Origin of the sequence: Bacteroides muris (ex Afrizal et al. 2022), assembly GCF_004793475.1 — a bacterium.
Lineage (GTDB): Bacteria > Bacteroidota > Bacteroidia > Bacteroidales > Bacteroidaceae > Bacteroides > Bacteroides muris.
On the sequence record NZ_SRYZ01000022.1, the window covers coordinates 1 to 57671 of the forward strand.

Annotated in this window: 51 protein-coding genes, 2 tRNA genes and 2 pseudogenes (1 of these 55 running past the window's edge); 36 read left to right on the plus strand and 19 right to left on the minus strand. The window is 47.2% G+C overall.

The window, feature by feature from the left end; all coding sequences use genetic code 11:
• Positions 1-73: transfer RNA gene (locus E5355_RS10655), tRNA-Gly, on the plus strand.
• An 88-nt stretch (positions 74-161) separates the two neighbouring features.
• On the opposite strand, the gene E5355_RS10660 is transcribed toward E5355_RS10655, so the two are convergent.
• Entirely contained in the window at positions 162-758 is a 597-nt protein-coding gene (locus E5355_RS10660) for a DUF4923 family protein (RefSeq protein WP_136010357.1), read from the minus strand.
• A gap of 14 nt (positions 759-772) precedes the next feature.
• A complete protein-coding gene (gene yihA, locus E5355_RS10665) occupies positions 773-1378 on the minus strand; it encodes a ribosome biogenesis GTP-binding protein YihA/YsxC (RefSeq protein WP_217994168.1) in 606 nt (201 codons plus the stop codon).
• 92 nt (positions 1379-1470) lie between these two features.
• On the opposite strand from yihA, the gene recR reads away from it, so the two are divergent.
• The 3 genes from recR to E5355_RS10680 are packed head-to-tail and all read left to right on the plus strand — an operon-like array spanning position 1471 to position 3143.
• Positions 1471-2088 carry a recombination mediator RecR gene (recR, locus tag E5355_RS10670; protein WP_035448317.1) on the plus strand — a complete coding sequence of 206 codons (618 nt, stop codon included), beginning with the start codon at positions 1471-1473 and terminating at the stop codon, positions 2086-2088.
• Between the two features lie 49 nt (positions 2089-2137).
• A complete protein-coding gene (locus tag E5355_RS10675) occupies positions 2138-2587 on the plus strand; it encodes a hypothetical protein (RefSeq protein WP_136010359.1) in 450 nt (149 codons plus the stop codon).
• Between the two features lie 19 nt (positions 2588-2606).
• Positions 2607-3143, plus strand: coding sequence for a GNAT family N-acetyltransferase (locus E5355_RS10680; RefSeq protein WP_136010360.1), 537 nt, complete (start codon positions 2607-2609; stop codon positions 3141-3143).
• On the opposite strand, the gene E5355_RS10685 is transcribed toward E5355_RS10680, so the two are convergent.
• From E5355_RS10685 to E5355_RS10690, 3 genes are all read right to left on the minus strand, one after another.
• Positions 3136-3744, minus strand: coding sequence for a YqgE/AlgH family protein (locus tag E5355_RS10685; RefSeq protein ID WP_136010361.1), 609 nt, complete (start codon positions 3742-3744; stop codon positions 3136-3138). The two genes, E5355_RS10680 and E5355_RS10685, sit on opposite strands and share 8 nt — an antisense overlap.
• A gap of 169 nt (positions 3745-3913) precedes the next feature.
• The gene (locus tag E5355_RS20240; RefSeq protein WP_328515066.1) at positions 3914-4108 is read right to left on the minus strand and encodes a hypothetical protein; all 195 of its coding nucleotides are present in this window, start codon (positions 4106-4108) and stop codon (positions 3914-3916) included.
• Positions 4109-4121: 13 nt separating this feature from the next.
• Positions 4122-5438, minus strand: coding sequence for an aminotransferase class I/II-fold pyridoxal phosphate-dependent enzyme (locus tag E5355_RS10690; RefSeq protein WP_136010362.1), 1317 nt, complete (start codon positions 5436-5438; stop codon positions 4122-4124).
• Positions 5439-5603: 165 nt separating this feature from the next.
• Here E5355_RS10690 and E5355_RS10695 point away from each other — a divergent pair.
• Positions 5604-5677: transfer RNA gene (locus E5355_RS10695), tRNA-Asp, on the plus strand.
• 158 nt (positions 5678-5835) lie between these two features.
• Here the strand turns inward: E5355_RS10695 and E5355_RS10700 are convergent.
• The 8 genes from E5355_RS10700 to E5355_RS10735 all read right to left on the minus strand — a co-directional run bounded on the left by E5355_RS10700 (position 5836) and on the right by E5355_RS10735 (position 15424).
• On the minus strand, positions 5836-6378 hold the full coding sequence (locus tag E5355_RS10700) for a L,D-transpeptidase (RefSeq protein ID WP_227186940.1): 543 nt from the start codon (positions 6376-6378) through the stop codon (positions 5836-5838).
• Positions 6375-8450, minus strand: coding sequence for a TonB family protein (locus E5355_RS20345; protein ID WP_370649244.1), 2076 nt, complete (start codon positions 8448-8450; stop codon positions 6375-6377). The genes E5355_RS10700 and E5355_RS20345 overlap by 4 nt, the downstream gene beginning before the upstream one ends.
• A 331-nt stretch (positions 8451-8781) precedes the next feature.
• Positions 8782-10128 (minus strand): MobV family relaxase, encoded by a 1347-nt coding sequence (mobV, locus tag E5355_RS10710; protein ID WP_136010363.1) that lies wholly within the window; start codon positions 10126-10128, stop codon positions 8782-8784.
• A 182-nt stretch (positions 10129-10310) separates the two neighbouring features.
• Positions 10311-11273, minus strand: coding sequence for a toprim domain-containing protein (locus E5355_RS10715; protein WP_136010364.1), 963 nt, complete (start codon positions 11271-11273; stop codon positions 10311-10313).
• 207 nt (positions 11274-11480) lie between these two features.
• Positions 11481-12551: an AAA family ATPase gene (locus E5355_RS10720; protein WP_136010365.1), complete on the minus strand. Its 1071-nt coding sequence runs from the start codon at positions 12549-12551 to the stop codon at positions 11481-11483.
• Positions 12552-12562: 11 nt separating this feature from the next.
• Positions 12563-12871 (minus strand): DUF3853 family protein, encoded by a 309-nt coding sequence (locus tag E5355_RS10725; RefSeq protein ID WP_007759946.1) that lies wholly within the window; start codon positions 12869-12871, stop codon positions 12563-12565.
• Positions 12872-13092: 221 nt separating this feature from the next.
• Positions 13093-14127 (minus strand): hypothetical protein, encoded by a 1035-nt coding sequence (locus tag E5355_RS10730; RefSeq protein WP_136010366.1) that lies wholly within the window; start codon positions 14125-14127, stop codon positions 13093-13095.
• Positions 14128-14137: 10 nt separating this feature from the next.
• Entirely contained in the window at positions 14138-15424 is a 1287-nt protein-coding gene (locus E5355_RS10735) for a site-specific integrase (RefSeq protein ID WP_136010367.1), read from the minus strand.
• 442 nt (positions 15425-15866) lie between these two features.
• Here E5355_RS10735 and E5355_RS10740 point away from each other — a divergent pair, with 442 nt between their 5' ends.
• The 8 genes and pseudogenes from E5355_RS10740 to E5355_RS20350 all read left to right on the plus strand — a co-directional run.
• Positions 15867-16862 carry a flavin reductase gene (locus tag E5355_RS10740; protein ID WP_136010368.1) on the plus strand — a complete coding sequence of 332 codons (996 nt, stop codon included), beginning with the start codon at positions 15867-15869 and terminating at the stop codon, positions 16860-16862.
• A gap of 11 nt (positions 16863-16873) precedes the next feature.
• Positions 16874-17689 (plus strand): carboxymuconolactone decarboxylase family protein, encoded by an 816-nt coding sequence (locus E5355_RS10745; RefSeq protein ID WP_136010369.1) that lies wholly within the window; start codon positions 16874-16876, stop codon positions 17687-17689.
• Between the two features lie 225 nt (positions 17690-17914).
• Positions 17915-18091, plus strand: a pseudogene (locus E5355_RS20245) (AAA family ATPase); the annotation flags it as partial.
• A gap of 319 nt (positions 18092-18410) precedes the next feature.
• A complete protein-coding gene (locus tag E5355_RS10755; RefSeq protein WP_136010371.1) occupies positions 18411-19628 on the plus strand; it encodes a sugar MFS transporter in 1218 nt (405 codons plus the stop codon).
• 355 nt (positions 19629-19983) lie between these two features.
• Positions 19984-20379 carry a hypothetical protein gene (locus tag E5355_RS10765; protein ID WP_136010372.1) on the plus strand — a complete coding sequence of 132 codons (396 nt, stop codon included), beginning with the start codon at positions 19984-19986 and terminating at the stop codon, positions 20377-20379.
• A 2-nt stretch (positions 20380-20381) separates the two neighbouring features.
• Positions 20382-21671 carry a DUF3440 domain-containing protein gene (locus E5355_RS10770; RefSeq protein WP_136010373.1) on the plus strand — a complete coding sequence of 430 codons (1290 nt, stop codon included), beginning with the start codon at positions 20382-20384 and terminating at the stop codon, positions 21669-21671.
• A complete protein-coding gene (locus E5355_RS10775) occupies positions 21668-22204 on the plus strand; it encodes an IbrB-like domain-containing protein (protein ID WP_136010374.1) in 537 nt (178 codons plus the stop codon). The genes E5355_RS10770 and E5355_RS10775 overlap by 4 nt, the downstream gene beginning before the upstream one ends.
• Positions 22205-22305: 101 nt before the next feature.
• A pseudogene (locus E5355_RS20350) lies at positions 22306-22398 on the plus strand (SDR family NAD-dependent epimerase/dehydratase); the annotation flags it as partial.
• 2 nt (positions 22399-22400) lie between these two features.
• Here the strand turns inward: E5355_RS20350 and E5355_RS10780 are convergent.
• The 3 genes from E5355_RS10780 to uvrB form a co-directional block, all read right to left on the minus strand.
• A complete protein-coding gene (locus E5355_RS10780) occupies positions 22401-25310 on the minus strand; it encodes a PD-(D/E)XK nuclease family protein (RefSeq protein WP_136010375.1) in 2910 nt (969 codons plus the stop codon).
• Between the two features lie 37 nt (positions 25311-25347).
• Complete coding sequence (locus E5355_RS10785) at positions 25348-28647, minus strand: UvrD-helicase domain-containing protein (RefSeq protein ID WP_136010376.1); 3300 nt, start codon at positions 28645-28647, stop codon at positions 25348-25350.
• 75 nt (positions 28648-28722) lie between these two features.
• Positions 28723-30783, minus strand: a complete 2061-nt coding sequence (gene uvrB / locus E5355_RS10790; RefSeq protein ID WP_136010377.1) for an excinuclease ABC subunit UvrB — start codon at positions 30781-30783, stop codon at positions 28723-28725.
• A 116-nt stretch (positions 30784-30899) separates the two neighbouring features.
• Here uvrB and E5355_RS10800 point away from each other — a divergent pair, with 116 nt between their 5' ends.
• The 5 genes from E5355_RS10800 to E5355_RS10820 all read left to right on the plus strand — a co-directional run bounded on the left by E5355_RS10800 (position 30900) and on the right by E5355_RS10820 (position 34540).
• Complete coding sequence (locus tag E5355_RS10800; RefSeq protein ID WP_136010379.1) at positions 30900-32198, plus strand: phenylacetate--CoA ligase family protein; 1299 nt, start codon at positions 30900-30902, stop codon at positions 32196-32198.
• A gap of 27 nt (positions 32199-32225) precedes the next feature.
• Positions 32226-32651 carry an amino acid-binding protein gene (locus tag E5355_RS10805; RefSeq protein WP_117588771.1) on the plus strand — a complete coding sequence of 142 codons (426 nt, stop codon included), beginning with the start codon at positions 32226-32228 and terminating at the stop codon, positions 32649-32651.
• 143 nt (positions 32652-32794) lie between these two features.
• Positions 32795-33610, plus strand: coding sequence for an outer membrane protein assembly factor BamD (locus tag E5355_RS10810; RefSeq protein WP_136010380.1), 816 nt, complete (start codon positions 32795-32797; stop codon positions 33608-33610).
• A 133-nt stretch (positions 33611-33743) separates the two neighbouring features.
• Positions 33744-34079 (plus strand): DNA-directed RNA polymerase subunit omega, encoded by a 336-nt coding sequence (locus E5355_RS10815; RefSeq protein ID WP_136010381.1) that lies wholly within the window; start codon positions 33744-33746, stop codon positions 34077-34079.
• Positions 34079-34540: a DUF4293 domain-containing protein gene (locus tag E5355_RS10820; RefSeq protein WP_136010382.1), complete on the plus strand. Its 462-nt coding sequence runs from the start codon at positions 34079-34081 to the stop codon at positions 34538-34540. Before E5355_RS10815 ends, E5355_RS10820 begins: the two co-directional genes overlap by 1 nt.
• Positions 34541-34826: 286 nt before the next feature.
• On the opposite strand, the gene E5355_RS10825 is transcribed toward E5355_RS10820, so the two are convergent.
• Both E5355_RS10825 and E5355_RS10830 read right to left on the minus strand, forming a co-directional pair.
• Entirely contained in the window at positions 34827-35528 is a 702-nt protein-coding gene (locus E5355_RS10825) for a porin family protein (protein ID WP_136010383.1), read from the minus strand.
• Positions 35529-35559: 31 nt separating this feature from the next.
• Positions 35560-37347, minus strand: coding sequence for a LysM peptidoglycan-binding domain-containing protein (locus E5355_RS10830; protein WP_136010384.1), 1788 nt, complete (start codon positions 37345-37347; stop codon positions 35560-35562).
• Positions 37348-37536: 189 nt separating this feature from the next.
• Between E5355_RS10830 and uvrA the strand changes: the two genes are divergently transcribed.
• The 3 genes from uvrA (at position 37537) to E5355_RS10850 (ending at position 42509) form a co-directional block, all read left to right on the plus strand.
• Positions 37537-40404: an excinuclease ABC subunit UvrA gene (gene uvrA, locus E5355_RS10840; protein ID WP_136010386.1), complete on the plus strand. Its 2868-nt coding sequence runs from the start codon at positions 37537-37539 to the stop codon at positions 40402-40404.
• Positions 40391-40870 carry a Cys-tRNA(Pro) deacylase gene (gene ybaK / locus E5355_RS10845; protein WP_136010408.1) on the plus strand — a complete coding sequence of 160 codons (480 nt, stop codon included), beginning with the start codon at positions 40391-40393 and terminating at the stop codon, positions 40868-40870. The genes uvrA and ybaK overlap by 14 nt, the downstream gene beginning before the upstream one ends.
• 118 nt (positions 40871-40988) lie before the next feature.
• Positions 40989-42509, plus strand: coding sequence for a peptide MFS transporter (locus tag E5355_RS10850; protein WP_136010387.1), 1521 nt, complete (start codon positions 40989-40991; stop codon positions 42507-42509).
• Positions 42510-42598: 89 nt separating this feature from the next.
• Here E5355_RS10850 and E5355_RS10855 read toward each other — a convergent pair whose 3' ends face one another.
• Positions 42599-43096, minus strand: a complete 498-nt coding sequence (locus tag E5355_RS10855; RefSeq protein WP_136010388.1) for a GNAT family N-acetyltransferase — start codon at positions 43094-43096, stop codon at positions 42599-42601.
• A gap of 107 nt (positions 43097-43203) precedes the next feature.
• On the opposite strand from E5355_RS10855, the gene E5355_RS10860 reads away from it, so the two are divergent.
• The 15 genes from E5355_RS10860 to E5355_RS10930 form a co-directional block, all read left to right on the plus strand.
• Positions 43204-44664: a monomeric [FeFe] hydrogenase gene (locus E5355_RS10860; RefSeq protein ID WP_136010389.1), complete on the plus strand. Its 1461-nt coding sequence runs from the start codon at positions 43204-43206 to the stop codon at positions 44662-44664.
• Between the two features lie 16 nt (positions 44665-44680).
• Positions 44681-45721: a [FeFe] hydrogenase H-cluster radical SAM maturase HydE gene (hydE, locus tag E5355_RS10865; protein ID WP_136010390.1), complete on the plus strand. Its 1041-nt coding sequence runs from the start codon at positions 44681-44683 to the stop codon at positions 45719-45721.
• A gap of 50 nt (positions 45722-45771) precedes the next feature.
• The gene (gene hydG, locus E5355_RS10870; protein ID WP_136010391.1) at positions 45772-47190 is read left to right on the plus strand and encodes a [FeFe] hydrogenase H-cluster radical SAM maturase HydG; all 1419 of its coding nucleotides are present in this window, start codon (positions 45772-45774) and stop codon (positions 47188-47190) included.
• A 27-nt stretch (positions 47191-47217) separates the two neighbouring features.
• Positions 47218-48408, plus strand: a complete 1191-nt coding sequence (gene hydF, locus E5355_RS10875) for a [FeFe] hydrogenase H-cluster maturation GTPase HydF (protein ID WP_136010392.1) — start codon at positions 47218-47220, stop codon at positions 48406-48408.
• Between the two features lie 281 nt (positions 48409-48689).
• A complete protein-coding gene (locus tag E5355_RS10880) occupies positions 48690-49016 on the plus strand; it encodes a PadR family transcriptional regulator (RefSeq protein WP_005825341.1) in 327 nt (108 codons plus the stop codon).
• A gap of 82 nt (positions 49017-49098) precedes the next feature.
• Positions 49099-50208 (plus strand): PspC domain-containing protein, encoded by a 1110-nt coding sequence (locus E5355_RS10885; protein WP_136010393.1) that lies wholly within the window; start codon positions 49099-49101, stop codon positions 50206-50208.
• A gap of 542 nt (positions 50209-50750) precedes the next feature.
• Complete coding sequence (locus tag E5355_RS10890) at positions 50751-51287, plus strand: UpxY family transcription antiterminator (RefSeq protein ID WP_136010394.1); 537 nt, start codon at positions 50751-50753, stop codon at positions 51285-51287.
• Positions 51288-51322: 35 nt separating this feature from the next.
• Positions 51323-51811 (plus strand): UpxZ family transcription anti-terminator antagonist, encoded by a 489-nt coding sequence (locus E5355_RS10895; protein WP_136010395.1) that lies wholly within the window; start codon positions 51323-51325, stop codon positions 51809-51811.
• Positions 51812-51825: 14 nt separating this feature from the next.
• Positions 51826-52848, plus strand: a complete 1023-nt coding sequence (gene pseB / locus E5355_RS10900; RefSeq protein ID WP_136010396.1) for a UDP-N-acetylglucosamine 4,6-dehydratase (inverting) — start codon at positions 51826-51828, stop codon at positions 52846-52848.
• Positions 52845-54008 carry a UDP-4-amino-4,6-dideoxy-N-acetyl-beta-L-altrosamine transaminase gene (gene pseC / locus E5355_RS10905; RefSeq protein ID WP_136010397.1) on the plus strand — a complete coding sequence of 388 codons (1164 nt, stop codon included), beginning with the start codon at positions 52845-52847 and terminating at the stop codon, positions 54006-54008. Before pseB ends, pseC begins: the two co-directional genes overlap by 4 nt.
• Positions 54009-54294: 286 nt before the next feature.
• Positions 54295-54630 carry a DapH/DapD/GlmU-related protein gene (locus E5355_RS19875; protein ID WP_246866930.1) on the plus strand — a complete coding sequence of 112 codons (336 nt, stop codon included), beginning with the start codon at positions 54295-54297 and terminating at the stop codon, positions 54628-54630.
• Positions 54627-55310 carry a pseudaminic acid cytidylyltransferase gene (gene pseF / locus E5355_RS10915; RefSeq protein ID WP_136010398.1) on the plus strand — a complete coding sequence of 228 codons (684 nt, stop codon included), beginning with the start codon at positions 54627-54629 and terminating at the stop codon, positions 55308-55310. The genes E5355_RS19875 and pseF overlap by 4 nt, the downstream gene beginning before the upstream one ends.
• Positions 55311-55423: 113 nt before the next feature.
• Positions 55424-56356 carry an Rpn family recombination-promoting nuclease/putative transposase gene (locus tag E5355_RS10920; RefSeq protein ID WP_136010399.1) on the plus strand — a complete coding sequence of 311 codons (933 nt, stop codon included), beginning with the start codon at positions 55424-55426 and terminating at the stop codon, positions 56354-56356.
• Positions 56357-56379: 23 nt separating this feature from the next.
• A complete protein-coding gene (gene pseG / locus E5355_RS10925) occupies positions 56380-57342 on the plus strand; it encodes a UDP-2,4-diacetamido-2,4,6-trideoxy-beta-L-altropyranose hydrolase (RefSeq protein ID WP_136010400.1) in 963 nt (320 codons plus the stop codon).
• On the plus strand, positions 57339-57671 hold the 5' portion of the coding sequence (locus tag E5355_RS10930; protein ID WP_136010401.1) for a GNAT family N-acetyltransferase. The gene runs 291 nt beyond the window's last position; 333 of the gene's 624 nt are visible here — the first part of the coding sequence; the start codon lies at positions 57339-57341; its stop codon lies beyond the right edge, outside the window. Before pseG ends, E5355_RS10930 begins: the two co-directional genes overlap by 4 nt.

Below are 57671 nucleotides of genomic sequence, written 5' to 3' on the forward strand. Positions count from 1 at the left end.
GCGGAAATAGCTCAGTTGGTAGAGCATAACCTTGCCAAGGTTAGGGTCGCGAGTTCGAGTCTCGTTTTCCGCTCTTTTTCAGATAGAAAATCCCGCAAGCATTATTCAGTGCTTGCGGGATTTTTTCATTGTATAGAACTGGAACGAGTCCGAAGTTGTTGTTACTGTTTCTGTAATGACAATCCGAGCATCATTCCGTCGTAGCTGTTGGCCAGCGATCCGATACTCTTCAGGGTGGAGTTGCTGCTTTTGCTGGAGAGGAAGGTTATCAGTTTTAATAGTTTGTCTGATTCGAACAGCAAGTCCATAGTTTTGGAGGTAGCGTTGACCTTGGCATTCATACCTATCAGCTTGGCGAATTTCAAGTTGACCTTTTGGGTGGATGCATTGTAGGAGTAGCTTCCCTTCATACTCTTTTGTCCTACTTTGGCACTGAATGTGCTATCGGCATTGAATGTGAATGACATTTGTCCGGCTTTGATACCTGCTTTTGCAAGTTGTTCGTCCAGTTTCTTTTCTGCGGCTGTGGCGGCAACGGTACCGCCGGCTTTCTGCAACAGGTTGTCCGATTCAAATTCAATGGCAGAGCCGGTGTACGACCAAGTGCCGGTCATATTCGCTGTTGACTTGCCGGTTACAACATTTACCGCCTTCTCTATATTTTCTTTGTTGAACAAATCCTTGATGGATTGTGCGTGACTATTGCTAGTCAGCAACAGTGCGGCAACAAAAAGCTGCCAAAAAACTAATCTTTTCATTTTACTTGTTTCTATTATTTGCTATTTAGGCTTTTGTTGATACTTTCGATATAGTCCAGCAGCTCTTTCCGTCCCATGCGGTTCTCGGAAGAGGTGATGAAGTAGGGGGGCAGCTCTTCCCATTGTTCCTTCAACTGTTTCAGGTATTCGTTGATGTTGGTGTTCAGTCTGCCGCCTTTCAGTTTGTCGGCCTTTGTGAATACGATGGCAAAAGGTACAGCGTTTTCGCCCAACCATTCCGTAAACTCGAGGTCGATGGCTTGGGGAGCCAGCCTGCTATCTATAAGAACAAACAGACAGGTCATCTGTTCGCGTTGCAGTATGTAACTTTCAATAATGCGCTTGATTTGTTCCTGCCCTTTCTGTCCCCGTTTGGCGTAGCCATACCCCGGAAGGTCTACAATGTACCAGCTCTTGTTGATGAGGAAATGGTTGATGAGCATGGTCTTTCCCGGTGTGGCAGAGGTCATGGCAAGTCCTTTCCTTCCGGTCAGCATATTGATGAGACTGGATTTTCCTACGTTGGAGCGCCCGATGAAAGCATATTCGGGAAATGTACCTGCGGGGCATTTCTGCACGTCTGTGTTACTGATGACGAATTCAGCGTTTGTAATATTCATTTTGTTGCCTTTTTGGGGTTTTACGTGTGGCAAAGGTAGCACTAATTTCATAAGTTTGCACTATCTTTGTGGCCAATAGGAAAATTTTAAGTATGAATGGACAGTTTCCCTCGACATTATTGGAGAAGGCAGTAAATGAGTTTGCCAAGTTGCCCGGAGTGGGACGTAAGACGGCTATGAGGCTGGTTCTTCATCTGCTCCGTCAGGATACGGCAGTAGTGGAAGCGTTCGGCAATGCCATTGTGACGCTGAAGCATGAAGTGAAATATTGCAAGGTATGCCATAACATATCAGATACGGAGACGTGCCGCATCTGTTCCAGTCCGCAACGAGACGCTTCGGTGGTTTGTGTGGTGGAGAATATTCGTGATGTGATGGCTGTGGAAGCTACACAACAGTTCCGTGGCCTGTATCACGTGCTGGGTGGCGTTATCTCGCCGATGGATGGCATTGGTCCCGGAGACTTGCAGATAGAAAGCCTTGTACAGCGGGTGGCCGCTGGTGGTATCAATGAGGTAATTCTTGCGCTGAGCACTACGATGGAGGGAGACACGACAAACTTTTATATCTACCGTAAGCTGGAAAAGTTGGGGGTGAAGCTCTCAGTCATAGCTCGTGGCATTTCCATCGGAGACGAACTGGAGTATACGGATGAAGTGACTCTGGGACGCAGTATCGTGAACCGCACCCCATTTTCGGGAACAGCCTGATTGTGTTGGGGTATTATCAATTATTCATTATCTACTATCAATTAACTGAATGGAAGAACAAATAAAGAAGACCGCGGCGCGTGTTCGAATTGCTTTTGCCTGTTTCTGGATACTCCCCATCTTGCTCATACTGTTTGGAGAAGCCGGAGGCGGATGGGTAGGTATGTATGCCGGAGATGTACGTGCCACTTATATGGCCGAGACGATAACCATTCTGCTGGCTGCCTCTTGCGTACCCGTGTCTCTGAAACTTTTTTCTTGGGTATTGATTCGGAAAATAGATGTAGTGACACTTCCCGAAGCCCTCCGGTTCTATGCAATGTGGAGTGGCGTGAGGCTGGCATTGCTTGCTATACCGGTGCTTGCGGGCTTTTTCACCTATTATATAGTGTTGAGCAGTACGGGTATACTGTGCGCACTGATAGGACTGACGGCTTCTCTGTTCTGCCTGCCGGGTGAGGAACGATTGCGTAAGGAACTGCATATCAATAAAGAATAACTATAACGGACTGAAAAATATGAATAAATCTTATTTCTGCAGTGAAAGGGTGCGTCTTCGTGCTATGGAGCCGGAAGACCTGGAAGTGATGTATTCCATGGAGAATGATTCCCGGACTTGGGATGTGACGAACTTCACCGTGCCTTATTCCAGATTTGTATTGAAACAATATATAGAGAATTCCGAGTGCGATATGTTTGCCGACCGCCAACTGCGTATGATGATTGTACGTGTAGAGGATGATGCGGTGATAGGTACTATTGACATTACAGAGTTTTCTCCCATGCATGCCCGTGGAGAGGTGGGCATTGCCATACGGAAGGAGTATCAGGGCAATGGTTATGCCAAGGAAGCGTTGTGCTTGCTGTGCGACTATGTTTTCGGTTTCTTGTATCTGAAACAGCTGATAGTTCATATTTCGTTGGATAATGAGGCAAGTATCTGCCTTTTTGAATCCTGCGGTTTTGTGCGTTGCGGGCTTTTGAAGGAGTGGTGGCGCGTAGGAGGGCGTTATAAGGATGTCGTACTGTTGCAGCTTCTCCGCAGCGCTAATTGAGTGCGGGAATCTGGGGGAAGCGCGACCATATTTCATATTTTGCTCCAAGCTTGCACAGGGCTTTCTTCCAGAGTGTACCGCTGGCCGCCTCGTCCATTAGCGAACTGATGTTTTCTTTGCCTACCAGCCAGGTGTTTTCTTCAATTTCCCGGCCCAGCTGTTCGTACTCCCAGCCGGAGTATCCCAAGAAGAATCTGATTTTGCCTTTAACGGGATTTCCCTGCATGATGTAGTTTTTGATGTATTCAAAGTCACCGTTCAGGTAGAAGCCTTTACCGATGGATAATGCTCCGGTAATGCCTTTGAGAGTGTGCAGATAGAACAACGTATCTGTACTGAGCGGTCCTCCTTTATAGATAGGTATGTTTTCCGGGCAGTTGAAGTCCTTCAGCACATCATTCAAGAATAGAGGGAGAGGTTTGTTCAGAACCAGCCCCATTGTGCCGTCATGTGTATGATCCACCAGCAGAATGACGGACCGTCCAAACATATGGTCACACAAAAAGGGTTCGGAAATCAAGACCTTTCCCCGGGCAGGAACCACATGGTTTGTTTCTATCTTGAATAGATTTATATTGCTATACATGCCACTAATATACATAATATTCCACAATAAACAAAAAAACCTAGCTGTTTTTCATTTTAAAAGTTTCTTTTCTCGGACTTCATGGCCTTTTTATTCGGAGAGAATACTTAAGCTTGCAGATAATGGGCAATTTAATACAATGAAATATACTACACTATTTATACGTTAACTTTAGGGCTGTTTTCTATAGGACGGATTGCTTGGAGGAATTTATAGAGCGTATGCAGCGTCCGGGACATTCGTTCGCCATCTGAACTTTTCTGGCAGACTGAAGACGGAGAATGCCGAACGGTATGCCGCTGTGGTAGAGGCGCTGGGTAGAGATGGCAATGCCGGCACCCGATTGTGGTGGGATACCGGCATCAATTGATAGGGGCATATAGGACTGTCTTTTATTGGACGGGGTGATTTTCGGCAAAAATTGCCATACGTTCGTCCAGTTGGTCGTACTGATGGTCTTGGATAAAGGAAGTGCAGGCACGCAATCCTTCTTGATGGCTTCCGGTAGTTACCAGCGAAATGGCGCTTACGCCGTAGTACATCAATTCCCGTGCAAGTTCTCCGCTACTCATACCCGGATAGCCGATGGTGAAGTAGAAACCGTCGGCAACGGAATCACCCAAATCATTGTCGTATACCAAATGGAAACCGTGGCGCAAGAAGATTTCCTTCAGGCGGTGAGCACGTTCGCCGTACACTTTCACTTCATCAAGGAAGTTGTATTGACCTTCATTGGCTGCTTTAAGCATGGCGGCAAGAGCATACTGCGCAGAGTGGCTGGTGCCGGAGGAGAGTGCATAGAGTACGCGGTGGATGAATACTGTGCCGAAGGTTCCGCCTCCGTAGCGTTGTGTCAGCCCGGGATAGACGCGGTCATACAGTTTGTCTGATATGCAGCTTACACCGATGCGTTGGCCGGCATAGCTGAACGCTTTGGAACCGGAAATGAGCAGCACGTAATTGTCTGTATAGTGTGCCACGGAAGGTTGGTAAGGCGCTTGAAACGGTTTGCTCAGGTCTTGGCGGAAGTCCATGGCAAAGTAGGCGAGGTCTTCCAGAACAATGACGTCATATTGGGTTGCCAGTTCGCCAATGATGCGCAACTCTTCTTCTTTCAGGCAAATCCAGCTGGGATTGTTAGGGTTGGAATAGACGATGGCAGAGATATTACCCTTGCTGAGGTAACTTTCCAGTTTCGCTTTCAGCTTGCTGCCACGGTAGTCGTATACGTCAAAGGTTTCATATTTCTGTCCCATTACGACCAACTGCTGCTTCTGTACCGGGAAACCGGGGTCGATGAAGAGAATGGTATCCTTTTTCTCATCGCACTGGCTGCACGTGAGGAATGAAGCAAAAGTTCCTTGCATGGAGCCGGTAACTGGTACGCAACCTTCGGGGGCCACATCTGCATTGATAAAGGCTTTGATAAAACGTGATGCTTCCTGCTTCAAGGCGGGAAGTCCGTTTATATCCGGATAGAGGCTGGCGATGCCATTCTGCAAAGCTTCCACTTCGGCCTTTACGCCCACGGCAGAGGGGGGGAGTCCGGGTACACCCATTTCCATTTTTATGAATTCCACACCTGATGCTGTTTCGGCATTGGCGGCAATGGCTTTTACTTCACGGATGGTTGCTTTGGCAAAGTCTGTGATATGAAAATCTGCGATAGTTTCATCTATCAACTTACGTTCAATAGGAGTATTTCTCATGATTTCAATATTAATTTGGTTTTGCAAAGGTAACATAAATCTCTTATAATCAAGTTGTGTTGAAAAAAAGATGTTTTTTTTTCTTTCAAGCTATTGCAGATATAAAAAAAATGTCTACCTTTGCAACCGCAATCGAGAGAGATAGCAACTAAGAAATGAAATAATGGTGCGTTAGTTCAGTTGGTTAGAATACATGCCTGTCACGCATGGGGTCACGGGTTCGAGTCCCGTACGCACCGCAATAAATATTGAAAATCAACAAGTTATAAAGAAAACACCCGATTTTACACCCAGCAATGTAAAATCGGGTGCTTTGATTTAATAGCAAAGTGGGAAATACAAATAGAAAGGACAACTTACTTGTAAGGTAAATAATCCTTTCTACTATTGAAATATTTTATTTCTTCAAATTTTGGCTTTCGTCCATTGCGGACGGAGTGATAACAACTGTTAGTGGGGGATATATTAAGGTTACCAACCGTTCCAAATCGTCATTATTTAACCGGATACATCCTTCTGTCGCTCTACTTCCGATACTTTTAGGGGCATGTGTTCCGTGAATGCCTATTCCCTTATGTCCGGGTACTTTCAAGCGTATGAAGTGTTTTCCGTATGCCCCCTTTATTTCTCCTTTGCCGTCGTGAAAATCATGTGTCCATTCAGACGCATTTTGAATATCAACAACTTGGAATACCCCTTCCGGAGTACGCATATCTCCCTGCTTCTGTTTGTTTCCGTATGCCTTCCCTACCGCAATAGGAGCGCAAAACAATGTATCTCCTTTGTAGTCGATTAGGTTTAGCTGCATATCTTGTTTGGATATGACTATAATGTTGGCGTTCTCAATTTTAGAGATAATCCTCTGATGATGAAAACTGCATACCAACCATGTACATACACAACTTACTAACAGTAAAAATACTCCTAATGTAGTTCTCATGAGAGTTTAAAATTGATAGGTACGGTGTACTTAACCCTCACGGGTACGCCTTTCTGTTTACCGGGTTTCCATTTGGGCATATTACTTAAAACCCGCAGTGCTTCTTTATCTAAATATTTATTCGCACTCCATAAAACTTTAAAATCGCTTGTGCTACCGTCTTTGTTTACCACAAATGCCACAATAACCTTGCCCTGTATGCCTTCCTCTTGGCAATAAGTGGGGTATCTTAAGTTCTTGCCGATAAAATTCATCAGACCAGCCGTTCCGCCATTGGGGAATTCAGGCATTTGTTCGGCAACCTCATATATGCTGTTATCATCCGCATTAGCAACAGCCACATCATTCACGCCTGCGCCAGTCGGTGCGTCGTCTTCCGCTATCACAAGTTTTTCTGCCTCTGCTTCAACTACCGGTACGTATGGGATTTCTTTTACGGTGTTTTGGTTTTGCTGTTGCGTGTATGTTTCCTTAGATTGAGCAACGGCATTATTTCCGGTATAGGTCACGCTATATTCATTCCTTCCATTGTTATATTTTACATTCTTTATTTGCCCGTCTTCCGGTGCATTCTCTTCATATAGGAAGATAGGCTGCTCTGTTTCTTCATCAAAAGAATATATGGCAAACCGCCGTTCTTGCGTGGCGTTGTTTTTGAGGATAAAGGCGAATTCTGTAAATTTCTCATAGCCATTATTCAAACGGGGGAATAAAACATTATTAGGCTTTACATTTTTCTGCAACGTGTAAAGCTGCCAACCGTCATTCCCGGTAGTAAGTTGATTGCGTTTGCAGTAATCAAGTATTGCAAGGCGGCACTTGGAAGATTCGATGTATTCCTTTGTGTCTGCGCTGCCCCATACATCATTAAGCAATTTGAAATCGTTCCATTCAAGCAAATATGGAGAGGCAACAAACCCTTCCACACCATTTACCTTGATTTCTGCCCATTCCGTATCTTTGGAATAGGTAATCAGTTCGGAGCCATAAGGCACTTTGGATAAAATATTGTACTCTACCCCTGCTACTTTTGATGAACGCAAAAATACATTGTTGGCAACTACATAAGTGCGCAGCGCATCCCTATCTTTGGCATAAGGAACATACCATATGAAATATCCTGCTATAAGTCCGACAAGTGCTATCGCACCAATGGCAATGCCAATAATCAGGGTGTTGTTCCGTTTTGTTGATGTCGGTACTTGATAAGACGGTGCAACCGGGGGAGTTTGAAAAGTCTGGGCGGGTTGCGAATGTATCGCATCAGTAGATGTTTGATTAGGATTGACTTGTTGTGACGGAATTTCAGGTTGAGCCGGAGCATAGGCAGAAGTCTGACTTGTCATTTGTGGTTCTTGCTCGATATAGGGGGCAAGTTCTTCATTAGGGTGTTCCATTTCTTGCATACGTGACTGAATCGTATCGTAATCCTCTTGGTCTGCCTTGATAGCACGACTGGATTTTGCGATAGCGATACTATTCTTTATCGTAAACCAAATAGCAGCAACTGGAGCGAAAACAAAAGCAAAGATTATTTTGATGATGAAAGCAACCATTTGTTGGAAACATCCTTCACTCGGATTTACACGTGACATGGCTTCATCTGCCCATTTTTCTTCTGCTGAACGGGTTACAAAGGTTTTCAATGCCGAGGGAAGTCCGCCAAGACCTGCATAAATCCATGCATTCATGATGTCATTTGGATTTGACAAATACATCATAAGTCCGATAGACATGAAGAACAACAAGAATATAAGTTTGACAATAGACCAGGCTTTTGTTTTTTTATTAGCTGCTATGTTCTCTGCTAACATCTGCAAGCTACATTCATTACATTGCGGCTTATTGTCTAATGTAAAAGGTGCTGAATCTACACATTTTTTACACATCGCTCTTCCACAAGTAACGCAAGACGATACAGCTGGTGCATCGCTATGCCAAGCGCATGGATTAAAGGAAAATCCCATCGGAATCCGCATAGATGCATTGGGATTGGGTGCACCACATTTTGGACAGCTTTGAGCTTTGTCAGACATTTGGCTTCCACATTCACTACAATTTATCAGTGCCATGAGTTTAAAACTTTATCATCCCAGTTCCAAGATGAGTTTATAAAAACACGAAGCGTGGAACTGCAATGCCATGCCTTTGTTCGAAGGTCCTGAGAAAACCTTGTATGACAGATATGGTAATAGCAGCCCACGCCTATAGCGTGAGAACCACTATGCCTTCTCTTGTCATACATTGAAAATTTCTCAGGTTTTCGAACGCAAGATGAGCATAACGCTTCTTTCTTCTTTTAATATGTACCGAAAAGAGCCACTGCTCAATTCCGATTGCAAAATTAGCAAAAAAATGGATAGGCTTTATAAACTGCCACTATATATTTATAATATAGTATATTTATAATCTTAATCCCCTCTTCGGTGTGTTTTCCTCTTTTTGGGTGCGGCTTATACCCAATTTTTCTTTGAGTTCCTGAAATTTCATTTTAAACCATTCGAGTATGGGCATACCGTCAATACATAGCCTGAATTTCCCATTCTCCTGCGGGTTCCTCTCCACGGTTGCCGTCGAGTGCTCCGTCCTGAACCTCTCCTTGTGTTCTTTCGAATAGAGCCTGCCTTTGAACCCTACGGGCTGCAGGCTGACGATTCGCCTTGTCAGTTCCTCGGTGAACCCCACTTCCCGGCATTGTTCGGCTATGGGCAGCAGTTCCGTTACGATAGGGAAATAGGTATCTATCTGTTTCAGCCTATTGTCGTACCCTGCAATTTTCTGTTGGTAACTCCGGTCTATTCTGATTATCTCGCTGTTGTGGCGGTTCTCCATGTTCTTCTGTTCCCTCTGCTCGGCTTGTACCCGCTTTTGCAGCTTCACAATGTCCTGCCTCAAACTTTCGTTCTCCGCTTCCAGTCTCTTGACCTTGCTGCCTCCCAAAAGAGAACTCACCCCGTCCGCTATGGCTGTGGTGGCGTTTACTGCCGCATTCTTCATCTTCTGCGTGTTGATTTCCCCCTTGACCTGCTTTAGTTTCTTCAGCGCTTCCTCTTCTAGTTGCAGCAGGTTTTCTATATTCTCCTGCAGGCTGTCCTGCTGCTCCACCAGTTCCTTGTAGTATTGCGAGGTGGAAACGTGCCTTGCCAGCGAGCCGTCCACGCCTCTCTGCAAGCCGTACTTGCTCATGGCTTGGGCATAGGTGTCCTGATAGTGTTTCAGCTTGTGCCTTGCCATGACGTCATCAGCGCACAGCCTCACGTCCTGCGGGTTCTTCTTTCTGTATTTCTTTTTCCCGTTCCGTTCTTCTTGTCTGGCTTTCCTGCGCTCCCCGGTCACTATCGGTACGACTGTGGCGTGTATGTGCGGTGTCTTCTCGTCCATGTGCAGGACTGCCGACACGAGGTTCAGCTCCCCGTATGTTTCACGGAGCCATTTCAGGTTGTCGCTGCACCAGCCGTCAAGCCGCCCGTCCGCTTCCATTTGCTTCATGTCCTTGTTGCTTCCGGTGAGCAGTACCCGGATTGCCTTCACCTGGTTGGTGCCCACCTTGCGTCTGATGCCTGCCGTTTCTATCCGGTGCGCTATCGCCTCGGTGCGGTTCTTCACCCCTTCGGGAAACTGCACCAGTTCCCGGTTCAGGTGCGTGCGCGTACTGTCCGCGTTCTTGGGGTGGACGGTACGCTCTATGTGCGTGGACATTGCACCGTCCGCACCTTTTGCCTTTTCCAAATGCAAAACTGCATATCCCATAACTGTAATACATTTTTCGGTTAATACTTCCCCTGCCTTGTTCCCATGCCGCATGGCTCCGGGGTTTCAAAAGGGGCGGCGTCCCTTTTGCTCATTGGGGCTTTTTTAGCAATGCGTGCATTGCGTGAAGAAAAAGCCCTAATGAGCTATGGCTTTTTTAAAGCCTTCCGGTGCACGTGCGGTTACATCCTGATGCCTTTGTTTTTCGGCTGCCTTGCCTGCCGTTGTCCTCCCTCCGGTTCCTGCTTCTCCTGCCGTCGTTCCGCTTGTCCTGACCGTTTACCACAAAGGAAGTCGTTCAGGTCGTTGTAGCCTCCGTATATGTGTGACGCGTCCCGGACACGCAGCCCGTATTCCTCCCGCAGTTCCTGAACGGCTTCCATTCCCGCCTTGTCGTTGTCAAGAAAACAATGGATGCGTCCGTAACCGTCCAAAGGTCGGATTGCTTTGGATAGGTTGGAAGTCGAGTTCAGCACGATGTAGTCCTGCCCGTCAAGGTCGGGGCGCTCCGGACACCTTTCCAGCCGCAGGGTGAGGAAGGAGAGGTAGTCCATGAAGCCCTCGAAGAGGCAGCAGGTCTCCCTCGGCTGTTCCTGCCGTATGTGGGTGATGTCCTTCGGTGCGATGCACCCCTTGAAGAGCTTGTTGCGTATCTCGTAGCCTCCCGAACGGTTGGGGAAGCCGACGGCAAAGTATGGTTTGCCGTCGGTCAGATAGCGCACTTCCCTGCATTCTCTTTTTGCCAGCTCCGTATTTATCCCCCTCTGCCGCAGATAGGAATACAAGGCGGGGGAAGAGAGCGGCACCACCTCCAACTGTTGGAAACTCGGTTTTGAGGGTGTCTGCTTGCCAAAAGAAAAGGAGACCGGATGCACGCCGGGCGCCTGCTCCGCTATCCGTTCCAAAAGGTAGGGCAGGCTGTCGGACGCGTAGAGTTCCTGCGCCAGTGCGATGATGTTCCCGCCCCTGCCCGCGCCAAAATCGTACCATAGGTTGCGTTCCGTATTCACCTTGAAGGACGGCTCCCGCTCGTCCCTGAACGGTGACTTGTACCATAAATTTCCTCCCTGCCGCCTTACCGGGTCGTAGCCGAGACTGTGCAGGTATTCCTCTATGCGTATCTGTTTCGCTTCATTCGTATTCATGTAGATTTCTGTTTAAGTGGATATTGTTTTTTTTCTTTTCGCCCGTACCTTTCCGTATATTACGGGCTGTATCCACTTTACTTTACTTCCGTATATATATGGTACGGGAATAAAGTAAAGTGCTTTTATCAGTAACCGGAACACTTCACTTTACTCTGACGTATATATATGCCCTGACTAAAGTAAAGTGGTTTCCGGTCTGTGCCGCTAATAGTGGAAGTCGGGATTGAAGGTGTATTTCCTGCCGTTCTCCTGCACTATCATCCGCTTGCTTTTGAGTACGGTGATGAGTTTTACCACCTTGTTGCCGCCGAGTGTGGCACCGACAGAGGCGTATGCTTCCTGCAAAGCTTCCGCAAGTTCCTGATAGCCGTATTCGTCTTTCAGGGTGAATGCCGCTTCCAGTGCGATGCGGTGCTGCCTCTCGGTGATGTCCTTGTACGGGTCGAACTTCTCCCTATTTCCTTTTGTCTCATCCTTGTCCTTGAACTGGTAGTCCTCCAGCAGTTCGGGCAATGCTTCCTCATTGATGCGGAATGCGAACGGCTCGAAGTCCACCGCCCTGATATGTGCGGTTTTGACCGTACTTATGTCGGGGTTCTTGCTGTCCTTCTCCACTTGCAGCACCGTTTCCGCCTTGTTGCTCAGCTCGGTTCCGATGTGCCCCCTTGCATTCTCGTCCCCCTTGTTCTGGTGCAGTATGGTATGGATGTGGATGTTCCTTTCCCCCGTCCATGTCATCAGCAGGGAGATTACCTTCGTGGATTCGCCGGGGCTGTTGATGTCGTACACCATGTCCCGTATTCCGTCGATGATTACCAGCCCGACGTTTTCAGTCCGGTAGATTGCCTCCTTCACGATTGCTATGCGCTCTTCGGGTGTGTATTTCCGCAGGACGAGGAACTCAAGGTTCTCATGGTTGCTGCCTGTCGGCAGTCCCGCCATGCGCAGGCTGCGCCTTGCCACTTTCGCACAGTGATAGGAGCTCTGTTCGGTGTCCACATAAAGTATTTTCCGCTTGTTTTCGGGCAGTTCTGCCGTATAGTTCAGTACCGTCCCGTTTTTCAGCGCAGCCGCCACGATTGCGGAGACGTTGAATGTCTTCTTGCTCTTGGCTTTCCCGATTGACGCGCTGAAGTTTCCCAGCGTGCCGATGACGGAGCCCTGCACTTTCAGGATTTCGGGTGCCTGCTCGTAGTCTTCCGAAAGGTCGAGCCGCGAGGCATGCCATAGGATTACCGCCTCTTCGGGCGTGATGTTTCTTTCCTTGTTTTCCATATGGCACCTCCCTATCTGCGTCCCCCGCTTTTACGTCCTGCCAGTTCCAGCGCCATGTCCGCATCGACGATGATTTTGCGCCCTATCTGCGTAATGGCTCTGTCTATCCTCCCGCTTTTCTTGATGCGGTTTGCTGTGGGTATGCTGCACCCGAACAGCCGGGCTATGCCGCCTATCCCGTACACGTATTTCTTGTCCTTGTCGGCTGCTGGCTGGGCTGGCTTCGTTTCGCTTCCCTGCAAGGCATGGCGGTTCAGGAATATGAACTCTTCGCCCGTCATCTGCCATACGGGCTTTGATAAAAGGTCTCTAATTTCCATATCAGAATGAAATTAACGTTTGTACTGTAAGCCCTGCGCATGGGCTTTTTACCTCGTTCGAACAGTGCAAAGTTAGTTCCGGGTATGGGTGGTAAGGATGTGGATAGCGTGATTAGGGTATCACGCTATCTTGTTAAATATCAGTAAGTAATAAGAAGTGGTAGAAATTATTTTGGGTGGTAAAAGTGGTCGTGTCGTGGAATGTCGGGACATATCACCGGCTATCGGAATATAGACCGCATTTCCTTGGCAAATTCCTGATTGCTGTCACTGGCTAAATCTGTACGGGGAACGGGTGCCTTGTATTTGGATTTGTAATATTTTATGTCTATGTCCAGCAATCTCATGATTTCATCCTTCCACTTCTCTCTGTCCTGATTGGAGAGGGTCTCACTCATGAGGAATATCAGGTAGCATACACGCGCCTTTTCTCCCGGTCTTATCTTCAGTCTGTTTCTGCATGGCTGCAAGTTCATTCCGGCGTAGAAATCCGCTTCGGGAACGGCTTCAAACTGTTTGTCGTTGCATTTCTCATAAATGGCTGACAGCAGTCGCATGGGGAAATAGGCGGGCGGGCTTGCTGGGGTGGTAGCGGATGAGGGAATTTCCTTTTCTTCCCCTTCCTTTTTCTTTTGGTCGGTCAGGTATTTATCAAGGATTGCCAATAGTGAGCCTCCCAGCCTGCAAATGTCCCCGCAACGGTTTTGCAGGCATTGCAGGGCTTCCCGCCTTGCCTGCTCCTTCTGCGTGTACAGTTCATTCAGTTTGGCTTTCTCCTTGTCGTATTCCCGTTTGCACCGTTCGTACCTTCTTTCCAGCAGTTCCTCTTCCTGACGGTCGTGCTCCCTAAAACCTACTGCCTCCAAAGAACCATTCGCTTTCATGAGTTCCCGGTAATATCCGTTTGTGACTTTCATCTGTCTGTCAATACCCCAGTCAAAACGGCTTTCATGCTGTCGGCAGACATATCCGGTATCGAGACGGTCAAAAAACTCCTTGCAGGCATTGTAAGTCGAGATGTTGCTCTCAATCTCCCGTTTCAGACTGTTCAGGAGTACGGAATAGTGTGTGGCGTCCATTTCAAGCATGAGGCTGATAAGTGCCGCCTCAAAGGTCTGCGTGTCCCCGTACTCTCTGTAAAAATCGGAAATGAACTGTTGCTTCTCAAAAGAGAAACTGCCGCCGGACATTATTTCGGCGTATATTTTGTTGAGCTTCCCGTAGCGGGGTATCATTGATGTTATTCTTTCGTCCATAGTGTGATAGTTACAGTTGGTTGAATTTGCTCATTGCGTTTGCCTTCACGTCATCGGCTATGTCTATGTAGGGCTTCATCGCCTTGTAGTCACTGTGCCCCGTCCATTTCATCACCACTTGTGCGGGGATGCCCAATGCCAAAGCGTTACAGATGAATGTCCGTCTTCCGGCATGGGTGCCCAGCAAGGCGTATTTGGGTGTAATGGTGTCTATACGCTCGCTGCCTTTGTAGTAGGTCTCGCTTACCGGGTCGTTGATTTCCGCAAGCTCCCCCAGTTCTTTCAGGTAGTTGTTCATCTTTTGGTTGCTGATGACCGGAAGCGCCTTGTGTCCTTCAAACTCCACGTCCTTGTATTTGTCAAGTATCGCCCTGCTGTGGTTGTTCAGTTCGATGACAAGGCGGTCAGCAGTCTTTACGGTGGTGATTTCTATATACCCGTCCCGAATGTCGCTCCGTTTGAGGTTGTACACGTCCGAATAGCGCAGCCCGCTGAAACAGCAGAACAGAAAGACGTCCCTTACCCGTTCGAGATATTGCTTGGTCGGGGGTATTTTGTAGTCTTTCAGCTTGTTCAGTTCTTCCCATGTGAGGAATATCACCTTCTTTTGGACGCTTTTCAGCTTCGGGTTGAAGCTCTCGTAGGCGTTGTTCATGCAGTATCCTTTCTTGGTGCACCACCGTAGGAACCATTTCAGGTAGGCTATCTGCTTCATGGTGGACGTGTTGCGCAAGCCTTCCACGTCCTTGAGGAAATTCACATAGCTTGTCAGCTTGGGTTCGTCCAGTGCCCCGAAGGTCAGTTCCTTGTCGAACTTCTCAAGGTGTTTCCTCACTGCGGCGAACTTCTCATAAGTGGCGTCAGACCAGCCGTTCTGTGTCCCGCATTCCTTGATGAACTCCCCGAATACCTCCATAGGGGCGAACGTCAGGGGTTTCTGCTGTTCTTCCTCCCTCTTTTCGCTGTGCAGGCTGTTGAAAGCCTCCTTTACTTGTGCGGTGGTAGGCATGGTTCCCTGAACCTCGAACTCCTTGAAGATGTTCTGTATTTCCGTATAGTAGCGCAGCAGGTCGGTATTGATTTCGGATGCGCTCTGTTTCAGCTTGTTGGTGCAGCCCGGCTTTACACGTTGTTTGTCTGTGTCCCATTTGGCTGCGTCGATGCGGTAGCCCGTTGTAAACTCGATGCGCTGGCTGGCAAATATCACACGCATACGGATAGGCACATTCTCCACGATTGGTACGCCGTTCTTCTTACGGCTCTCCAAAGAAAAGATGATGTTTCTCTTGATATTCATATTCGGGTGTAATTAAATTAGCACCCAAATATACACCCAATTATTGGGATAGCAAAAGATTTTGAATGATATTTTACGATATATATCAATTGTAATAAGCTGTTTATTAGTAGATAGTTACAAGTTTATGATGTTTTGTAAAATCGTAGGTTAAAGTACCGTACGCACCGCAAAATCAAATTAAAGCAAAGCTCTGGAATCCAAGAATTTCAGAGCTTTCTTGTTTTCTGTATCGGCAAGAATAACGATTTAAAAAACATGCGTGGGATTATTCGTAGGATTCCTGCCAGTCTTACTATACTCATCTGATGAACTTGAACTTTCTTGCGGTATAATCGGGAATTCGGGTACAAATATCCGTAACTCATATACGTCTTCGCTTGTGCTATCGCGGTATCTTTGTCATCAGAAGTTTAACAAGAAAAATAGAGTAATATAGAGTATGGCAAAAACAATTTTAGGAGCTTTGTCACTGCTTGTCATAATATCGTGCAGTATCCCCGTGAAGGAGAACACCGTTCAACCTAATATAATGGAAACGAACAAGAAAAATCTCGGAAATCTGTTGGCGCTCTATCCCAAGCCGATGACGGTTGTCGGGGCGGAGGTTGAAGGGAAAGTAAACTGGCTAGTGGTAGGCCATACGGGTGTTATTGGACATGACCGGATACTCATCAGCATGAGTAAAAGCCATTACACTAATCAAGGAATAAAGGACTCAAAACGACTTTCCATCAATCTAGTGAGTCGTGAAATATTGCAGAAAGCTGACTATGTGGGAAGTGTAAGCGGTGCAATGGTCGATAAGTCAGAGGTGTTCGCCTACCATATTGGCGAAAACGGTACCCCCGTTATAGACGCATCGCCACTCACCATGGAGTGTGAGGTGGTAGACATCTATGAAACTGAAAGTTTCGACAATTTCATTTGTGCGATAGTCAATACATATGCTGTTCCTGAAGTACTTGATAATAACGGGAAACTCGACTATACGAAGCTGAAACCTGTATTGTTTGAATTTCCGACCTATTCCTACCTTGCCACGGGAGAGATTATCGGCAATTGCCTGAATCTGGATAAGCAGCCGGGTATGTGCGCCAAAGAGCCGATGAGTGCTGACGGTATCGTGCGGTTGTCGAAGATTGAGGTTTATCCGCAGTATCTCGACGAGTATATGAAATACGCAATCGAAGTAGGCGAAATCTCTCTGCGCACCGAATCGGGCGTGCTGACTATGTATGCGGTCGGCGAGAAGGAGAATCCCTGCAAGGTGACCATCCTCGAAACCTATGCGAGCCATGCGGCTTATGAAAAACATATTGCATCAGAACATTTTCAGAAATACAAGCAAGGAACGTTGCACATGGTCAAATCATTGGTCTTGTCTGACCAGACGCCACTTAATCCGGCTAACAAGCTCAATAACTTCATGCAATAAATAGAACGACTATGAACAAGATTTTTTTTATTTCAGTATTCAGCATTTTAACACTCAATGTTATGGCACAAGAAAAGATAGTACAGACAGCAGGACGCACCCAGTTGGGTGAGTTTGCTCCTAAATTTGCGGAGCTCAACGACGATGTCCTCTTTGGCGAGGTCTGGAGCCGCACCGACAAACTCGGTCTGCGCGACCGTAGTTTAGTAACTATTACCTCTCTTATCAGTCAGGGAATCACGGATAATTCGCTCGTGTTCCACCTTCAGTCGGCAAAAAAGAACGGCATCACCCGTACGGAGATTGCCGAAATCATCACCCATATTGGTTTCTATGCCGGTTGGCCCAAAGCGTGGGCAGCGTTTAATCTGGCCAAAGGCGTATGGGCAGAGGACACCGCCGGTAAAGATACCAAAGCCGCGTTCCAGCGTGAAATGATTTTCCCCATTGGAGAACCGAACACTGCATACGCACAGTACTTCATAGGTAACAGCTATCTCGCTCCCATTTCACGTGAGCAGGTTTCCGTCTCTAACGTCACTTTCGAGCCTCGTTGTCGCAATAACTGGCACATACACCGCGCTACTAAAGGCGGTGGACAGATGCTTATCGGTGTTGCCGGTCGTGGGTGGTATCAGGAAGAAGGCAAGCCGGCAGTAGAGATTCTACCCGGTACGGTTATCCATATCCCTGCAAATGTGAAGCATTGGCACGGAGCCGCTTCTGATGGTTGGTTTGCCCATCTTGCTTTCGAAGTTCCCGGAGAGGATACTTTTAATGAATGGCTAGAGCCGGTGACGGATGAAGAATACGATAAACTTAAATAATACAATCCACAAGTCAAAACTGAAACTATCATTTTGCTCTGTCATTAGCTTCGCTCAAAACCTTATCAGACTTTTTCATTAAAGTATAGTTTTTGCTTCGTTCTGACTGTGTTGAGACGGCCGAACTAAACGTCTTCTTTATCAGCATACAACAGCTGTACGAACACTTTGCTGAATATAAAGTATCACTTTATCGCGAGTAAAGCAACACTTTATTGCGAGTAAAGCAGTGCTTTATCAGTGATAAAGTATTACTTTATTACGAATAAAGTGTCTTTCGAGGGACTGGCCATGGAACGGCTGGAGCAGGAGTGGGAGGCCTATCCGGTGCTGCACGTCGATTTCAGTCTGACGAAATATACCGAGCTGCGCGACTTGACGGGGCAATTGTTATATATTGCCACTCGGTTTCCGTTAAATCTGTCTGATACATCTTTTTTTAAGTTTGGTCGCCTCAAAGAAAGAAATAATCTGACGGATACGGAAACCTCTTTAGAAAAAGATTTCAGTCATTTTTTAATAGGCTCTTAGTTTTGTAGAAATTGTATCGTGGGATGGCATTTTTCATGGCTTAACATTGTATGATGGCAGTAAAGTTAGAGAAAAAGCTGCTCTGTACAATAGCGAATGTGAAAATGTTGGGAAAAGACCGGGAGTTTTGTTTATCTTTGCACCCGCAATTATCAATCGCCTTGTAACGATTGTCTGGAATTATCATATTATGAAGCAGAAACGAATACCATTGGTGGGCAGACAATACCTTGTGCCCTTCATTTTGATTACCTCTCTTTTCTTTTTGTGGGGATTTGCTCATGCCATTCTGAATGTACTGAACAAGCACTTTCAAGAGATACTGGACATCACGAAGACGCATTCGGCCTTTATACAGATGACGATGTATATGGGATACTTCATCATGGCCATTCCTGCAGGACTTTTCATCAGTCGCTTCGGATACCGCCGGGGTGTGGTATTCGGACTGCTGCTCTACGGTATCGGTTCGCTGCTCTTTATCCCCGGGCAGCAATATTTGTCTTTTAATCTTTTCTTGTTTGCGTTGTTCGTGATAGGCTGTGGACTGACATTTCTTGAAACTGCCGCCAATCCTTATGCCACAGAATTGGGCGCAAAGGAAACAGCTGCCAGCCGACTGAATTTCGCGCAATCCTTCAACGGTCTGGGATGTATCTGTGCACCGGTGCTTGCCGGACTGCTGCTCTTTTCTAAGGATGGGCAGACGGGCTCGGGCAATGTCGCATTGCCCTATATCTGTATGGGGTTAGTTGTCCTGCTGGTAGCGCTGGTTTTTTCAAGAATCAAGTTGCCCGAGATTGAACATAGTGTGGAGGTGGACGAAGCTGGTAATAAGGTAGGATTGTGGTCGCACCGGCTTTTCATTTTCGGGCTGATAGCCTTGTTTGCTTATGAGGTCGGTGAGATTTCCATCAACAGCTTCTTTATCAACTATGTGGTGGAACAAAACTGGATGAATGCTCGCGAAGCTTCGGTAGTACTTTCTTTCGGCGGATTGGGACTGTTCATGTTGGGACGTTTTGCCGGTAGCTGGATTATGGGACGCGTACGTGCCGAGAAAATGTTGCTGGTGTGTGCCACGGGGACAGTAGTGACCACTTCGTTGGTGTTGCTGGATGTAGGGATGGTATCGCTTGCAGCTCTGTTGTGCGGATATGCGTTTGAGGCTATTATGTTTCCCACGATTTTTGCCCTTTCCTTGCGCGGGTTGGGAAATCATACCAAGAGGGCTTCCTCTTTCCTGATGATGTCTCCCGTGGGAGGCGTGGTAGGTCCGCTGTTGATGGGGCTGGTGGCAGATCATGCGACGATGGTGTGGGCGTTTATTGTACCGCTGGTTGCTTATTGCGTGGTATGGGCATATGCCCGCAAGATGGTGTCTGTCTCCACCGCTTCCTCAATATAGGAGGAAGCCTGAGATTCCGGCAAGGAAATCCATACGGGGACAGCCCGAAATGTAGGGAATCACAATCAGTGTGGCTACTGCCGGACGAATGCCGTTAAAGATGTGTATCCGCCACCGATAGTGAACATTTCTATCTTAGCAAAGATTATAAAAAGCAGTAAATATTTCATTATTTCTCTTCGGGTGACTTTTTTTTGCAAAGAACTCCCAATTAGTCAACATATACAAATTAGGAGGATAATATCTGTTTATTAATATTTTATCCGGTTATATTCTTAAATCTATTTAAAAGGAGGATATTCCGTCGTAAATAAGCTTTATCTTTAACACGTAATTTCAAATAATATGAATGTATATGATACAGATAGTACAATTACATGGTACGGATAAAAAACTGTATGAGCTTGTAGCCCCTTTGGTTATGAGCTCGAAAGTGCTGAAACAGAATTACAATTACCCTTTCCGGACATCGGAAGAGTACGAGTGGTTTGTTGCTCTGGATGATAAACATGTTGTAGGTTTTGTGCCGGTGGAGCATAAGCAACATAAATGTGTTATCAACAACTATTATATTGAGGAGAAAAATGTTGACACGCTGAAATTACTTCTGGAAAAGGTACTTGAGAAGCTGAGCGAGGAGAGCAGCCTGACAGCTGTCAGCTTTGTTGAGGATAGGGATGTCTTCGGTGAGCTGGGCTTTTTGGAAGACAAGGTATGGACTCGTTATGTGAAAATGGAGAAAAACAAATAATTATGGCTGCACCCAAAAATGTGTATGAACTGGCGCAAGAACGTCTTGATGTGATTTTCAGGGAGTTTGACACGGTATGCGTCTCTTTTTCGGGAGGAAAAGATAGTGGAGTGTTGCTGAATTTATGCATAGACTATATCCGCAGGAAACGGTTGGACTGTAAACTGTGTGTGTTCCACATGGACTATGAGATACAGTATAGCATGACCATTGATTATGTGAACCGGATATTGGAGGCAAATAAGGATATATTGGAGGTATATCGTGTTTGTGTGCCTTTTCGTGTAACGACTTGCACGTCGATGTACCAGAGTTACTGGCGTCCGTGGCAGGATGATTTGAAGGACATTTGGGTGAGGAAAATGCCGAAAGGCTGTTTCACTAAGGAGACATTTCCTTTCTATACTCCCAAAATGTGGGATTATGAGTTTCAGATGCATTTTGCCAAATGGCTGCATGAGAAGAAGAACGGAGTGCGTGCCTGCTTTCTCATAGGCATTCGTACGCAGGAGAGTTTTAACCGTTGGCGCAGCATCCATCTGAACCGGAAGTATCAGATGTACCACAATTACCGCTGGACCTCGAAAATAGGTAATGACATTTTCAATGCTTATCCCATTTATGACTGGAAGACGACAGATATCTGGACAGCCAACGGCAAATTCGGTTTTGACTATAACCATTTGTATGACCTATATTATAAAGCCGGGGTCAATATCGAACGTCAGCGTGTGGCAAGTCCTTTTCTCTGCGAGGCACAGGAGAGCCTGAAGCTGTATCGTGTCATCGATCCGAATACTTGGGGAAAAATGATAGGACGGGTCAACGGAGTGAACTTTACCGGTATTTACGGAGGGACGCGTGCCATGGGGTGGCAAACAGTCCGATTGCCCGAAGGGTATACGTGGAAAGGCTTTATGCAGTTCTTGCTTTCCACCTTGCCGGAAGAGACCCGGAGGAACTACTTGAAAAAGCTTACTGTCAGTATTGAATTCTGGCGTACAAAAGGGGGCTGTCTGGCTGACGAGACCATCCAGAAGCTGAGGGATGCAGGAGTGTCCATCGAAGTGATGAATACCACGAATTACAAGACGAACAAGAAACCGGTGCGCATGGACTATTTGGATGATATTGACATTGCGGAATTTCGGGAAATCCCCACTTATAAGCGGATGTGTATATGCATTCTGAAGAACGACCATGCCTGCAAGTACATGGGGTTTGCCTTGAACAAGGAAGAGGCATACAAAAGGGACAAGATAATGGAACAATTCAAAAATATGATGTTATGAGCGTAGATAAAAGTCCGGTATATAATGTAAAGGCGATTTCAATAGAGAAAATACAAGCGAACGATTACAATCCGAATGTAGTGGCACCGCCCGAAATGAGACTTCTGGAGCTTTCCATCTGGGAAGACGGTTTCACCATGCCTTGTGTCTGTTACTATGACGAGAAAGAAGACAACTATATCCTTGTAGACGGTTATCACCGTTATCAGGTGTTGAAGACATCCAAAAGAATTTATCAGCGCGAAAACGGGTTGCTTCCCGTGGTCGTAATCGACAAGGAACTTTCCAACCGCATGGCGTCCACTATCCGTCATAACCGTGCCCGTGGCACGCACAACATTGAGTTGATGTGTCATATTGTGGCAGAATTGGACAGAGCCGGCATGTCAGATGAATGGATAATGAAAAACATCGGGATGGACCGTGACGAAGTGTTGCGGTTAAAGCAAATTTCGGGCTTGGCAGACTTGTTTGCGAACAAGGACTTCAGTATTCCGGATAAGAAAGAAGAAGAGTATGTGGCAGATAAATGAAATATTTCAGGGGCAGATTTTTTAATCTGCCTCTTTATGTTCATTAACAGGTGAAATATTTTGTTGCAAACTTGCATAATTTATCAAATCGCCTACAATCTTATAAGGGGGATGTGGACGAAATATATAATCTTGATTGTCCTGCTTCTCCCATCCACTACCAATATGATGCCGTTAAAACCATCAAGACTTCTTTTTATCTCTTACATAGACTGCGGAAATCGCAATATTCACATTTCCGGATGTCCTCTGTTTGGCAGAATGTTTCTTCCTGGCTGAATATCTCCTGCAGGAGTCCGTGTAGCCGTTCGCGGAACTCGTCTTCGAAGAAAGCGAAGTTGCCGACCGGTACCTTGGGTTGCCGTGGAGCCCCCATTTCGATGACCGGAGAATAGCTTTCGGAAGCTGCCCGGTGGATGTAGAGCAAGGAAGGGGCTACCTTCATCGATTGCTTGCGGCAAAGGATGGCTGCGTACAGAAACGTCTGGAAAATATAGCTGGGACGATTGTCGGCGGGAGTAAACAGTTGTTCTATATTCTCGGGAGTCTTGGGAGTACCGCCGGTCTTGTAGTCCACGATACGTAGCGTGTCTCCTTTGCTGTCCAGGCGGTCGATAGTACCGCCTATCTGTAAGGCAAGCTTTCCTTGCGGAGTATCTATTTCCATCGTTTCTCTGACGTCCTGCTCCATACCTTCCATGCGGAACGGGGCATACTGCAGGTCATTGCGCAGGAGCTGGCGCAAGTAAGAGGCAATGACTTTGGAATGGATGAGCTGCGTGCCGTTATACTCCGGTTGCTCCGTAAGGGGTATGTGGAAGAACTTTTCTTTGAAAGCATTGTCTACATAGGCTTGCAGGCGGACATCGTCTTTCAGTAATCGTTCCAGGTCCTCTTTACGTATCTCCCGTCCGTTGGCTGTCAGTTCGTCGTACACCAGTTCGGCGGAACGGTGGAAGAGGGTGCCGAAGAGGGCGGAGTCTATCTCAGCGCTTACTTCATCGGGAGCTTTCAGGCCGGCTACATATCGGTAGTAGAATTTCAGCCGGCAGTCCAGATAGGCATTGAGGGCAGAGGGGGAAAAGAATGCCTGGGGACGTTGGTGGACGTCGTAGGCATTGAACATCTGTTGCAACATTTCCGGTGTCTTGTGAATCTCAATTTTCCGCGCTTGCTGGGGCGATTGTCCGGCTTCAAGGTACTCGAGGGAGATGTCGTGTGGCGACTCAACCAGGAATTGTAGCATGAAGCGGGACATCTCTCCGCGGTTCAGCCCGTCGGAAGAGGTGTTATATAATAAGGTGACGTTTTCTGCCCGCTGGATGAGGCGGTAGAAGTAGTAGGCATAGACGGCGTTCTTGTGTTCGATGGTAGTCATGCCGAATGCTTTCCTCAGGTTGTAGGGGATGAAGGAGGAATCGCCTCCGGCTTTGGGCAGCTGCCCTTCGTTGAGAGAGAGCATGATGAGGTTGCGGAAATCAAGGTTGCGCGTTTCCAGTACACCCATTACTTGCATGCCGATGGCGGGTTCTCCGTGGAAGGGAATGTTGGCGGAGGTAAGCAGGCGGTTCAGCAGTCGCTTCAGTGTGTCTGTGTGCAGACTACTCAGTTCCCCGGTCTCTATCAGATTGAGCAGGCGGTTGACGAGGGTGTAGCTTTTGAACAGAGATTCGCGGTACAGCTGGTTAAAGATGTCTTCCACGTCTTTTTCCTGGCGATAGAGGACGGCTACTTCACGAAGCAGTCCGGTGAGGTAGCCGCATAGGGCAGCGATGCCATTCTGTGGTGTAAAGACTTGTTCAAGGAATGTGTCTTGCTTCAGTTCCGAGGGAAGGGGATAGAAGCGGTTGTCCCGGGTAAGCTGCCTTTCCAGTGCTTCGGCATGGGAGGAAAGCTGCCGGGTATAAGGATGCTTCAGCAGGGTGAGCACGGTCTCGTAGGTATATCGTCCGGTGCCTGCGTGGTAGCCGGTAGTCTGTAGCTCTACAAGGGCGTTGATGAAGCTGTATACCGGAGTTTGGGCAAGGGGGAAACCCATCGTGATGTTGACGTCCCTTACTTCTGCCGGAATGGAGTGGAGGACGGGGAGCAGCAGGGACTCGTTGCAGAGGACCACAGCAGTGTCTTTGAATGAGGAAGGGGTTCTTGATTCTTCACCTCCGGCCGATTCCTCATTATTTTTAATCCATTGCGGCAAGTAGCGGGCTTGTGCATTTTCGGTAGAAGCGGAGATAAAACGTACGTTCTTGGGCTTCCGCAGTACATCAAAAGAAGTTTCGGGCAGTTGGTTGGGGAACAACTTTAGGTTGCGGAGGATGAATTCGCCTGCTTCGTGGGTATAGGGCGGCTTCTGCTCAAGGGGGAGCCGGGTGTAGAACACGTCGTAATCCCAATAGAACATTGCTTTCCCGGCATCCTGCAAGAGTTGGAAGAAGCGGGTTTCTACTCTATTCAGCACATTGAAGCCGACAAATACATAGCGGTCGTAGCGCAGTCGGTCGGTATCGAGTTGCTCCATGACATTGCGGTACATCATGCCTTCGTAGGCAATGCCAAGTTCCGTGAGGTTTCGGCGGTAGTGGTGGTAGATGTCGCCCAGCTTATCCCAGAGGGAGATGAACTTGGCTTTCAATTCCGTTCGCTTTTCTATGGAGAAATTCTGAAAGAATTGTCGGATGGCTTCTTCCTGCTCTTCGTCAAGGAAGTCGTAGTCGTCCATGATGTTCTTCAGTTCTTGCAGATTGCTGAATAGCTTGTTAGCATCTACAAGGTTTTTATCGACGTCGTCGAAGTCACTGATGAGCAGTTCTCCCCAGAAGTAGAAGTCGTCCAAAGTTTCTTCGCTGCGGGTCTCTTCTCGGAATACCTTATATAGTTCGCATACCAGACGGATAGGGTCGCCGGACTTCAATGGCGAGAGTTGACGGAACAGTTCGCTAATGCTGACGTAGGCAGGTGACCACAAAGGGCGGTCTGTTTCGGCTGCCAGGTATTCGTTGAAGAACAGACTGGCACGTTTGTTGGGGAAAACGATGGCAGTGCGCGAGAGGTCGTTTCCTATTTTGGCGTAAAGGTCGCGGGCGACCAATTGGAGGAATGTTTCCATGATTCAGTTGACAATTGATGGTTGATGGTGAGGTGAGTTATACCGGTTCTATGTTGTTCTCTTCTACATACCATAAGTAGCCCTGTATATTTTCTGCGGCATACCCCATGCGGGCTAGCAGTTGCATGTATCCTTGCACTTGTTTGTTGTACTTCTTGTTCGGCTTTCCGAACTTGAAGTCCACCACTACGATTTCTTCACCGCGCATCATCACGCGGTCCGGGCGGCGCGTCCGCAGTTCGCCGTTCTCCTGCCAGATGATGTCGCATTCATTGAACAGCTGCCATGTTCCTGAATACCAGTCCTTGACTTGTGGCAGAGAAAAGGCGCGTTGGGTGAGGTCGCGTATTTCTTCTTCCGTCTCACTCCGTCCAATCACACCTTCAAAGATGAGCTGGCTGATGGCATTGTCAATGTCTTCTTCCGTTTCGATAGCGGAGAATAGGGTATGCAGCAAACGTCCCCGGTTGATGAAGCGCTGGTTGGATTCTGCTTCGTCCACTCCTGCTATGAAGTCTGCCGAACGGTTGGATTGGCGGAATTCGATGTCGTGGAGCATGCTTTCCATGTGGACGGGCAGTTTGACTGGCTTTTGCGAAAATCTGTTAACCGGTTGCTGTTCGTAAACCTTAGGGTTACGTTCGCAGCATAGAGGTTTGGCTTCGTCATCAGCAGGATTGTCTGCGTCATGTTGTGAAACGGGGGCGGGAGAGGGGCAAATCTTGCCGTTCTCGTATATGGTAGCCTCTTCGTCCCAACTGCCCGCTCCGTCCTTGGCTATGCGGGGCAGGGTGTGGGCAAGGAGTTCGGACATGGTTCCCTTCTGTTCCTTCCGGCTCCAGAGAATGAGGTTTTTGCCGGCACGGGTAAAGGCCACATATAACAAATTCAGATTGTCTACCCACAGTTGAAGTCGTTCGTGCAGATAGTCTTGCCGGTATATGGATTCCGCCATGGTGGCGGAATAGTTCACCGGCACTAGGCTGATGGCATTATAAGGCTCTTCCGGCGGTACGCACCACACCAGCTGGTTGTTGGTTTCGTTCTCCAGCTTCCAGTCGCAGAAGGGAATCAGTACGGTATGGAATTCCAGTCCTTTGGACTTATGGATGGAGAGGATGCGTATACCGTCCGTCTCACCGCTGGGGATGGTCTTGTTGCAAAGGGTTTCGTCCCAGTAGCGTATGAAGCTGTCCAGTTCGGAAGAGTTGCTTTGCAGATACTCCGTCACAGCATCGAAGAAGGAGAAGAGGTAGGCATCTTGCTTTTCAATACGGCTCATGCCGAAGATGCTGAACAGTTCTTCCAGCAACTCATACAAGGGCATCAGGCGCAGCGTTTCCCGCCGGGAGGTAAAAGCTTCGGGAAGGGGAGCCGTGTCTTCTTGCTGCTCGTCGTTGGTCTTTTGTAATTTGCAATTCTCCATTAACGAAGCCTCCGCAATCTTGTTTTCCGGATTCGACAGGCAGCGCAGGGCATCCATCAGCATGCAGATGGAAAGGGAAGCATTCAGCCGGAAAGCTTCGTCGGACACGACAGAGAGATGCAGTTCTTTGTCAAAATAGTCGGCTATTGGCGGGATATTCTTGTTCTTGCGGACAAGGATGGTGATGTCATTCAGTGCTACGCCTTCCTCCTGTAGCCGTTGTACCTCTTCTCCTAAGGCGAGAAGGGTTTGCTCTGTATAGTTGTGTTCATCATCCGGTTCAAGGAAGGCGGCTTTTACATAGCCGTATTCCTTGCTCTTGGGCGATTCCTGCACTACGTCGGCATAAGCGCGTTTCAGGGGTAGGCAATCCTCTTTCAGCTCGTTCAGATGCAGTGCGTTGAGGTGGTCTATGGCAGCCGTAAATACTTGGTTGTTGAAACGGATGATGTTCGTTTCGCTACGCCGGTTTGTCTTTAAGGTTTCCACACGGACGGGAAAGTTGTTTAATGGAGAACTTGATTCTCCACTCTCCATTTTCAATTCTTCATTGCCCAAACTGTTCAGTATTCCCCAGTCTCCGTTGCGCCAGCGGTAGATGGACTGCTTCACGTCTCCCACAATCAGACTGTCGGCTCCTTGCGAAAGTCCTTCGAGCAACAGTAGGCGGAAGTTGTCCCATTGCATGCGGCTGGTATCCTGGAATTCGTCAATCATGACGTTGCGTATGTTGGCGCCGATTTTCTCGAAGACGAACGAAGAGTCACCCTCGCGCACCAACTTGTGCAGCAGAGCGTTGGTGTCCGACAATAGAAAGCGGTTATGCTCTCGGTTCAGCGTACGTACCTCTTCGTCGATGTGATTGAGAAGTTGCAGTTTGTTGAGGTGCTGGAGCGAGAGGCGGCAACTGTTCAGCGTACGGTTGCGTTGCGGACGCATTCTTTCAGCTTCCTGCAGTAAAGGCATCAGGCTGGTTTCTGCCAGACGGAGGATGTCGTCCTTCCGTGCAGACGTTTTTGTTGCCCAGTTTTTTGCATCAGCCAAGCTGTTTTGCAGGGTGGCGTTCAGCACTTCCTTGTCCGACAGTCTGCCGTCGCGCAGCTTGCGGAAGTAGCTGCCTATGCCTCGGGCGCCTCCCTTCAAGTCTTCGGGAGTGAGTGCATGCCCTTCCAGTTCGCCCTCAAACTGGTCGCAGAAGCTTTTCATCTGTTCCAGGGCTTCGGTCTCCATGTCGCGCAACACATCCCGGTAGAGTCTCAGCGTGTTCGGAGTACGCAGGCATTGCCGCAGCTTTTCGCCGCGTTCTATGTAGCTTTCATCAAAGATGTTTCGTCCGAAGCTTTTCACTTCGTTCGAGACATTCCAGCGTTTGTCGTCGCGGATGCGCTCGTCGATGTAGTCCAGCAGCCATGCCAGTACGGGAGAAGTGGGGGTGAGCTTCTCGATGAGGCTGTCTACGGCATCACTCAGCACTTCACTGTTGTTCAGCTCTATGTTCAGGTTAGGACTCAGCTCCAGTTCGCGAGCAAGGTTACGCATCACGGATTGAAAAAAGGAGTCGATGGTTTCCACGCGGAAACGGCTGTAGTCATGCAGCATGTATTGCAGTGCCATGCCGGCCCGTTGGCGGATGTCCTCGTCCGTCAATTCGTCTCCACTCTCTCCTTGAGCTTTTAAATTATAATTCTTAATTCTTTCCAGGTATGCTTCGGAAGACGGTTCTCCCTTCCAGATGCCGTAAAGCTGTGTCAGTATGCGTTCCTTCATCTCTGCCGTGGCCTTGTTGGTGAAGGTTACGGCAAGTATCTGCCGGTAGGCGCGTGGATTGATTATCAAATGCTTGATGTATTCCACGGCTAGCGTGAAGGTTTTGCCGGAACCGGCAGAGGCTTTATATACTAATAATTCCATGTAAATCGCTGCATTGAATTTACCTGCAAACGTACACAAAAATAATGAGAAAAATAAATGCCGTTCTATCTTTTCTCACTTGTCTTTTCCTTTCAACAGTTCCTCCATTTTCAATACCTCGTCGCGATACTGGGCTGCTTCGATAAAATCGAGTTTCTTGGCTGCTTCCTGCATAAGCTTCCTGGTGCGTTCGATGCTTTTTTCTAGTTGCTTGCGGCTCATGTACTGTACTATAGGGTCGGCAGCCATCGTAGATGTACTTTCTTGTTCCACATAGGGGCGGGGAGTGCTGGAAGTGAACTTCTCGCTGCTGAGGACGGCTTCGCCGGAAACCTTGTCGGTAACAAATACATTGAGGTTCTTCGCTTTCTTGATTTGCTGTGGCGTGATGCCGTGCTCTTCGTTGTACTTCAACTGCTTCTCGCGACGGCGGTTGGTCTCGTCGATGGTCAGTTGCATGCTGTCCGTTATCTTGTCGGCATACATGATGACCATGCCGTTCACGTTACGGGCGGCACGTCCGGCAGTCTGTGTCAGTGAACGGTGGGAACGGAGGAACCCCTCCTTGTCAGCATCAAGAATGGCAACAAGAGAGACCTCTGGCAGGTCGAGACCTTCACGTAGCAGATTGACCCCGACAAGTACATCGTAGATACCCTCGCGCAAGTCACCCATAATCTTCACACGTTCCAAAGTATCTACGTCGCTGTGGATATAATTACACTTCACGTTATTGTTCAGCAGATATTCGGTCAGTTCTTCGGCCATTCGTTTGGTGAGGGTGGTGACAAGGGTTCGCTCGCTCTTTTCGATGCGTACCTGGATTTCTTCCATCAGGTCGTCTATCTGGTTGTGGCTGGGACGCACCTCGATGATAGGGTCCAGGAGTCCGGTCGGGCGGATGACCTGCTCCACTACGATGCCTTCGGATTTCATCAGCTCATAGTCTGCCGGTGTGGCGCTGACGTAAATCACTTGCTTGGCCATCTCTTCGAATTCATCGAACTTCAGCGGGCGGTTGTCCATGGCAGCCGGTAGGCGGAAACCGTATTCCACCAGGTTTATCTTGCGGGCACGGTCACCTCCATACATGGCACGTATCTGCGGGACGCTGACGTGGCTTTCGTCAATGACTATCAGGAAATCTTCAGGGAAGAAATCCAGCAAGCAGTAGGGGCGGGTACCGGCAGCACGTCCGTCAAAGTAGCGCGAGTAATTCTCAATGCCGGAGCAATGTCCCAATTCGCGTATCATTTCCATGTCGTAGGTTACCCGTTCCTGCAAGCGCTTGGCCTCGAATGGACGACCTTCGTTTTCAAACCATTGCACCTGTTTGTGCAGGTCGTCCTCTATCTCGTGTATGGCACGCAACGTGGCTTCTTTGGTAGTCATGAAGAGGTTGGCGGGATAAATCTTATAGGCGTCGAACCTGGCGACGGTGATGCCGCTCATGGGGTTCACTTCCTCGATGCTGTCTATCTCGTCTCCCCAAAAGGTGACGCGCAGCAGGTTGTCGGCGTAAGCCAGGTAAATGTCCACTGTGTCGCCTTTCACGCGGAAGTTGCCGCGGTTCAGGTCTATGTCATTGCGTACGTAAAGACTGTCTACCAAGCGTCGCAGGAAGACATTGCGGCTGAAGTTCCTGCCTTGCTGCACTTCGATGACGTTGTTGTAGAAGTCTGCCGGGTTTCCCATGCCGTAGATGCACGAAACGGAAGATACTACCACCACGTCTTTCCTGCCCGAAAGCAGGGCCGAGGTTGCGGCAAGACGCAACTTGTCTATCTCGTCGTTAATGGCGAGGTCCTTTTCTATGTAAGTGTCCGAAGACGGCAGATAGGCTTCGGGCTGGTAATAATCGTAGTAGGATACATAATATTCCACAGCATTGTTCGGGAAGAATCCCTTGAACTCGCTATACAGCTGGGTGGCCAGCGTCTTGTTGTGGCTCAATATCAGTGTGGGCTTGTTGATGTTGGCAATGACATTGGCTATGGTGAATGTCTTTCCGGAACCGGTGACACCGAGTAATGTCTGTGCGGGGAGTCCCTCGCGCACACCCTCGGTCAGCTGTGCGATGGCCTCCGGCTGGTCACCGGTGGGCTGGTAGGCAGATGTCAGTTCGAATTTGCTCATTGTCTCTTTTTTAATGCGGCAATATTCGGCAAAATCTTTGAGATAAACAAAATTTTTTTGTTTACTTTGCAGCTATATTGATAACAACCATTAATAATTGTAATACAACGAAGAACATGATTTGGAATGAAAGTATTGAATGCATGGACCGCGAGAGCCTTCGTAAAATCCAGAGTATTCGCCTCAAAAGGACTGTGGAGCGTGTGTATCATGACACTCCTTTTTACCGTAAGAAAATGCAGGAACTGGGAATTACTCCTGATGATATAAACAGTATAGATGATATTGTAAAACTGCCTTTTACCACCAAGTATGACTTGCGGGACAATTATCCCTTCGGACTTTGTGCAGTACCCATGAGTCAGCTTGTACGTATCCATGCCTCTTCCGGCACTACCGGAAAGCCTACTGTGGTAGGCTATACCAGAAAAGATCTTTCGGCATGGTCCGAATGCCTTTCACGGGCTTTTACCGCCTATGGTGCCAGTAGCTCGGATATTTTTCAGGTGTCATACGGTTACGGACTTTTTACCGGCGGACTGGGTGCGCATGCCGGTGCCGAGAATATCGGGGCTTCTGTTATCCCGATGTCCAGTGGCAATACGGAGAAGCAGATTACGCTGATGCATGATTTCGGTTCTACTGTACTCTGCTGTACACCCTCATACGCCCTCTATTTGGCAGATGCCATCAAGGACTCCGGTCTTCCCCGCGAAGAGTTCAGGTTGAAAATAGGAGCATTCGGTGCTGAGCCGTGGACCGAAAGTATGCGTCGGGATATTGAAACTAAATTGGGTATCAAGGCCTTCGATATTTACGGACTTAGCGAGATTGCCGGTCCCGGTGTGGGCTATGAATGCGAGTGCCAGCATGGCACCCACCTCAATGAAGACCATTACTTCCCCGAAATTGTAGACCCGAAGACTCTTGAGCCGGTTGCTCCCGGCCAGACAGGTGAATTGGTGTTCACTCACCTTACGAAAGAGGGTATGCCGCTGTTGCGTTACCGCACAAAGGACCTCACTGCTCTGCATTATGAAAAATGCTCCTGCGGACGTACCTTGGTTCGTATGGACCGTATCTTGGGACGTAGTGATGATATGCTGATTATCCGTGGTGTCAACGTATTCCCCACGCAGATAGAGTCTGTCATTCTCGAAATGCCGGAATTCGAGCCTCACTATCTCTTGCTGGTAGACCGCAAGAACAATACCGATACCATGGAGTTGCAGGTTGAAGTTCGCCCTGAATACTATTCCGACGAAATCAACAAGATGTTGGCTCTGAAGAAGAAGCTCGTAGCCCGCCTGCAGAGTGTACTCGGCCTCGGCGTAGATGTCCGTCTGGTAGAACCACGCAGTATTGAGCGCAGCGTAGGCAAGGCAAAGCGCGTCATCGACAACCGAAAGCTTTAATAACTTATAACTTATAACTCAATAATCATGGTAGCAAAACAACTTTCCATTTTTCTGGAGAACAAGTCCGGCCGCCTCACGGAGGTGACTGAAGTTCTTGCAAAAGAAGGTGTCAACCTTTCTGCTCTATGTATTGCAGAGAATGCCGATTTCGGTATCCTTCGTGGTATTGTTTCCGAACCGGATAAAGCATATAAGGCTTTGAAAAATAATCACTTCGCTGTGAATGTGACAGATGTAGTAGGGATCAGTTGTCCTAATATCCCCGGCTCATTGGCAAAAGTACTCCGTTTCCTATCCGACGAAGGTGTCTTCATCGAGTATATGTATTCTTTTGCCAACGGTGAAACGGCCAATGTTATCATCCGTCCCAACGACATGGATAATTGTATCCGTGTATTGACAGAAAAAAAGGTCGATTTGTTGGCGGCAAGTGACTTGTATAAGCTGTGAAATAGTGGTTAGGGATAATCCCTAATCCCTAACCGTTAATCCCTGTTTCTAACCCGTTCATCTGGTTTTTGAAAAATTAAGGCTCGTATCGTTGCTTTATTCGATGCGAACCTCTATCTTTGCGCATTATTTGAACAAAAGTAATGAAGAAGAACATCCTAATAACTCTGCTTGCAGCATTGCTGCTCTCCTCGTGTGGAGAATACAATAAATTGCTGAAAAGCACGGATTATGAATACAAGTACGAGGCGGCAAAAAATTACTTCGCAAAAGGTCAGTACAACCGTGCTGCTACTTTGCTCAACGAATTGATTGCCATTCTCAAAGGTACTGATAAGGCGGAGGAATCCCTCTATATGCTGGGCATGAGTTACTATAACCAGAAGGATTATCAGACTGCTGCGCAGACTTTCATTCAGTACTACAACGTTTATCCCCGTGGTACATTTACAGAATTGGCACGCTTCCATGCCGGTAAAGCTTTGTATCTGGATACTCCGGAGCCGCGTTTGGATCAATCCGGTACATACAGTGCTATCCAACAGTTGCAGATGTTTATGGAATACTTCCCGCAAAGCTCCAAGAAAGAGGAGGCGCAGAACATGATATTTGCCTTGCAGGACAAGTTGGTGATGAAGGAATATCTGTCTGCAAAACTTTATTATAATATGGGTAACTATCTGGGCAATAACTATCAGGCGTGTGTTATCACTGCTCAGAATGCCTTGAAGGATTATCCATATACCAACCTGCGTGAAGATTTATCCATTCTTATCTTGCGTGCCAAGTATGAATTGGCTGTATATAGTGTGGAAGATAGAAGAGCGGAACGTTACCGTGAAGCTGTGGATGAGTGCTATGCTTTTAAAAACGAATTCCCTGAAAGCAAATATACGAAGGAAGCCGACCGAATCTTCAAGGAGGCACAGAAAATGCTGGGAGAAGGAAGCGAAGAGTAATAATAAGAAGGTACCACAGACTGAAAGTTACGAATTGCAAATGGCAAGCATGAATATGCTAAGTGGTTTGTGATTTAAAGTTTATGATTGATAAAGTAATTAATAATTTGTAATTAATACGATAGATAAATTTATGGATTACAGAAAGACAAATGCTCCTACTACTACGGTGACCCGTGATATGATGGAGTTGTGTGAGGATACTGGTAATGTATACGAAAGCGTAGCGATTATCGGAAAACGTGCCAACCAGATTAGTGTGGAAATCAAGAATGACCTTTCCAAAAAGCTTGCTGAGTTTGCCTCTTACAATGATAATCTGGAAGAAGTGTTCGAAAACCGGGAACAGATTGAGATTTCCCGCTATTACGAAAAACTGCCGAAGCCGACATTGATTGGAACACAAGAGTATATTGAGGGTAAGATTTATTATCGTAACCCGGCTAAGGAAAAAGAAAAATTGCAGTAATGATACAGCGTATTCAATCCGTTTATTTGTTGTTGGTAACTATCTTGCTGGTTGTGACAATCTGTATGCCTGTAGGACAGTTCATTGGAACGGACGGAGTAACGGCACATGTTTTCAAACCTCTGGGAGTGTCTTTGGCTGGCGGAGGATTTTTGTCTACTTGGGGCTTGTTCGGGATATTGTTGCTCAGTGTGCTTGTTTCCTTCTGTACTATATTCCTTTTCCGTAACCGTATGTTGCAAATACGTATGACGATCTTTAGCAGTATTCTGCTGATAGGCTACTACATAGCTTTCTGTGTCTTTATGTTCATTTTGAAGGATAATTTAGATGCAATGACTTTCCAGCTAGGATGGGCTCTCTGCCTTCCGGTGGTAGCCATCATTCTCAACTATCTGGCTTTTCGTGCCATCTACAAGGATGAGGTGATGGTTAAGGCAGCAGATCGTTTAAGAAGATAAGAAGGGTTTTGATAATTAATAATAAAAGGCAGACCACGTGTTTCATTCGGAATACGTGGTCTGCCTTTTTACTGGATTTTTCCTTAGACCTTGTCACTTGGGACTACTGCTGTTCCGTATAAGGCGAGCATATAGATATGGGCGTCTGAGACATCTTTTCAAGTGTGATGGAAGAAAGAGGCGGGAAGTGGGTGAGGGCGGAATATAAAAACGGACAAAAATCCCGGATATCTTAGCAAGAACCTGGGATTTCTGTAGGGATAGCTCAGAATACTACTTGAAGGTATTATTTCTTCAAGTCGAACAAATAAGTAATCTTGGCTGTAATAACTCCATGTGCGGAACGTGAGAAAAAGTCCTTCTTGGTGCTACCATAGAAATCGGACAAAGCATAGTAGTATCTTCCTTCTACAAGGAAATTGCCAGCCTTGGTGCGCAGTTCTATGCCTGCTCCACCTGCAATGCCGTAGTCAAATTTATTGTCTATGGCCTTTCCGTGCTGTTCCACGGTGATGTGGGTGTAGGAGTCTGCTATAGTACCGTCCCAATCACCGTCTATCTTTTCACTGTCGCCAAGCAGGAAACCTATCTGTGGACCGGCATGGATAAAGAATTGCAGACCGCGGTTTTTGCCGAATGCCAGATGTGCCAAGAACGGTATTTCCACATAGTTCATGGTGCGAGTGTAGCTCAGTGTGGGGTAGTCCTCATAGTACTCATTCCAACCGTGCTGTGAGTAGTTTATTTCAATTTGTGCACCGCAAATCATACTGAAATATTTCTCAGAGATATATCGGGCTGTCACACCACCGTTGACGCCCATCAGATTCTTCTGCTTGACAGAGGGAGAGAAGCTTACGCTATTCAGATTGATGCCTCCATTGACGCCGACAGCGAAGTTGTGGCGTTGCTCGCCCACCTGTGCATGCAGAGGCAATACACATGCACACACCAGTAAGGCGAATATGACGATTGTTTTTAGTTTCATTCGAAAATATAGTTACGAGTTATATGAATCCCTAATCAAAGTCCAGTTTCACTAGCTCAAAGTTCTTGGTGAAGTGCACAAAGAACACCTTCTTGTTGATGAAGCCTCCCCAGTTGTTTACCCGTTGGAACTTGAAGCCGGTCTGGATAGGTACCAAATCTAATCCCTGCATGTTTTTCTCGAAAGAAGAGCCGTAGCGCGCAAGTCCTTTCAGGAAGAAATAACCGGTATCAAAGCCTAGCATTCCGAATTTGGGATAGCGCTCATCCATCTCCTTACCATACCATCTGCGATAGGTTTTGGTGAAGTTGATGGCGGCAGGAAGCAGGTTGTTTGTATAGAAAGAGGAATAAAAATAGGTGTCTAACTCAAAGAAGGCTTCCAGGTGGTCTTTGGTGTAGGTCTGCCATTCCGGATAACCGAACAAATGAATACGGCTTTCGGGTTGCTCGCGCACCAATAGCGTTAATTGGGGAAGTATCTTAATCAATGTCAGGTTGCTGCCTGATGTGGGAATGAAGATGTTCTCACGGTCAGCACGTAATACCGTTTTCAAGGATTCTACGGTGACACTCTCTTTCAAGCTCTTCATCGGGATGGAACGGTTGCGTAGTTCGTCTTTCAGTCCCTTGATGAATTCTGCCTTGTCCTTGGTATCCTGGCTGGCTTCAATAAAGATGACATTGGCATTGGGGAACTGGCGTACGAAATGATTGTACACCTCGGAGTACAGATAAGATTGTGGGGTATTTATCTGGTAGATTGCCGGATTTTGAAATACAGTGTTGTCTTTCGACGTAAATGGTATCACCAGACGCGTGTTTTGTTTCTTGGCAAACTCGGCCAGCGGCTTGATATGTTGTTGGTATAGAGGCCCGAAGATGATGTCCATATCTTTCATCTCGCTTTTACCCAGAATGGAGTTCAATGAGGTGTTCTCGGGACCCGAATTGTAAGTATACAGGTCAATGGAAGTGCCGGTACGTTTCAGGCTGTCTACGGCTATCAGCAGACCTTCGTAGTATTCTACCATACGGGAGGATTCGCTCTTCGATACCCCGTCCAGGAAGGGGAGGATGACAGCAGCCTTGATGGTGCTGAAACGCTCTGTCTCTTTTCTGTTTTCGCGGAACAACTCACTGTCGGTAGGTATTGCCTGCGATTGGGTGCTTTGCTCCGTCTGCGCTTTGGGATAGGGAATACAGAGGAAGGTTCCCTTCTTTATTTTGTTTTCGCCTTTCAACTCCGGGTTGGCGGCTATCAGTTCGGTTTCGCTGATGCCGTATTCGCGGCTGATGCTGAATACGGTTTCTTTCCGTTTCACCTTGTGCATGTCACGGCATCGTGATTCTACGGGGCCGGGAATATTGTTGGCAACCATAGTGTTGTTTTGCGTTTCAACTGGGACAATGGTTTTGGCTTCGGTTGTGGAAGGGATGCGGATTACTTGTCCGATACGAAAATTCTCGGCACTCAGTCCCGGGTTGGCATCGCAGATGGCTCTGGCAGATACATTGTATTTTACAGTCAACCGGTAGAGGGTCTCACCGGCTTCGATAGTATGGTATGTCTCTTTTTGTACGTTGGCAGCGTTGCGCGGGATGCGCAGCGTGCGTCCGATGAATATTTTTTCGTCACTGCCGGGATTCAGCTTGATGATATCCGACTGGCTGACGCCGTACATGCTGGCGATGGAATAAAGACTTTGTCCTTTCTCGATAGTATGCAGAAAATAAGATTGATTCTCTTGTGCTACTGCATTGATACTGTATGCACCGGCAAGCAGCAAGGAGCAGATAATGCGGTTAATCGTTTTCATTCAGTAATCGTTGGTTTATGTTTACAATTTCCCAAAGTAGCTGCAAAGGTACGAATATTGTGGCATTCTAACCAAAGGATTGCGTTAAGAAATAATATTGTGCATTTCAAAACTGAAAAATAGCGCTTGCCAGCTGATATTCGGGGGGAAACAGTTATTTTTGCAGTTAAAACGATAGGATTAATCAACATGCAAGAAGAAACAGAATATATCAATGTATATGGTGCGCGTGTACACAACCTCAAGAATATTGATGCGGAAATCCCTCGTAACAGCCTGACTGTGATTACAGGCTTGAGCGGAAGCGGCAAGTCCTCCCTGGCATTCGATACTATTTTTGCCGAAGGGCAACGTCGCTATATCGAGACCTTTTCAGCCTATGCCCGTAACTTTCTGGGTAATCTGGAACGTCCGGACGTGGACAAGATAACGGGATTGAGTCCGGTTATCTCTATTGAGCAAAAAACTACGAACAAGAATCCACGCTCCACCGTAGGCACCACCACAGAGGTCTACGACTATCTGCGTCTGCTCTTTGCCCGTACTGGTGACGCTTATTCTTACCTTTCGGGCGAGAAGATGGTGAAGTATACCGAGGAACAGATTCTTGACCTTATCCTGAAGGATTACAAGGGAAAACGCATTTATATTCTTGCCCCGCTGGTGCGTAGCCGTAAGGGACATTACAAAGAACTCTTCGAACAGGTGCGCAAGAAGGGCTACCTCTATGTACGTGTGGATGGTGAGGTGCACGAAGCTTTGCCCGGTATGAAACTGGACCGCTACAAGAACCACGATGTGGAGGTGGTGATAGATAAGTTGGTGGTGACGGATAAGGATGACACACGTCTGAAGAACAGCGTGGCCACCGCCATGCGCCAAGGTGACGGACTGCTGATGATACTCGATGTGCAGACGGATAGCGTGCGCCATTACAGCAAACGGTTGATGTGTCCCATGACGGGGTTGTCTTATCGGGAACCGGCACCGCACAACTTTTCGTTCAATTCGCCGCAAGGCGCATGCCCTAAGTGCAAGGGGCTGGGAGTGGTCAGTCAGATTGATATTGACAAGGTGATTCCTGACCGTGAGCTCTCCATTGCCGGAGGTGCCATCGCACCATTGGGGAAAGCTAAGAACAGTATGATTTTCTGGCAGATTGCCGCCTTGCTGGAGAAATATGAAGCAACGTTGAAAACTCCGGTGAAGAAGTTGCCGGACGATGCACTGGATGAGATACTCTACGGCTCGGACGAGCGTATCAAGATAAAGAGTTCATTGATAGGTACCTCTTCCGATTATTTTGTGACGTTTGAGGGGGTTGTAAAGTATATCAAGATGCTGCAGGAGAAGGATGCTTCTGCCACGGCACAGAAGTGGGCGGATCAGTTTGCCAAGACTGCCGTTTGTCCGGAATGTCATGGTGCCAAGTTGAATAAAGAAGCGCTTTCATTCCGCATTCACGACAAGAACATCTACGAATTGTCCACGATGGACATCAATGAACTGTATGACTGGCTGGCAAACGTGAACCCGTATCTCAGTAGCAAGCAGCAGCAGATTGCCGGTGAAATCCTGAAGGAAATCCGTACACGGCTCAAGTTTCTGCTTGACGTCGGTCTGGATTATCTTTCGCTGAACCGCAGTTCCGTCAGCCTTTCCGGTGGCGAAAGCCAGCGTATCCGCCTGGCTACGCAGATAGGCTCTCAGTTGGTGAATGTGTTGTATATATTGGACGAGCCGAGTATCGGCCTGCACCAACGAGACAACCAGCGCTTGATATGCTCTTTGAAGGACTTGCGTGACATTGGCAACTCCGTCATTGTGGTGGAGCATGACAAGGATATGATGCTTGCGGCCGATTATGTCATTGATATGGGGCCGAAAGCCGGTAGGCTGGGAGGGGATGTTGTCTTTGCCGGTACTCCCCGCGAAATGCTCCGGACGCATACGCTGACTTCCCAATATTTGAACGGTGAACGTGCCATCGAGGTGCCTGCCAAGCGTCGCGAGGGCAATGGGCACAGCCTGTGGCTGCGTGGCGCCAAGGGTAATAACCTGAAGAATGTGGATGTGGAGTTTCCGTTGGGCAAGCTGATTTGCGTTACTGGTGTTTCCGGCAGTGGTAAGTCCACGCTTATCAATGAGACGTTGCAGCCTATTCTTTCACAGAAATTCTATCGTTCTCTGCAGGACCCTTTGGAGTATGGCAGCATTGAAGGATTAGAATATATAGATAAGGTGGTGAATGTAGATCAGTCTCCCTTGGGGCGTACCCCGCGTTCCAATCCGGCCACGTATACGGGCGTATTTTCCGATATACGCAATCTGTTTGTCGGCTTACCCGAAGCGAAGATACGCGGATATAAGGCGGGACGCTTCTCCTTCAATGTCAGTGGAGGGCGATGCGAGGCTTGCCAAGGCAACGGGTACAAGTGTATTGAGATGAATTTCCTGCCAGATGTGTATGTGCCTTGCGAGGTGTGTCACGGCAAACGCTACAACCGCGAGACGCTGGAAGTACGTTTTAAGGGAAAATCCATTGCCGATGTGCTGGATATGACCATCAACCGTGCGGTGGAGTTTTTCGAGAATGTTCCTCAGATATTGAACAAAATTAAGGTTATTCAGGAAGTCGGATTGGGTTATATCAAGTTGGGGCAGTCCTCCACCACGCTCTCCGGAGGTGAGAGTCAGCGCGTGAAGTTGGCTACTGAACTTTCCAAACGTGATACGGGCAAGACTCTTTATATCCTTGACGAACCTACCACCGGACTCCATTTCGAGGATATTCGCGTTCTGATGAACGTGTTGAACAAACTCGTAGACAAAGGGAATACTGTTGTCGTCATTGAGCATAATCTCGATGTTATCAAGATGGCAGATTATATCATTGATATGGGGCCTGAAGGTGGCAAGGGAGGAGGGGAGCTTCTTTCCTGCGGGACGCCTGAAGAGGTGGCAAAAAGCGAGAAAGGCTATACTCCGAAATTCCTGCGTGAAGAGCTGGAAGCTGATAAAATAAAATTTGTAAATTGCCATGGTGAAAATCAATAAGACGAATGCAGCAAGGCTTCTCGACAAGGCCAAGATTGCGTATGAGCTCATTCCCTACGAGGTGGATGAGAATGACTTAAGTGCAGTGCATGTAGCTGCCAGTTTGGGTGAGGACATCAATTGCGTGTTCAAGACGCTGATTCTTCACGGTGATAAATCCGGCTATTTTGTTTGTGTCATTCCGGGTGAGCACGAAGTGGATTTGAAGCTGGCGGCAAAGGCATCGGGTAACAAAAAGTGTGACCTTATTCCGGTTAAGGAACTTTTACCCCTGACAGGCTATGTCCGGGGCGGGTGTTCACCCATCGGCATGAAGAAGCCTTTCCCTACCTATATTCACGAAACGTGCCTTCAGTTTCCATATATTTATATCAGTGCCGGACAACGCGGTTTGCAGCTTAAACTAGACCCGAAGGATTTGGTAAGGGAAGTACATGCAGAGGTTTGTGTTCTTTTTAATGAATAAATCTTCTATTTTTTGCTGAGATATTTTAATTATATAAGGAAATATTCAATAGAATTTATATATTTGCAGGAATTATTCAAGAAATCAATCTAATTACTAATTCTAAAAACTAATTTTTATGTTCAACAAACACCCTAAAGGTCTGATTGCCGCATCTTTTGCTAATTTGGGCGAGCGCTTCGGCTTTTATACCATGATGGCCATTCTTGTACTTTTTCTGCAAGCCAAGTTCGGACTGGATGGAAAAGAGGCAGGGTTGATTTACTCAACATTTTATTTTTCTATTTACATTCTTGCATTGATAGGTGGTATTATTGCCGACAGAACTCGTAACTACAAAGGTACCATCTTTACCGGTATTGTCTTGATGGCGGTAGGCTACTTGATGCTGGCCATCCCGTCTCCTACACCGGTTGCCAATAAAACCTTGTTTTTGGTGATTACTTGTGCAGCCTTGTTTGTCATAGCTTTCGGAAATGGCCTTTTCAAGGGAAATCTTCAAGCGCTGGTAGGGCAGATGTACGACAATCCCCAATATTCCAGCATGCGCGATTCCGGTTTCTCCTTATTCTATATGTTCATCAATGTAGGTGCCATCTTTGCTCCGTTTGCCGCAGTAGGCGTACGTAACTGGTGGCTGTCCACGTTCGGCTACAATTATGATGCCGACCTGCCTGCCCTTTGCCACGGACATCTGGCTGGAACGCTGACTCCCGAAGCTGTGGACACTTACAGCGCATTGGCGGCAAAAGCCACTATTTCCGGAACACCCGTAACGGATATGACGGTATTTGCCAATGAATATCTGAATGTGTTTACTACCGGTTTCCACTATGCATTCGGTGTAGCTATCTTGGCTATGGCTCTTTCTCTGGTGATTTTTATCATCAACAGAAAGAAGTTCCCCGATCCCAGCAAGAAGGTTGCTGCAAAAGTAGGCGACGCAACTGTTGTGGAGATGAGTGCGCAAGAGGTGAAACAGCGCATGTATGCATTGTTTGCCGTATTTGGTGTGGTAATTTTCTTCTGGTTTTCTTTCCATCAGAATGGATTGACGCTGACTTATTTTGCCAAGGAATATACAGATTTGAATTTGTTCGGAATGGCTATTTCCGCTGAGCTATTCCAGTCTTTGAACCCGATTTTTGTTGTGTCTCTGACACCAGTTATTATGGCTGTTTTTGCAGCACAACGTGCCAAGGGTAAAGAGCCTTCCACTCCGCGGAAGATTGCCATCGGTATGGGTATTGCTGCCACCGGCTTTCTTATAATGGCTATCGGTTCTTATGTAAGCAACTTGCCGATGCACAAGGATATTATCGCTTTGGGTACTTCTCCGGTGAAGGTGACTCCGCTGTTGCTGATGGTTACCTATCTGATATTGACTGTTGCCGAGTTGTACATATCTCCGTTGGGCATTTCATTCGTGTCCAAGGTGGCTCCTCCCAAATATCAGGGTATCATGCAGGGCGGTTGGCTGGGTGCTACTGCCATTGGTAATCAGTTGCTCGTTATCGGTGCTATCCTCTACGAAAGTATCCCTATCTGGATGACGTGGACGGTATTCGTAGTAGCGTGCTGCATTTCCATGTTTACCATGCTGTTCATGCTAAAATGGCTTGAAAAGGTGGCGAAGTAATCGGAAACGGAAGATAAAACCAAAGGCTGCGCAATGTTCGTAATGAACTGCGCAGCTTTTAATTTTTGGAGGACTTTTAATGCCGGGGCTCAGATTTCCAGTCCCATGATGTAGTCATTCATATAATATCCGTTTCCTATCGGGAAATCCCCTTCACGGAGTTTCTGCATTCCCATGTGTTCGTAGAACTGCAGTGCCTTGTTGTTACGGTTCACATTCAGCTCCATCACACAAGGGCCGGGATGTACTTCCTTGATATACCTGATGGCTTCACGGAAGAGGAAACTGCCGCAATGTGCACCTTGGTAATGTGGGAGTACATAAATCTTCTGCAAGTGAAATAAATTTTCCCCTTGCTGCTCTACAGACACATAGCCCACCGCTTCACATTCCTTGTAAGCCAGAAAGTAGACATGACCTTCTTCTTCCATTTGTTTACGGATATTGTCCAATGAATACATCCATTCCATCATGTAGGCGGTCTGCTCGGGAGTAAGGATATCCTTATACGTAACGGGAAATATTTGTTGCGCAAGTTTCTGAATCAGTGCGCAATCTGCTGTCGTTGCTTTTCTTATAGTAAACATATCGGTGGTATTTATACTGTTTGGGTTGTAAAGTTAAGTCTTTTTTGTGAAACAATCGTTATCTTTGCAGACCGTTACCGAACTAACTAATTCTGATTTTAAAAAATATGGCATTTACGAGCAACATTATGATTGTCCGCCACAGATTGCTGAAGGAACTGGTAAAGCTGTGGAATAATAACGAACTTGTGGATAAAATAGACCGGCTGCCTATCGAGCTGAGTCCGAGACGGTCCAAGCATGCGGGACGCTGCTGCGTGCACAAAGAGCGCGCAGTGTGGAAGTACAAATCACTGCCGTTGCTGGGACTTGATATGGAGGACGAGATGGATGAACTGACTCCTTTGTCGGAGTACGCTGCCCGTGCACTGGATAGAGCGGAGAATGGCAAGCCGAAAGACAATATCATGTGTGTGATTGACGAAGCTTGTTCGGCATGTGTGCAGATAAACTACGAGATTACGAACCTTTGCCGCGGATGTACGGCACGCGGTTGCCAGGTGAATTGTCCCAAGAAAGCTGTACATGTCAAGGAGAGCGGGCAGGCGTGGATTGACCATGATGCGTGTATCAGTTGCGGCATCTGCCATAAGAGCTGTCCCTACCATGCCATTGTTTATATTCCTGTACCTTGTGAGGAAGCTTGTCCCGTAAAAGCCATCAGTAAGGATGAGAAGGGGATAGAGCATATCGACGAAAGCAAATGTATCTATTGCGGAAAGTGTCTCAATGCATGTCCGTTCGGAGCAATTTTCGAAATATCGCAGGTATTTGACGTGTTACACAGAATCCGCAAGGGTGAGCAGGTGGTAGCTATTGTGGCTCCGTCCATCCTGGGGCAGTTCAAGACAACCATTGAACAAGTGTATGGCGCATTGAGACAAGTTGGTTTTACGGATGTCATTGAGGTAGCTCAGGGAGCGATGGATACTGTCAGCAACGAGGCGCACGAGCTGATTGAGAAGTTGGAAGAGGGCCAGAAGTTTATGACGACTTCCTGCTGTCCGTCTTATATAGAGCTGGTGAACAAGCATATTCCTGCCATGAAGCCCTACGTGTCAGGTACCGGGTCTCCGATGTATTATGCCGCCCGCATTGCTAAAGAGAAGTATCCGGATGCGAAGGTGGTCTTTATAGGTCCTTGCGTCGCCAAGCGCAAAGAGGCGCAGCGTGACGAGGCGGTGGACTTCATCATGACTTTCGAGGAAATGGCTTCTGTGCTTGCCGGGCTGGATATTCAGATGGAGCAGGCACAGCCCTATTCCATGAGTTTCACTTCTGTGCGCGAGGCGCATGGCTTCGCGCAGGCAGGGGGCGTGATGGGTGCCGTGAAAGCCTATCTGAAGGAAGAGGCGGATAAAATCAATGCCGTACAAGTGGCTAATCTGGATAAGAAAGCTATTGGTGCGTTGCGTGCTTACGTCAAGTCGGGCAAGGCTCCGGGGCAGTTTATTGAAGTGATGGCTTGTGAGGGCGGTTGTATTACCGGGCCATGTTCGCATAATGAAATAACTGCCGGAAAGCGCCAGCTGACGCAGGAGTTGGCAAAGAGAAAAGAGACGTATTAGCCCTTTGTCCGTTTATATGAAGCATTTGATTGACAAACTGCGGAGCAATCGCAGGCTGGATGCCGAAGAGTATAAAGCCTTGCTTCTTTGTCGGGACACAGCCCTTGCAGCCTACCTGCAAGGGCTTGCCCGGGAAGAAGCGCTTGCCCGCTTTGGTAATAAAATCTTCATTCGCGGACTGATTGAGATAACCAACCGTTGCCGCAATAACTGCTACTATTGCGGCATACGGAAGGAGAACCGGAACATCACCCGTTATGAGCTGACGCAGGAGGAGATTCTTTCGTGTTGCCATGAAGGCTATCGGTTGGGCTTCCGTACCTTTGTGCTGCAAGGGGGCGAAGCGCCGGCGGTGAAGGATGAGGGGATGGTGGAGACAGTTGCCGCCATCCGGCAATCCTTCCCGGATTGTGCCATTACCTTATCCTTGGGCGAGAAATCGCGGGAAGCCTACGAACGTTTCTTCCTGGCAGGTGCCAACCGCTATCTGTTGCGGCACGAAACCTGCAATGAAAGGCACTATCGCAAGCTCCATCCGGCGGAGATGTCTCTTTCTCACCGGTTACAATGCCTGGGGTGGTTGAAAGAGATAGGCTATCAAGTGGGAACCGGAATCATGGTAGGCAGTCCTTACCAGACGGTGGACTATCTGGTGGAAGACATTCTCTTCATCGAACGGTTTCATCCGGAGATGATAGGCATAGGACCTTTCCTTCCGCATCACGATACTCCGTTTTCCTCTTTTTCATCGGGAGATATGGAGTTGACGTTGAAGCTGCTTTCTATCTTCCGGCTGATGCATCCTTCCGCACTGATACCTGCCACTACTGCCTTGGCTACACTTGCCCCGGACGGACGGGAGCGGGGAATATTGGCGGGCGCCAATGTCGTGATGCCCAACCTTTCCCCTTCTCATCAACGGGCAAAGTATTCCCTTTACGACAACAAAGCCTCTGTGGGTGCTGAAGCTGCAGAAGGTTTGCAGAAACTGGAGGAGCGACTGAAAGGAATAGGCTATGAAGTGTCCAAAGAGAGGGGGGATTATGAGAATGGATAATTCTCAATTCTTCATTCTTTATTATCAATTATCAATTTACAATTTGCAAAGTGTATAATATAAAGTCAAGACAAGCAGAAGAATTCATCAATCATCAGGAGATATTGGACACGTTGGAGTATGCCCGGGCAAACCGCAACAATCGTCCGCTCATCGAGAGTCTGATTGACAAGGCTGCTTTGTGCCGGGGGCTTTCCCATCGGGAGGCGGCCCTGCTGCTGGAATGTGACGAGCCGGAACTGGTAGAGCGTATTTTTCATTTGGCGCGTGAAATCAAACAGAAATTCTATGGTAACCGCATTGTGATGTTTGCCCCGCTTTACCTTTCCAACTATTGCGTGAATGGTTGCGTCTATTGCCCGTATCATGCCAAGAACCGTACCATTCCCCGCAAGAGACTCTCGCAAGAGGAGATACGCCGCGAGGTTATCGCCTTGCAGGACATGGGACATAAACGTCTGGCGCTGGAAGCCGGAGAAGACCCGCGAAACAACCCTATCGACTATATCTTAAAGTCCATCCGCACCATCTACGGCGTTCATCACAAGAATGGAGCCATCCGCCGGGTGAATGTCAACATAGCCGCTACTACGGTGGAAAACTATCGGTTGCTGAAAGAGGCAGGCATCGGCACCTATATCCTTTTTCAGGAGACTTACAGCAAAGAGCATTACGAAGCCTTGCACCCCACAGGACCGAAAAGTAATTATGCCTACCACACCGAAGCGATGGACCGTGCCATGGAGGGAGGCATCGACGACGTAGGTATCGGTGTATTATTTGGGTTGAATACCTATCGCTACGACTTCGTAGGATTGTTGATGCATGCAGAACATCTGGAAGCTACCTTTGGCGTAGGTCCGCATACCATCAGCGTGCCGCGTATCTGTCCGGCAGATGATATCTCGACCGAAGACTTTCCCGATGCCATCTCAGATGAGATGTTCTGCCGTATTGTGGCGGTTACCCGCATTGCAGTGCCTTATACGGGTATGATTATTTCCACCCGTGAGTCGGAAGCCGTACGTTGCCGGGTGCTCGAACTGGGCGTTTCGCAGATAAGCGGCGGTTCGCGTACCAGTGTGGGAGGCTATGCCGTTCCGGAAAAGGAAGAAGAGGACTCTTCCCAATTCGATGTAAGCGATCGACGCACGTTGGATGAAGTGGTGAATTGGCTGCTCGACCTGGGGCATATTCCCAGTTTTTGTACCGCCTGCTATCGCGAGGGACGCACCGGAGACCGTTTCATGTCGCTCGTCAAGCGCGGGCAGATAGCAAACTGTTGCCAGCCCAATGCCCTGATGACATTGAAAGAATATCTGGAGGACTATGCCTCTCCCGAAACAAAGGAGAAGGGCATACGGCTGATTCGTGAGGAGATGGCGCATATTCCGAATTCCAAGATACGTATGATAGCCGAGCGTAACCTTCGGGAGATAGAAGAAGGTAAAAGGGATTTCAGATTTTAGATTTCAAGCGGAGGAAAAAAGGAGAATATGAATCATACACCCCATTCAAACCGTCTGCACATTGCAATTTTCGGACGACGGAACAGCGGAAAGTCCAGCCTTGTCAATGCTTTGACCGGGCAAGACACAGCATTGGTATCGGCAACTCCCGGCACTACTACCGACCCCGTGACAAAGGCCATGGAAGTATATCCTCTGGGTTCGTGTCTCTTTATTGATACTCCCGGCTTTGATGACGATGAAGGCGAACTGGGCGAGATGCGTGTGGAACGTACCTTGAAGACGGTGGAGAAAGCCGACGTCGCCCTCTTGCTTTATGAAGAAGACGGAACTTTGGAAAAACAATGGATGGATTTGCTGGCAGAGCAAGGAATTCCCGTTATACCAATACTGAATAAAGCCGATTCCCGCCGGGATGTCGCTTCGTTGGTGCTCCGGATTGAAAGGGAGTGTGGACGGACTCCAGTTGTAGTCAGTGCCAAAGAAGGCATCGGCATTCAGGACATATTCGATGCCATCCTTGAGAAACTTCCCGAGGACTTTGGTGAGCAAACCATTACGGGCGGACTAGTGGCTGAGGGAGATGTTGTTTTGTTGGTCATGCCCCAAGATATTCAAGCCCCAAAAGGTCGGTTGATTCTTCCGCAGGTGCAGACCATCCGCGAACTGTTGGATAAAAAGTGCCTGGTGATGAGCTGCACCACCGATAAGCTGCAAGCCTCTCTGCAAGCCCTTGTCCGTCCGCCCAAGCTGATTATCACAGACTCTCAGGTATTTCCCGTCGTTTATCGGCAAAAGCCCGCCGAAAGCAGCCTCACCTCTTTTTCGGTTCTTTTTGCCGGTTACAAAGGGAATATCCATGATTTTGTGGAGGGAGCTGCCGCTATCCACTGCCTCACAGCGCAATCGCGCGTACTGATAGCCGAAGCTTGTACCCATGCTCCGCTGGCCGAGGACATCGGGAAGGTCAAAATTCCCCGCCTGCTGCGGAAGCGTGTCGGTGGGGGATTGCAGATAGACTTCGTCTCCGGGAGTGACTTCCCAAAAGACTTGTCCCGATACGACTTGATTATCCACTGCGGGGCCTGTATGTTCAATCGTAAGTATGTACTCAACCGTATTGCCCATGCCCGCGCACAACATATCCCCATAACTAACTACGGAGTGGTGATTGCGAGTCTGACCGGTATATTGGATAAAATAGTTATCCATCGGTAAATATTCCCCTTTCTCTGTTCAGGCTTATCAATCGGCTTATTTATCTGTAAATCTTAATAACTTATTGACCATAAACGATATGTTGTTCACACTACTGATGATGGAGAGTGGTGTGTACTGCTTTTATTGTTAATCATATTTAATATAAGGTACTTTGTAATACAAGGTACTGATATAATACATATATTTGTGCCATACAAGGAACGTCAATAGAATTAATAAGGACACTCATTACTCTATTGCGCAGCAAAATAGTAAATTGTCAAATTGTAAATGCCATTATGGATGTAAACAATGTAAAGTCGCAAATGCGCAAGGGCATGCTTGAATATTGCATCATGCTGCTGCTTCACAAAGAGCCGGCTTATGCTTCGGATATCATTCAGAAGTTGAAAGAAGCCAGACTGATTGTAGTAGAAGGTACACTTTATCCATTGCTCACCCGTCTGAAGAATGACGACCTTCTGGGATATGAATGGATTGAGTCTACACAAGGTCCTCCCCGTAAATATTACCGGTTGACGGAAAAAGGAGAAGTTTTTCTCGGTGAACTGGAAACATCCTGGAAAGAATTGAACGAGACGGTGAATCACATCAGCAATTCTTGAAATGACCACAGAGAATATGCCGCATTCGCCGAATGATAAATAGTAAATCGTAAATAGTCAAATTGTAAATGAATAGTGTGTTATGAAAAAGACATTAACTGTAAATTTAGGTGGAACCGTTTTCAATATTGATGATGACGCATACCGTCTTTTGGATAATTATCTGAGTAATCTCAAGATGCACTTCCGCAAGGAAGCCGGTGCCGACGAGATTGTAGATGATATTGAACGCCGTATTTCCGAACTCTTTGCCGAGAAATTGTCGGCCGGCTCACAAGTAATTACGATAGCCGATGTAGAAGAGGTGATTGCCCGCATGGGAAAGCCTGAAGATATGGAGGCGGAAGGAGAGAGTGCTAGTGCCGATTCCGGCAGCACGAGTACCGGGGGCGGCTATGGTGCCGGTGCTTGGAACAGTAATACCGCTTATGGCACTACACGCCGTCGTCTTTACCGTAATCCGGATGACAAGATGCTGGGTGGTGTCATCAGTGGAATGGCTGCCTACCTAGGATGGGACGTGACTTTGCTTCGGCTGTTGCTGCTTGTTATCTTGATTTGCGGGGTAGGGACGTTGATACCGGTCTATATCGTATGTTGGCTGATTATACCGGAGGCTCGCACGGCTGCTGAGAAGTTGAGCATGCGGGGCGAGGCCGTTACGGTGGAGAATATCGGAAAGACGGTGACGGATGGTTTTGAGAAAGTCGCCAATGGGGTGAATGATTATATGAGGTCGGACAAGCCCCGTACTTTCCTGCAAAAGTTGGGAGATGGGCTGGTGATGATTGCCGGCTGGTTTTTGAAAATCTGTCTGGTGATATTTGCCATTATCTGCAGTCCGATACTGTTTGTATTTGGAGTGGTATTCGTGGCGCTGTTGTTTGCTGCGATAACGGTCGCTGTCGGTGGTGGTGCGGCTCTCATTTCCCATTTCCCGATGGCTGATTTGGTACTGTCTACTTCTCCGTTGTCTGCCATTGTGATGTACATTGCAGGTATCTTGCTGGTAGGGATTCCTTTGGTCAGCCTTGTGTGGGCCATCTTTAGCCAGATATTCAAATGGCAGCCGATGAATTCCGGTCTGAAGTGGACGCTGGTTATCCTTTGGATTGTAAGTGCGGCTTGTTTCGGAATCTGTTTTGCGGTGCAGGGGGCTACTTTCCCGGAATTGGGTATCTTTAATTTCTGAGAATAGTAATTTCTTTTTTAATTGATATCGTGTTTGTAGGAATCTGATTTCTATAAACACGATATTTTTTTTATTTGGGTGTAATTTGCTGTTATACAGTGGAATATTGCGTTTAGGGAAGGTTTTTTTAAACGTTCGTTTAATGAACGCAAAGATAACGTGTATTTTTGAATCTCGCAAAATGTTTAATAAAAATATTCTATAAATTTCTTTTTAGTGAGTATAATACTTTGTCAGTAAGCCTATTGCATTGTATTTCTCTAACTTCTTCCTTTTACTAATTTTTAAGTAATCTTTTCTCTTTAATTTTCTTAAATATTGACGTTCAAAAAACGAACGTCTATTGAACGCTTTTTGCTTGCAATAGATTCGTTTACAGTATTTTACCTGACAGGTAATGAATGACTGCAAAAAATCTGTTGGCAAGAAGGGCATAAAGCTTGTCGTATTCTACAAAATGTGTCCGCAAATAATTGAATTTCAAGCATATACAAGAGATTCAAAGCCCCAGAAGAACACCCTTTTCTGAACAAAAGCATAAAATGGGAATAGAGAAAGAGGCCGAAATTTGGTATGCCATGCGTGCCACCTACCGCAGAGAACCGGATGCCATGCGTCTGCTCAAGAAAGAAAATTTGGGCTGTTTCATTCCTATGCAATATAAGATATGTATAAAAAAAGGAAAAAAAGTCCGTGTTTTGGTTCCGGTCGTTCATAATCTGCTTTTTGTCCATGCCCGTCCTTCCGATGTGCAGCGTGTCAAGTCTCAAGTCACTTATTTGCAATATATCACCGATACTCGCAGTGGACAGAAGATTATTGTCCCCGACAGTCAGATGCAGCGTTTCATTGCCGTATCCGGCACTTACGATGATCATCTTCTTTATTTTCAACCGGATGAATTGAACTTGTCCAAAGGTACCAAAGTCCGGATTACCGGCGGTGAATTTGAGGGGCAAGAAGGTATATTTCTGAAGGTGAAAGGCGCACGTGACCGTCGCGTGGTTATCGAAATACAAGGTGTCATAGCTGTTGCCATGGCCACTATCCATCCCGATCTTATAGAAGTAATCGGCTGAACTTTAATTTTTAATTCTTAATTCCATAATTGCTTATGTCTCTTTCCGAAGAAGCAATCTCTCTTCAGCGTGCTGCGCACGAACTGATGTATTTGGGTATGGACGGCAGTCCCGTCTATAGCGATGACTTGTCACGGCGGAACGGTGAGGTCTACCGTCTTACCATGGCTTTGTACCGGTCGGGTATTAAAGGTGCTACCATCGAAGAGCAGGCAAATGTCTGTCTTGCCCTTCTTATGGGTTACGGCGCCTCTTTTGTCGACCATGGCGAAAAACAGCGGCATGTCCAGGAAGTGCTGGACTGTTGTTGGGATGTGCTCGACGCCCTTCCCGCTTCCTTACTGAAGCTCCGCCTGCTTACCGCCTGCTACGGTGAAGTGTTCGACGAGTCTTTGGCCGACGAGGGCCGTTCCATTATCTCCTCCTGGGATTCCTCATCACTTACTCCCGAACAGCAGGAAGCGGTTGATGAGTTTCAGGATGTGACAGGCAATCCCTATCCGTGGGAATATATCGATGAATAAAACTTTTCATTATAATGCTTAACAACAAATCCGTATTGATTACCGGAGGAACAGGTTCCTTCGGCAAGAAGTTTGTGGAAACCATTCTTCGTGATTATCCGCAAGTAAAGAAAATCATTATTTACTCCCGTGATGAGCTGAAGCAATTTGAACTGAAGCAGAAATATCCCGGTCATAAGTATCCGCAATTGCGCTTCTTTATCGGTGATGTCCGCGACCTTGAACGTCTGACGCGGGCTTGCGAAGGAGTGGACGTGATTATCCATGCAGCCGCCATCAAGCAGGTGGATACCGCTGAATACAATCCCGAAGAGTGCATCAAAACCAATGTACACGGTGCGCAAAATGTGATAAAGGCTGCTCTTGCCACCGGGGTCCGGCATGTGGTGGCCCTTTCTACCGACAAGGCCTGTGCCCCCATCAATCTTTATGGCGCCACCAAACTCACTTCCGACAAGCTGTTTACTGCCGCCAACAATATCAGCGGTTCCAAGGACATCAAGTTCTCCGTAGTACGTTATGGCAATGTGATGGGTTCCCGTGGTTCCGTAATCCCTTTTTTCATCAGCAAGCGCGACAACGGGGCGAAGGAACTTCCCATAACCGATATGCGCATGACCCGTTTCAACATCTCGCTGGAAGCCGGTGTAGCTCTGGTCATGTATGCCATCGGACATCACCTGGGCGGTGAAATCTTCATCCCTAAGATTCCTTCCTACCATATCAAGGATGTGGCCGCTGCCATTGCGCCCAATCTGCCGCAGGTGGAAGTGGGCATCCGTCCGGGAGAGAAGCTGCACGAAGAGATGATTACTGTAACCGATGCTCTTGATACGATCGACTTGGGCAGATATTATGTCATTCTTCCTTCCGTATCTTTCAGGCACAGTCGCGAAGAGTTCATCAGACATCACAATGCAATGCCCGTTCCCGACGGTTTCCACTACAGTAGTGACAACAATACGGAGTGGGAGACAGTAGAGACTATGCGCGAGAATATAAAGAAATACGTTGACCCTAATTTCGAGGTGAAATGATAAGCAAGCCTATTCCATACGGTCGTCAGCATATCACAGATGAGGATATCCGGGCAGTCATCGATACCCTGAAAAGCGACTACCTGACACAAGGTCCCAGGATCAGGGAATTTGAAACGAAATTTGCCGGATATGTAGGTGCGCAATATGCCGTAGCGGTGAACAATGCCACTTCGGGGCTTCATCTTGCAGCTACCGCACTGAATGTAAAGCCGGGCGACAAGGTGATTGTCACTCCCATGACCTTTGCTGCCAGTGCCAACTGCATCCGCTATTGTGGCGGCGAGGTGGTGTTCTGCGATATTGACAAGGATACCTACCTCATGGATATCCGTAAACTTGAAGCCATGCTTAAGGCTTCTCCCCGCGGTACTTACAAAGGTATTGTTCCGGTTGATTTTGCCGGCTATCCTTTGAACCTGGAAGAGTTCAGAAAGCTTGCCGACGAGTACGGCCTGTGGATTATCGAAGATGCCTGCCATGCTCCCGGCGGCTATTTCACGGACAGTAAAGGCAAGAAACAACATTGTGGTAACGGTTGTTTTGCCGACTGTGCCGTATTCTCTTTCCATCCCGTGAAACATATCGCTACGGGTGAGGGAGGCATGGTGACCACCAACAGCAAGGAGCTCTATGACAAGCTTTGTCTTTACCGTACGCATGGCATTACGAAAGACCCTGCCTTGTTGCACGAGCATCATGGCGGCTGGTATTACGAGATGCAGGAGCTGGGGTATAATTACCGTCTGACTGATTTCCAGGCTGCCCTGGGTGTTTCTCAGCTGGAACGTGCGAAAGCAGGTCTTGAACGCCGCCATGAAATCGTAAGACGCTATAATGAAGCGTTTTCCGGAATAGATGGCATCAAGACTCCGTTCAATGCTGCCGATGCCTATCATGCCTATCATCTTTATGTCATTCAAGTGGCCGACCGCTTGGGCCTTTATAATTATCTGCACGAGAACAATGTCTATGCGCAGGTTCATTATGCTCCGCTTCATCTGATGCCTTACTATCAGCAGTTGGGCAATAAGAAAGGAGACTTGCCTGTAGTCGAGGAGTATTACGAACATTGTCTGAGTCTTCCGATGTATCCCACGCTGACGGACGAGGAACAAGAATTTGTGATTGAAAAGGTTATAGAATACATAAAGCAATGATTACTTCCATTCCTATTGAAGCTATTGAAAAGCAGCTTTTGCAGCAGCTTTCCTCTTTTTTCTTCTTGAATGAAGAAGATAAAATGTTAATAAATACAAAAATGGGGGGGTAATTTCCCGTTGTGAGTATTGTTTTTCCCATACAAAAAACAAGTATTATTCATACAACGGTGAGACATACTTCAATCCCTATCAAAGTGCACAATATACAATTTTTCTCTATTTCTTTGCTAACACCGTTTCTCAAGATACTGATAACCGTTTATTGGCAGATAAGTTGTATTATTTGAATAAGGTAATGAATGGGTGTGATTTGTATCATGAGGTAAATCTTCCTCATTATTTTACGTTGGACCATCCGGTCGGTAGCGTTATGGGACGGGCTGAATATGGTGAAGGATTCAGTTTTGGGCAAAATTGCACGGTGGGCAACAATAAAGGAATTTATCCGGTTTTAGGTGAAAATGTGCGGATGTGTGCAAATTCTTCTATTATCGGTAACTGCCGGATAGGTGACAATGTGACCATCGGGGCAAATTCTGGTGTGAAAGATGAGGATGTGCCGGATAATTCGATAGTTTTCGGGTATTCTCCCCATTTAATTATAAAGGCTAAACGATGAAAAATATAGCAATCATCCCTGCCCGTGGCGGAAGCAAGCGCATCCCGCGGAAAAATATAAAGTCCTTTCTGGGGAAGCCTATTATTGCATACTCCATTGAGGCGGCTTTGCAGAGCGGACTTTTTGATGAGGTAATGGTCTCTACCGATGATGAGGAGATTGCTGCAATCGCTTGCAGATATGGTGCCAAAGTTCCTTTCATGCGGAGTGCCGAGATGTCAAATGACTATGCCGGGACGGCTGATGTCATTCTTGAAGTTCTGCAGATGTATAAAGAGCAAGGCAGAGAGTTCGAAACGGTTTGTTGCATTTACTCAACGGCTCCTTTCGTCACTCCCGAAAGACTCCGGGAAGCATATGGGAAAATGAATTCGGAGATAGATTCCGTTTTCACTTGTGTGGCTTATTCCTATCCCATACAGCGCAGCCTTCACATCGTGGACGGGAGAATCGGTATGGTTTATCCCGAATACATGAATACACGTTCCCAAGATTTGGAGCCGATTTATCACGATGCCGGTCAGTTCTATTTCTCTCGTACCGCTTCCTTTGTGGAGAGCCGGACTTTTTGGGGTGAGAATACAGCCGGGTTGGTACTTTCCGAACTTGAAGTGCAGGACCTCGATACGCTGACCGACTGGACATTGGCAGAAATGAAGTATGGATTGCTTCATAGATAACCTTCGTGTATGGTTTTAAAGAGTTTGCAGGTAGAAAAAGATTCTGGATATTTCTAGTTTCGATATTTATCGTTATCTTTGCATATACATATAATTAACTATCGGTGAAGGTTATGGAACAGAAAGATAAATATATACGTTTTGACTGGGCGGTGAAAAGATTGCTGCGCAACAAGGCCAACTTCGGTGTTCTCGAAGGTTTCCTTACCGTGCTGTTGGGCGAATCCATCCATATCGTGGAGATACTGGAAAGCGAGGGTAACCAGCAGTGTGAAAGCGATAAATTCAACCGTGTGGACATCAAGGCCCGCAACAGTAAGGACGAAATCATTATTGTGGAAGTTCAGAACACCCGCGAGATTTATTATCTGGAACGTATCCTTTTCGGTGTAGCAAAAGCCATCACAGAGCATATCGAACTGGGAAACCTTTACTCGGAAGTGAAGAAAGTGTATTCCGTCAGTATCCTTTATTTTGACATCGGCAAGGGGAATGATTACTTGTATCACGGTCAGAACACATTCGTAGGTGTTCACACGGGGGACTTCCTCGAAGTGAGCACCAAAGAGAAAAATGCTATCGTACGTAAGCTGCCTTCCGAAATATTCCCCGAGTACTTCCTTATCCGGGTGAACGAGTTTAATAAGGTAGCCGTCACTCCGCTTGAAGAGTGGATAGAATATCTGAAAACCGGTGTCATCCGTCCCGACACGAAAGCTCCCGGTCTGGAAGAGGCCCGTCGTAAACTGATTTATTATAACATGAACCGTGCCGAACAATTGGCGTATGACGAGCATATCAATGCCGTGATGATTCAGAATGATGTCCTGACCACGGCAGCGGAGGAAGGAAGGCAGGAAGGCAGGGAGGAAGGCCGGCAGGAAGGCAGGGAGGAAGGTCGATTGGAAGGTCGATTGGAAGGTCTTGCTGCAGGCAGACAAGAAGAGAAGAAAGAGAATGCCAGAAACATGAAAAAACTGAATGTTTCCTTTGACATCATTCATCGGGTTACCGGACTATCCATTGAAGAGATAGACAAACTCTAAATATTTTAATTTATCTCATTTCCTTGAGAAAAATCTATTTCCGTGCCGACGCAAGCGCTACCATCGGCTACGGTCACTTTATCCGTACTCTGGCTTTGGCCGATATGCTGAAGGACGATTTCGATTGTACCTTCTTTACTTGCCATCCTACCTCATATCAGGTAAGTGAGATGGAGAAGGTATGTCCTTTCATCCCCTTGCAAGAGGAAGCGCATTATGATGAGTTCCTTTCCCATCTGCAAGGTGATGAAATCGTGGTGCTCGACAATTATTTCTTCACTACCGATTACCAGCGTGCCATCAAGCAAAAAGGCTGCCGCCTGGTTTGCATTGACGATATGCACGATAAGCACTATGTGGCTGATGTTGTGATTAACCATGGTCAGACCAATTCTGCACTTTTCGACGTGGAACCTTACACCCGGCTTTGTCTGGGATCTGACTGGGCACTGTTGCGCAGGCCGTTTCTAGAGGCTGTAAAAAGGGAAAGTATTTCTTCGGATAGGATAGAGAAAGTGGCTGTATGTTTCGGAGGAAGTGACATTCATGATATAACCGGTTATTTTGTGAATCAGGTACTTCGATTCTGTACTGTGAACAGTATTACGGCAGTAGTAGGAGATGCTTACACCTCTCATTCATCGTGTGTGCAGGACAGTCGCCTTGTTTATCGTTCGCGCCTTACGGCACAAGAAATGGCAGACCTTTTCTGCGACTCCGATCTGGTGATTTGTTCTGCCAGTTCGGTTTGTATGGAAGCATTGGCATGTGGGGCAGGAGTGGCTGCCGGATGGTATGTAAATAATCAGAAAGAATTCTATATGAATTTGAAAGAGTCTGACTCTATTATCCCTTTGGGGAATCTGTTGGATAAACATTCTAGTACAATATTGGATTCGGGTAGTAAATTGCCTATAAAGCCAAAGATTGTAAATGGTATGGCATTTATTTTACAAAATTATCGAAACATATTTAATGAACTATGATATCAATAGATAGGAATACCATTTATAAGACTCCCCGATATAGTTTTAAAAATTTTGTACAGTTGTCCTTTGAAGAAAAACTAAATGTTTTAAATTGGCGGAATGACATAAATGTACGACAATGGATGTATCATTCAGAGGTATTACAGCTGGATGACCATTTGAAATTTGTTGATGGGCTGAGTATGCGGGACGATTGTTATTATTGGCTGGTATATGATGAAAATGAGCCGATAGGGGTAATGAATGTCACCGGTGTGGATAAAGAATCGGATAAGGCGGAGTTGGGCTATTATTTAGTTCCCGGCCTTTGTGGTGAAGGTTTTTTC

Bases quoted from the DNA above. Each gene is read 5' to 3' on its own strand.
- E5355_RS10660 (WP_136010357.1), bottom strand. From the start codon at position 758: ATGAAAAGATTAGTTTTTTGGCAGCTTTTTGTTGCCGCACTGTTGCTG.
- yihA (WP_217994168.1), bottom strand. From the start codon at position 1,378: ATGAATATTACAAACGCTGAATTCGTCATCAGTAACACAGACGTGCAG.
- recR (WP_035448317.1), top strand. From the start codon at position 1,471: ATGAATGGACAGTTTCCCTCGACATTATTGGAGAAGGCAGTAAATGAG.
- E5355_RS10675 (WP_136010359.1), top strand. From the start codon at position 2,138: ATGGAAGAACAAATAAAGAAGACCGCGGCGCGTGTTCGAATTGCTTTT.
- E5355_RS10680 (WP_136010360.1), top strand. From the start codon at position 2,607: ATGAATAAATCTTATTTCTGCAGTGAAAGGGTGCGTCTTCGTGCTATG.
- E5355_RS10685 (WP_136010361.1), bottom strand. From the start codon at position 3,744: ATGTATATTAGTGGCATGTATAGCAATATAAATCTATTCAAGATAGAA.
- E5355_RS20240 (WP_328515066.1), bottom strand. From the start codon at position 4,108: ATGCCCCTATCAATTGATGCCGGTATCCCACCACAATCGGGTGCCGGC.
- E5355_RS10690 (WP_136010362.1), bottom strand. From the start codon at position 5,438: ATGAGAAATACTCCTATTGAACGTAAGTTGATAGATGAAACTATCGCA.
- E5355_RS10700 (WP_227186940.1), bottom strand. From the start codon at position 6,378: ATGAGAACTACATTAGGAGTATTTTTACTGTTAGTAAGTTGTGTATGT.
- E5355_RS20345 (WP_370649244.1), bottom strand. From the start codon at position 8,450: ATGGCACTGATAAATTGTAGTGAATGTGGAAGCCAAATGTCTGACAAA.
- mobV (WP_136010363.1), bottom strand. From the start codon at position 10,128: ATGGGATATGCAGTTTTGCATTTGGAAAAGGCAAAAGGTGCGGACGGT.
- E5355_RS10715 (WP_136010364.1), bottom strand. From the start codon at position 11,273: ATGAATACGAATGAAGCGAAACAGATACGCATAGAGGAATACCTGCAC.
- E5355_RS10720 (WP_136010365.1), bottom strand. From the start codon at position 12,551: ATGGAAAACAAGGAAAGAAACATCACGCCCGAAGAGGCGGTAATCCTA.
- E5355_RS10725 (WP_007759946.1), bottom strand. From the start codon at position 12,871: ATGGAAATTAGAGACCTTTTATCAAAGCCCGTATGGCAGATGACGGGC.
- E5355_RS10730 (WP_136010366.1), bottom strand. From the start codon at position 14,127: ATGGACGAAAGAATAACATCAATGATACCCCGCTACGGGAAGCTCAAC.
- E5355_RS10735 (WP_136010367.1), bottom strand. From the start codon at position 15,424: ATGAATATCAAGAGAAACATCATCTTTTCTTTGGAGAGCCGTAAGAAG.
- E5355_RS10740 (WP_136010368.1), top strand. From the start codon at position 15,867: ATGGCAAAAACAATTTTAGGAGCTTTGTCACTGCTTGTCATAATATCG.
- E5355_RS10745 (WP_136010369.1), top strand. From the start codon at position 16,874: ATGAACAAGATTTTTTTTATTTCAGTATTCAGCATTTTAACACTCAAT.
- E5355_RS10755 (WP_136010371.1), top strand. From the start codon at position 18,411: ATGAAGCAGAAACGAATACCATTGGTGGGCAGACAATACCTTGTGCCC.
- E5355_RS10765 (WP_136010372.1), top strand. From the start codon at position 19,984: ATGATACAGATAGTACAATTACATGGTACGGATAAAAAACTGTATGAG.
- E5355_RS10770 (WP_136010373.1), top strand. From the start codon at position 20,382: ATGGCTGCACCCAAAAATGTGTATGAACTGGCGCAAGAACGTCTTGAT.
- E5355_RS10775 (WP_136010374.1), top strand. From the start codon at position 21,668: ATGAGCGTAGATAAAAGTCCGGTATATAATGTAAAGGCGATTTCAATA.
- E5355_RS10780 (WP_136010375.1), bottom strand. From the start codon at position 25,310: ATGGAAACATTCCTCCAATTGGTCGCCCGCGACCTTTACGCCAAAATA.
- E5355_RS10785 (WP_136010376.1), bottom strand. From the start codon at position 28,647: ATGGAATTATTAGTATATAAAGCCTCTGCCGGTTCCGGCAAAACCTTC.
- uvrB (WP_136010377.1), bottom strand. From the start codon at position 30,783: ATGAGCAAATTCGAACTGACATCTGCCTACCAGCCCACCGGTGACCAG.
- E5355_RS10800 (WP_136010379.1), top strand. From the start codon at position 30,900: ATGATTTGGAATGAAAGTATTGAATGCATGGACCGCGAGAGCCTTCGT.
- E5355_RS10805 (WP_117588771.1), top strand. From the start codon at position 32,226: ATGGTAGCAAAACAACTTTCCATTTTTCTGGAGAACAAGTCCGGCCGC.
- E5355_RS10810 (WP_136010380.1), top strand. From the start codon at position 32,795: ATGAAGAAGAACATCCTAATAACTCTGCTTGCAGCATTGCTGCTCTCC.
- E5355_RS10815 (WP_136010381.1), top strand. From the start codon at position 33,744: ATGGATTACAGAAAGACAAATGCTCCTACTACTACGGTGACCCGTGAT.
- E5355_RS10820 (WP_136010382.1), top strand. From the start codon at position 34,079: ATGATACAGCGTATTCAATCCGTTTATTTGTTGTTGGTAACTATCTTG.
- E5355_RS10825 (WP_136010383.1), bottom strand. From the start codon at position 35,528: ATGAAACTAAAAACAATCGTCATATTCGCCTTACTGGTGTGTGCATGT.
- E5355_RS10830 (WP_136010384.1), bottom strand. From the start codon at position 37,347: ATGAAAACGATTAACCGCATTATCTGCTCCTTGCTGCTTGCCGGTGCA.
- uvrA (WP_136010386.1), top strand. From the start codon at position 37,537: ATGCAAGAAGAAACAGAATATATCAATGTATATGGTGCGCGTGTACAC.
- E5355_RS10850 (WP_136010387.1), top strand. From the start codon at position 40,989: ATGTTCAACAAACACCCTAAAGGTCTGATTGCCGCATCTTTTGCTAAT.
- E5355_RS10855 (WP_136010388.1), bottom strand. From the start codon at position 43,096: ATGTTTACTATAAGAAAAGCAACGACAGCAGATTGCGCACTGATTCAG.
- E5355_RS10860 (WP_136010389.1), top strand. From the start codon at position 43,204: ATGGCATTTACGAGCAACATTATGATTGTCCGCCACAGATTGCTGAAG.
- hydE (WP_136010390.1), top strand. From the start codon at position 44,681: ATGAAGCATTTGATTGACAAACTGCGGAGCAATCGCAGGCTGGATGCC.
- hydF (WP_136010392.1), top strand. From the start codon at position 47,218: ATGAATCATACACCCCATTCAAACCGTCTGCACATTGCAATTTTCGGA.
- E5355_RS10880 (WP_005825341.1), top strand. From the start codon at position 48,690: ATGGATGTAAACAATGTAAAGTCGCAAATGCGCAAGGGCATGCTTGAA.
- E5355_RS10885 (WP_136010393.1), top strand. From the start codon at position 49,099: ATGAAAAAGACATTAACTGTAAATTTAGGTGGAACCGTTTTCAATATT.
- E5355_RS10890 (WP_136010394.1), top strand. From the start codon at position 50,751: ATGGGAATAGAGAAAGAGGCCGAAATTTGGTATGCCATGCGTGCCACC.
- E5355_RS10895 (WP_136010395.1), top strand. From the start codon at position 51,323: ATGTCTCTTTCCGAAGAAGCAATCTCTCTTCAGCGTGCTGCGCACGAA.
- pseB (WP_136010396.1), top strand. From the start codon at position 51,826: ATGCTTAACAACAAATCCGTATTGATTACCGGAGGAACAGGTTCCTTC.
- pseC (WP_136010397.1), top strand. From the start codon at position 52,845: ATGATAAGCAAGCCTATTCCATACGGTCGTCAGCATATCACAGATGAG.
- pseF (WP_136010398.1), top strand. From the start codon at position 54,627: ATGAAAAATATAGCAATCATCCCTGCCCGTGGCGGAAGCAAGCGCATC.
- E5355_RS10920 (WP_136010399.1), top strand. From the start codon at position 55,424: ATGGAACAGAAAGATAAATATATACGTTTTGACTGGGCGGTGAAAAGA.